Source organism: uncultured Aliivibrio sp. (genome assembly GCF_946479765.1).
Taxonomy (GTDB): Bacteria; Pseudomonadota; Gammaproteobacteria; order Enterobacterales; family Vibrionaceae; genus Aliivibrio.
In genome coordinates this window covers 1-46,355 of record NZ_CAMLHO010000032.1, presented here as the reverse complement: position 1 = coordinate 46,355, position 46,355 = coordinate 1, and the positions used below count along the sequence as shown (strand labels likewise).

General features: G+C 38.5%; 47 protein-coding genes and 1 pseudogene. 15 read left to right on the top strand and 33 right to left on the bottom strand.

Annotated features, from left to right (window positions below; translation table 11 throughout):
* Window positions 1-106: 106 nt before the first annotated feature.
* A pseudogene (locus tag Q1K78_RS12525) lies at window positions 107-255 on the bottom strand (IS3 family transposase); the annotation flags it as partial.
* A gap of 135 nt (window positions 256-390) precedes the next feature.
* On the bottom strand, window positions 391-873 hold the full coding sequence (locus tag Q1K78_RS12520; RefSeq protein ID WP_300179179.1) for a GNAT family N-acetyltransferase: 483 nt from the start codon (window positions 871-873) through the stop codon (window positions 391-393).
* Between the two features lie 315 nt (window positions 874-1,188).
* Between Q1K78_RS12520 and Q1K78_RS12515 the strand changes: the two genes are divergently transcribed.
* Window positions 1,189-3,543: an AAA family ATPase gene (locus Q1K78_RS12515; protein WP_300179176.1), complete on the top strand. Its 2,355-nt coding sequence runs from the start codon at window positions 1,189-1,191 to the stop codon at window positions 3,541-3,543.
* 1 nt (window position 3,544) lies between these two features.
* The gene (locus tag Q1K78_RS12510) at window positions 3,545-4,420 is read left to right on the top strand and encodes a mechanosensitive ion channel domain-containing protein (protein ID WP_300179173.1); all 876 of its coding nucleotides are present in this window, start codon (window positions 3,545-3,547) and stop codon (window positions 4,418-4,420) included.
* A 253-nt stretch (window positions 4,421-4,673) separates the two neighbouring features.
* Here Q1K78_RS12510 and Q1K78_RS12505 read toward each other — a convergent pair whose 3' ends face one another.
* Window positions 4,674-4,973 (bottom strand): hypothetical protein, encoded by a 300-nt coding sequence (locus tag Q1K78_RS12505; RefSeq protein WP_300179170.1) that lies wholly within the window; start codon window positions 4,971-4,973, stop codon window positions 4,674-4,676.
* A 567-nt stretch (window positions 4,974-5,540) separates the two neighbouring features.
* Between Q1K78_RS12505 and Q1K78_RS12500 the strand changes: the two genes are divergently transcribed.
* Window positions 5,541-6,035 (top strand): hypothetical protein, encoded by a 495-nt coding sequence (locus tag Q1K78_RS12500; protein WP_300179167.1) that lies wholly within the window; start codon window positions 5,541-5,543, stop codon window positions 6,033-6,035.
* 20 nt (window positions 6,036-6,055) lie between these two features.
* On the opposite strand, the gene Q1K78_RS12495 is transcribed toward Q1K78_RS12500, so the two are convergent.
* The 3 genes from Q1K78_RS12495 to Q1K78_RS12485 all read right to left on the bottom strand — a co-directional run bounded on the left by Q1K78_RS12495 (window position 6,056) and on the right by Q1K78_RS12485 (window position 6,746).
* The gene (locus Q1K78_RS12495; protein WP_300179164.1) at window positions 6,056-6,232 is read right to left on the bottom strand and encodes a hypothetical protein; all 177 of its coding nucleotides are present in this window, start codon (window positions 6,230-6,232) and stop codon (window positions 6,056-6,058) included.
* A 30-nt stretch (window positions 6,233-6,262) separates the two neighbouring features.
* Window positions 6,263-6,520 (bottom strand): phage regulatory CII family protein, encoded by a 258-nt coding sequence (locus Q1K78_RS12490; protein ID WP_300179161.1) that lies wholly within the window; start codon window positions 6,518-6,520, stop codon window positions 6,263-6,265.
* A 61-nt stretch (window positions 6,521-6,581) separates the two neighbouring features.
* A complete protein-coding gene (locus Q1K78_RS12485; protein ID WP_300179158.1) occupies window positions 6,582-6,746 on the bottom strand; it encodes a hypothetical protein in 165 nt (54 codons plus the stop codon).
* Window positions 6,747-6,756: 10 nt separating this feature from the next.
* Between Q1K78_RS12485 and Q1K78_RS12480 the strand changes: the two genes are divergently transcribed.
* From Q1K78_RS12480 to Q1K78_RS12465, 4 genes are all read left to right on the top strand, one after another.
* Entirely contained in the window at window positions 6,757-7,164 is a 408-nt protein-coding gene (locus tag Q1K78_RS12480) for a transcriptional regulator (protein WP_300179155.1), read from the top strand.
* Window positions 7,165-7,190: 26 nt separating this feature from the next.
* Window positions 7,191-7,493 (top strand): CU044_2847 family protein, encoded by a 303-nt coding sequence (locus Q1K78_RS12475; protein WP_300179152.1) that lies wholly within the window; start codon window positions 7,191-7,193, stop codon window positions 7,491-7,493.
* Window positions 7,490-10,165 carry a serine protease gene (locus Q1K78_RS12470; protein ID WP_300179150.1) on the top strand — a complete coding sequence of 892 codons (2,676 nt, stop codon included), beginning with the start codon at window positions 7,490-7,492 and terminating at the stop codon, window positions 10,163-10,165. Before Q1K78_RS12475 ends, Q1K78_RS12470 begins: the two co-directional genes overlap by 4 nt.
* 83 nt (window positions 10,166-10,248) lie before the next feature.
* Window positions 10,249-11,145, top strand: a complete 897-nt coding sequence (locus Q1K78_RS12465; RefSeq protein WP_300179148.1) for a site-specific integrase — start codon at window positions 10,249-10,251, stop codon at window positions 11,143-11,145.
* 15 nt (window positions 11,146-11,160) lie between these two features.
* On the opposite strand, the gene Q1K78_RS12460 is transcribed toward Q1K78_RS12465, so the two are convergent.
* Complete coding sequence (locus Q1K78_RS12460; protein WP_300179145.1) at window positions 11,161-11,601, bottom strand: YcgN family cysteine cluster protein; 441 nt, start codon at window positions 11,599-11,601, stop codon at window positions 11,161-11,163.
* A gap of 151 nt (window positions 11,602-11,752) precedes the next feature.
* Here Q1K78_RS12460 and Q1K78_RS12455 point away from each other — a divergent pair, with 151 nt between their 5' ends.
* Window positions 11,753-12,004, top strand: coding sequence for a YkgJ family cysteine cluster protein (locus tag Q1K78_RS12455; RefSeq protein WP_300179142.1), 252 nt, complete (start codon window positions 11,753-11,755; stop codon window positions 12,002-12,004).
* 16 nt (window positions 12,005-12,020) lie between these two features.
* Here Q1K78_RS12455 and Q1K78_RS12450 read toward each other — a convergent pair whose 3' ends face one another.
* Both Q1K78_RS12450 and Q1K78_RS12445 read right to left on the bottom strand, forming a co-directional pair.
* A complete protein-coding gene (locus Q1K78_RS12450; protein ID WP_300179139.1) occupies window positions 12,021-12,251 on the bottom strand; it encodes a TIGR02647 family protein in 231 nt (76 codons plus the stop codon).
* 148 nt (window positions 12,252-12,399) lie between these two features.
* Complete coding sequence (locus Q1K78_RS12445; RefSeq protein ID WP_300179136.1) at window positions 12,400-13,287, bottom strand: Tim44 domain-containing protein; 888 nt, start codon at window positions 13,285-13,287, stop codon at window positions 12,400-12,402.
* Between the two features lie 225 nt (window positions 13,288-13,512).
* Here Q1K78_RS12445 and Q1K78_RS12440 point away from each other — a divergent pair, with 225 nt between their 5' ends.
* Together Q1K78_RS12440 and Q1K78_RS12435 are read left to right on the top strand one after the other, a co-directional pair.
* Window positions 13,513-14,112 (top strand): TetR-like C-terminal domain-containing protein, encoded by a 600-nt coding sequence (locus Q1K78_RS12440; RefSeq protein WP_300179133.1) that lies wholly within the window; start codon window positions 13,513-13,515, stop codon window positions 14,110-14,112.
* A 23-nt stretch (window positions 14,113-14,135) separates the two neighbouring features.
* Window positions 14,136-16,004, top strand: coding sequence for an MFS transporter (locus Q1K78_RS12435; RefSeq protein WP_300179130.1), 1,869 nt, complete (start codon window positions 14,136-14,138; stop codon window positions 16,002-16,004).
* On the opposite strand, the gene menE is transcribed toward Q1K78_RS12435, so the two are convergent.
* The 6 genes from menE to Q1K78_RS12405 all read right to left on the bottom strand — a co-directional run bounded on the left by menE (window position 15,984) and on the right by Q1K78_RS12405 (window position 23,126).
* The gene (menE, locus tag Q1K78_RS12430; RefSeq protein WP_300179127.1) at window positions 15,984-17,384 is read right to left on the bottom strand and encodes an o-succinylbenzoate--CoA ligase; all 1,401 of its coding nucleotides are present in this window, start codon (window positions 17,382-17,384) and stop codon (window positions 15,984-15,986) included. The genes Q1K78_RS12435 and menE overlap by 21 nt on opposite strands.
* Window positions 17,372-18,346, bottom strand: coding sequence for an o-succinylbenzoate synthase (gene menC / locus Q1K78_RS12425; RefSeq protein ID WP_300179124.1), 975 nt, complete (start codon window positions 18,344-18,346; stop codon window positions 17,372-17,374). The genes menE and menC overlap by 13 nt, the downstream gene beginning before the upstream one ends.
* 77 nt (window positions 18,347-18,423) lie before the next feature.
* Complete coding sequence (gene menB, locus Q1K78_RS12420; RefSeq protein ID WP_300179121.1) at window positions 18,424-19,290, bottom strand: 1,4-dihydroxy-2-naphthoyl-CoA synthase; 867 nt, start codon at window positions 19,288-19,290, stop codon at window positions 18,424-18,426.
* Window positions 19,291-19,295: 5 nt separating this feature from the next.
* Window positions 19,296-20,090, bottom strand: a complete 795-nt coding sequence (menH, locus tag Q1K78_RS12415; protein ID WP_300179118.1) for a 2-succinyl-6-hydroxy-2,4-cyclohexadiene-1-carboxylate synthase — start codon at window positions 20,088-20,090, stop codon at window positions 19,296-19,298.
* Window positions 20,074-21,807 (bottom strand): 2-succinyl-5-enolpyruvyl-6-hydroxy-3-cyclohexene-1-carboxylic-acid synthase, encoded by a 1,734-nt coding sequence (menD, locus tag Q1K78_RS12410; protein ID WP_300179115.1) that lies wholly within the window; start codon window positions 21,805-21,807, stop codon window positions 20,074-20,076. Before menD ends, menH begins: the two co-directional genes overlap by 17 nt.
* The gene (locus tag Q1K78_RS12405) at window positions 21,804-23,126 is read right to left on the bottom strand and encodes an isochorismate synthase (protein ID WP_300179112.1); all 1,323 of its coding nucleotides are present in this window, start codon (window positions 23,124-23,126) and stop codon (window positions 21,804-21,806) included. Before Q1K78_RS12405 ends, menD begins: the two co-directional genes overlap by 4 nt.
* A 387-nt stretch (window positions 23,127-23,513) precedes the next feature.
* Between Q1K78_RS12405 and Q1K78_RS12400 the strand changes: the two genes are divergently transcribed.
* Window positions 23,514-24,728 carry a pyridoxal phosphate-dependent aminotransferase gene (locus Q1K78_RS12400; protein WP_300179110.1) on the top strand — a complete coding sequence of 405 codons (1,215 nt, stop codon included), beginning with the start codon at window positions 23,514-23,516 and terminating at the stop codon, window positions 24,726-24,728.
* Between the two features lie 83 nt (window positions 24,729-24,811).
* On the opposite strand, the gene Q1K78_RS12395 is transcribed toward Q1K78_RS12400, so the two are convergent.
* Together Q1K78_RS12395 and Q1K78_RS12390 are read right to left on the bottom strand one after the other, a co-directional pair.
* Entirely contained in the window at window positions 24,812-25,345 is a 534-nt protein-coding gene (locus Q1K78_RS12395) for a dihydrofolate reductase family protein (protein ID WP_300179107.1), read from the bottom strand.
* Between the two features lie 41 nt (window positions 25,346-25,386).
* Window positions 25,387-26,271 (bottom strand): AraC family transcriptional regulator, encoded by an 885-nt coding sequence (locus Q1K78_RS12390; RefSeq protein WP_300179104.1) that lies wholly within the window; start codon window positions 26,269-26,271, stop codon window positions 25,387-25,389.
* A gap of 193 nt (window positions 26,272-26,464) precedes the next feature.
* Here Q1K78_RS12390 and Q1K78_RS12385 point away from each other — a divergent pair, with 193 nt between their 5' ends.
* On the top strand, window positions 26,465-27,613 hold the full coding sequence (locus Q1K78_RS12385) for an iron-containing alcohol dehydrogenase (protein WP_300179102.1): 1,149 nt from the start codon (window positions 26,465-26,467) through the stop codon (window positions 27,611-27,613).
* A gap of 105 nt (window positions 27,614-27,718) precedes the next feature.
* Here the strand turns inward: Q1K78_RS12385 and Q1K78_RS12380 are convergent, their stop codons facing one another.
* Both Q1K78_RS12380 and Q1K78_RS12375 read right to left on the bottom strand, forming a co-directional pair.
* Window positions 27,719-28,603, bottom strand: coding sequence for a DMT family transporter (locus tag Q1K78_RS12380; protein ID WP_300179100.1), 885 nt, complete (start codon window positions 28,601-28,603; stop codon window positions 27,719-27,721).
* Window positions 28,604-28,705: 102 nt separating this feature from the next.
* Window positions 28,706-30,103, bottom strand: a complete 1,398-nt coding sequence (locus Q1K78_RS12375) for a coniferyl aldehyde dehydrogenase (protein ID WP_300179097.1) — start codon at window positions 30,101-30,103, stop codon at window positions 28,706-28,708.
* Window positions 30,104-30,273: 170 nt separating this feature from the next.
* Between Q1K78_RS12375 and Q1K78_RS12370 the strand changes: the two genes are divergently transcribed.
* Entirely contained in the window at window positions 30,274-31,620 is a 1,347-nt protein-coding gene (locus Q1K78_RS12370) for an anti-phage deoxyguanosine triphosphatase (protein WP_300179094.1), read from the top strand.
* A 38-nt stretch (window positions 31,621-31,658) separates the two neighbouring features.
* Here the strand turns inward: Q1K78_RS12370 and Q1K78_RS12365 are convergent, their stop codons facing one another.
* A complete protein-coding gene (locus tag Q1K78_RS12365) occupies window positions 31,659-32,285 on the bottom strand; it encodes a DTW domain-containing protein (protein WP_300179090.1) in 627 nt (208 codons plus the stop codon).
* A 14-nt stretch (window positions 32,286-32,299) separates the two neighbouring features.
* On the opposite strand from Q1K78_RS12365, the gene rrtA reads away from it, so the two are divergent.
* Window positions 32,300-32,863: a rhombosortase gene (gene rrtA / locus Q1K78_RS12360; RefSeq protein ID WP_300179087.1), complete on the top strand. Its 564-nt coding sequence runs from the start codon at window positions 32,300-32,302 to the stop codon at window positions 32,861-32,863.
* On the opposite strand, the gene recR is transcribed toward rrtA, so the two are convergent.
* From recR to Q1K78_RS12330, 6 genes are all read right to left on the bottom strand, one after another.
* Window positions 32,829-33,437, bottom strand: a complete 609-nt coding sequence (gene recR / locus Q1K78_RS12355) for a recombination mediator RecR (protein ID WP_300179182.1) — start codon at window positions 33,435-33,437, stop codon at window positions 32,829-32,831. The two genes, rrtA and recR, sit on opposite strands and share 35 nt — an antisense overlap.
* A gap of 100 nt (window positions 33,438-33,537) precedes the next feature.
* Window positions 33,538-33,873, bottom strand: a complete 336-nt coding sequence (locus tag Q1K78_RS12350) for a YbaB/EbfC family nucleoid-associated protein (RefSeq protein ID WP_300179085.1) — start codon at window positions 33,871-33,873, stop codon at window positions 33,538-33,540.
* Window positions 33,874-33,981: 108 nt separating this feature from the next.
* Entirely contained in the window at window positions 33,982-36,117 is a 2,136-nt protein-coding gene (dnaX, locus tag Q1K78_RS12345; protein ID WP_300179082.1) for a DNA polymerase III subunit gamma/tau, read from the bottom strand.
* 103 nt (window positions 36,118-36,220) lie between these two features.
* Complete coding sequence (gene apt, locus Q1K78_RS12340) at window positions 36,221-36,766, bottom strand: adenine phosphoribosyltransferase (RefSeq protein ID WP_300179079.1); 546 nt, start codon at window positions 36,764-36,766, stop codon at window positions 36,221-36,223.
* 132 nt (window positions 36,767-36,898) lie between these two features.
* Window positions 36,899-37,264, bottom strand: coding sequence for a YbaN family protein (locus Q1K78_RS12335; protein ID WP_300179076.1), 366 nt, complete (start codon window positions 37,262-37,264; stop codon window positions 36,899-36,901).
* Between the two features lie 64 nt (window positions 37,265-37,328).
* The gene (locus Q1K78_RS12330) at window positions 37,329-38,459 is read right to left on the bottom strand and encodes a response regulator (protein ID WP_300179073.1); all 1,131 of its coding nucleotides are present in this window, start codon (window positions 38,457-38,459) and stop codon (window positions 37,329-37,331) included.
* A gap of 224 nt (window positions 38,460-38,683) precedes the next feature.
* Here Q1K78_RS12330 and Q1K78_RS12325 point away from each other — a divergent pair, with 224 nt between their 5' ends.
* Window positions 38,684-39,559 (top strand): LysR family transcriptional regulator, encoded by an 876-nt coding sequence (locus Q1K78_RS12325; protein ID WP_300179070.1) that lies wholly within the window; start codon window positions 38,684-38,686, stop codon window positions 39,557-39,559.
* A 61-nt stretch (window positions 39,560-39,620) separates the two neighbouring features.
* On the opposite strand, the gene purF is transcribed toward Q1K78_RS12325, so the two are convergent.
* The 7 genes from purF to Q1K78_RS12290 all read right to left on the bottom strand — a co-directional run.
* Complete coding sequence (gene purF, locus Q1K78_RS12320) at window positions 39,621-41,135, bottom strand: amidophosphoribosyltransferase (RefSeq protein WP_300179067.1); 1,515 nt, start codon at window positions 41,133-41,135, stop codon at window positions 39,621-39,623.
* A gap of 34 nt (window positions 41,136-41,169) precedes the next feature.
* Window positions 41,170-41,661 carry a CvpA family protein gene (locus Q1K78_RS12315; protein ID WP_300179064.1) on the bottom strand — a complete coding sequence of 164 codons (492 nt, stop codon included), beginning with the start codon at window positions 41,659-41,661 and terminating at the stop codon, window positions 41,170-41,172.
* Between the two features lie 61 nt (window positions 41,662-41,722).
* Entirely contained in the window at window positions 41,723-42,283 is a 561-nt protein-coding gene (locus Q1K78_RS12310) for an SPOR domain-containing protein (protein ID WP_300179061.1), read from the bottom strand.
* A gap of 9 nt (window positions 42,284-42,292) precedes the next feature.
* A complete protein-coding gene (folC, locus tag Q1K78_RS12305) occupies window positions 42,293-43,573 on the bottom strand; it encodes a bifunctional tetrahydrofolate synthase/dihydrofolate synthase (protein WP_300179059.1) in 1,281 nt (426 codons plus the stop codon).
* Between the two features lie 101 nt (window positions 43,574-43,674).
* Window positions 43,675-44,559, bottom strand: a complete 885-nt coding sequence (gene accD / locus Q1K78_RS12300) for an acetyl-CoA carboxylase, carboxyltransferase subunit beta (protein ID WP_300179057.1) — start codon at window positions 44,557-44,559, stop codon at window positions 43,675-43,677.
* 177 nt (window positions 44,560-44,736) lie between these two features.
* A complete protein-coding gene (gene truA, locus Q1K78_RS12295) occupies window positions 44,737-45,525 on the bottom strand; it encodes a tRNA pseudouridine(38-40) synthase TruA (RefSeq protein WP_300179054.1) in 789 nt (262 codons plus the stop codon).
* A gap of 105 nt (window positions 45,526-45,630) precedes the next feature.
* Window positions 45,631-46,355 (bottom strand): FimV/HubP family polar landmark protein (locus tag Q1K78_RS12290; protein ID WP_300179051.1); only part of this gene is annotated, 725 nt, incomplete at its 5' end.

Sequence of the window (46,355 nt, the reverse complement as noted above, 5' to 3'; positions counted from 1 at the left end):
CTTCCAGTATCTATTTACGGAATTACCTAAACGTGATCCAACCGATGATATGTCGTATCTTATGCTGTGGATCAATGACAGGAGTATTACCATTCCTCTCAGAGAGATATTGTCGCTTCCAGCGAAAAATAGCCGATAAAGAAGCCCCCCTGATATATCTTGGATCTGTTGATTTGAATAGCTATTTTCAACCATCATGCGAGTATATTCTAGTTTTTGTTCGTTGGAATAGTTCATTCGTTCTTTACGTTTCATAACATACCTCATAATAATATTATAAGGCTTAAATAATCTCCAGTGTCATCGTACCATTGCACTATTAATAGGGTTCCTCCACCACATTCTAAGCCCTAGCAGAAATACAGGGGCTTTTTTATATCTGCTAAATACTTACAATGCCTTAAGCATCCACACATCACAACCATTATGTACTGTGCCATCAATCGGTTTCAATAATCGCTCAAAACCAAGATCGTCATATAAATGAATGGCTGACTTCATAGTTGATAACGTATCTAAGTAACACTTCGTGTAGCCAAAATTAACAGCGTGTTTTAGTACTTTCTGTGCAATAGTCTTACCAAAACCTCTGCCTCGTGCTTCAGGCAATAAAAACAGTTTACGCAATTCACAAACAGAGTTACTGCCATTAAACGGTGCCAAACCACAACCACCAACCACTCTGCCATCAAGTAATAATATAAGATATTTGCTCTTAAATGCCGGATTGTAGTATTTACTCATTTCCAACACCTCATCGTCCGACGGACCAAAGCCTTCGCCCACAGCTCCAAATTCAACACCTACATTTTTAATGATGTAGCAGATATCATTATCGTGATCACTAGTAATATCCACAATTCGATATTCCATATCCCTAGCCTCCATTTATTCCCTTACTCCATTATAGAAAAACAAATTGAACTAAATGTCGTAGATATTACAGAGTGAGCACTTCATACAAATATTGATCACAGAGACAAATATTTACTTTATGCCAATAAATTGACCACGCAATGTAATTTATTACCGGAAAAAACCACAAAACTACGAGATTTACTTCCAAATTAATGTGTTTTCTAAAAAAGACTATAAATTGCTACCCAGACTACATTTCTAACCACTCGACACATTTCCACTTATAAACACCCACTTTTAATTTTACCTATTGAGACCTTTCTGTCGCCTATGAATAACGTCGTTAATCGTTTTCTTTTAGTATTAGTTCTATTCTGCTCATCCTCAGTATTTGCTGAATGGGGAGTAAATACCTATAACTTAGTATCTATATCTGAATCTGCTCAAGGTATTGCCACTGATATAACGCAGCTCCCAGAACAACATTTCTTTTCAAATCAAGAATACGGACAAGTCAAAAGACTTTTGTCCCGTACTTTGTTGGAGCAAAAGAAACAAGTTCAAGTATTAGAAGATTCTTTAGCACATTATCAAGATATTGCCACAGATAAAGCATGGGCGAACGTTGAAAAAAACCATCGCTCATTGACTTCTTTAAATACAAGTAAAGAGTTGCTTCTGCACCTAACAGAAACAAGAAATCGAGATCAATTAACGGGGTTTGGTCCTCGAGGTGTCACTCAATTTTACGCCGAATTAACGATCACTAAACTTAATATTAGATATTATATCTATTATCAAATTCGTAGTTTTAAGAAATTACTCAATGATCTTGCTATATCACCAGTGCCAGTGATCAGTGTAATACTCAAAGTATTAGGTATCTTCTTTGTGTTTAATTGGTGGATGCGAAACAGTGACCGTCTCATTCATGATTTTAAAACATCAAAACTAAAGAGTACTTCGAACCCTAGTTTATTAATCCGTACTATTTGGTATTGCAGCCGCGCACATAAAGCCATCGCATATTTACTATTAATCACTGCAACATTACGTATTATTTCCACGCTACCAAGCTTGCAGCATTTAATCTTTCTAGAAATATTTACCTGGTGGATACTTGGTGGCTCTATTGCGGTCAGTTTCATTTTGGAATTTGCTTATAGAAACAGCAAACATAATAAAAAAGAAACCATCGCTCTACGACTTTCAACCATTCGTCGATACATTTGGGGGATAATTGTTGCGGGCGTAATTTTACAGATTTCATCAAGAACTTTAGGCCAAGGGACGATTTATGCTTGGATTAACTCTGTTGTTTATCTATTTTTTGTCTTATTGACCGTCATTACGCTCAAACGATGGAATCACACCATTTTTATTCGTATAGAACAGTTAGAAACTCATCCATTATCCGTTCAATGGGCAATTAGAAATAAAAACACCTTCTTAATGTCTATTGCTGCTACCGCGTGCGGTTCTGTATGGCTGCTTGGTAGAACAATTCAACACCAAGTAATTTCGATGCTTTCTCAATACGCGGCCTTTAGTCATGTACTCGCTTACCTCTTTAGAATAGAAGTAGCGAAACAAACAGAGGTCTCACGTGAACAATCAAACCTAGTCCGCATAAAGGGAGATAATGCATTTGATTATATTGCTCCTGGCTCAGAAGACTCTGAATTACTTGAAGAATATGCGGAAGAAGAAATTACGTCATTATCTCGCTACTTACTCACAGACAGTCCAGCGGTATGTGTACTCTCTGGCGAACGAGGTATTGGTACAACAACCGTGTTAAACCGTATTTTAAGCAAAGCAAAAAACGTAATCCCACTCTATATCAACTGCCCTTATGGTGGCTACAGTGCGCTATTGCCTGAGTTTTCAACATTATTAGGATTAGAGGAAGATGCAACAGAGAGAGATATCCTACAACATCTAAGAAACAGTAATGAATGCTACCTGATTGCTTTTGATAATACGCAACGCTTAGTCAAACCAAAAGTGAATGGATTAGTCGATTTAATGAAACTAACAAATTTACTTAGACGTGCGAGAAAAAGCCATCGTGTCGTATTGTCTATTGATAAATCAAGTTGGCGTTTTATAGATCGTGCCCGTGGGGAGCGACTATTATTCGATCTTGTTACTTTTATGCCTAAGTGGAATGAAAAACAAATTGGTCACCTCTTGGATTCTCGTATCATTGAAAATAATGGTAATAGCTCAATTTCATTTGATGGATTGATCCTGCCAAGACAGTGGGATGAAGATACCTTAACTGATGAAGAGCGCGCTAAAAATGGATTCTATCGTATTTTGTGGGACTATTCTGATGGCAACCCTACTGTTGCCTTACGCTTCTTTAGACTTTCTTTATACAAAGATAAAGAAACCGATACGGTATTAGTTCGTTTATTTAAGGCTCCTCAATCTGATGATCTAGAAACAATGCCAAAGCCTATGCTTGCTGTATTACGCTCGATCGTACAGCTTGAAGTGGCTTCACCTGTCGATCTTTGTGATTGTAGTCGACTCAGCATTGCTGAAGTTATCAGTACATTACGCTACTTCCAAAGTCGTGGTTATATTGAGTGGAATGATGAAAAAGCACGCATATCAGATCATTGGTATCGTCATATTACTAACGCTCTTCACCGTCAACATTTATTGGTAAAATAATATGATCCGTTTATTAATACTTTGTTTATCTCTATTTTCAGGTAGTTCTGCACTTGCAGAAGATCCTCAATCTATCGATAACTTACAACAATTTACTAGCCTAATCCGTTGGAGTGGTGTTGTTTTCTCCTTTTTTATTATTTTAGGCGCATGGCTTTTCTTACGATTTATTCAATCTATTGTCGATGGCGTAAGTAGTCAGTTTGCACAACGCCGAATGTTGATGCAAAAGCTACAATCCTTCTTTCAATTTTTCATTTACATGTCAACGGCTGTTGCCATATTCATGCTCAGCTTTCGAGTTGATGAACGTGTGCTTGCATTGATTGGCGGTACGATTGCAGTTTCCGTCGGTTTTGCATTAAAAGATCTTACCGCCTCTTTTATCGCAGGGTTAACCGTCATGATCGACCGACCATTCCAAGTCGGAGACCGAGTCACATTTGAAGGGCATTATGGCGATATCATCACCATTGGTTTACGATCTGTCCGAATGCAAACTCTTAATGATGATATTATTACTATACCGAACAATAAATTTCTAAATGAAGTCGTTGTGAGTGGTAACTATGGTGGGCTTGATATGCAGGTCGTGATCCCTTTCTATATCGGCATGGATCAAGACATCAATAAAGCGCGAGATATCATTCAAGAAGCCGCATCTTCAAGTCGCTATATCCATTTACCTAAACCGGTAGTGGTATTAGTAAAACAAACGATTACAGATAATTATTTATCGATTCAATTAACCTGTAAAGCGTATGTTGTTGATATTAAACTTGAGAAGTTATTTGAAACAGATATTACCTTACGAGTAATGCAAGAATTTAGAAAAGAAGCGATAAATCCACCAACGATTTCAATTCAAAGTAAATAATACGCCTTTGTCTTACTTAAAAAAATAGGTAGAGAACCTGTCTCTACCTATTTGATTCCAATAAGCGAATGACTAAATCACCCCTAACTCACGCAAACGCTCCATTAAGTAGCTGTTTGCTGTGTGACACTCAGACAACACAACTATTCCGTGCGACAACAGTGAAGTTTTAATAAATAGAATTGATGAAGGGATATTACCTCGCTATCGATGGACAATAGCGGGCAATTTTTAAAATTTTGAAGGGATAGAGTTACCTTGGTAGCGGCTCTAATATTCCATTTCGAACTAAACCACGGCGAACATTTTTGCATAGTTTGGCAAAGCTTTCGATCTCAGAGAAATTGGGCGTTTCTCCACGTTGAACGTAAGATTCCCAATACAGTAATTCACCTTCCACTAATTCAATCAATTTACGTGGGCAACCAACACAGGTATCACCACATATTTGAGCTTCAGGCGCATCAAATGGGAAATCAGCTTTCACCAATTCAATGATGTTAAGCATCGCAGTTTTACAATCAGGTTTTTGTGTTTTTGGTTTATTAGTCATACACATTATCTATTGGGGTGATTTGTAATGTGATCACATTGAACACATAAATAAAATTCAATATTTAACAACAAGTTAAGAGCCCCCTATATATAAAGTGGCGACACTCATAAATTACATTCTTTTTTTGCCAAAGCCAACTCAAGGAAAGCTACTGATAGTTAGAAAGTTATTTCCGACATAAAAAAAGGCCGCTAAATTTAGCGACCTTTAATATACTTTGTCTAGTGTGAACCCCGTATGACTTATTAGAGCGTTACTCATTTAAAAATAAAATTGTAATACAATAATTAAGCAGAATGTTAATTTCACTTAACTTTCACCAAGTTCTCGTTGTGAATCTTTTCAGATGTTGGTAACACAACCGCGCACGTGAGGAGCATTGACTCAACTTGCTCTTATCTCACCTCATCTTCTTCACCAGACACCTTTAATATAAATGCTTTAAGGTCGATTTGTCAACCAATATCCATCAATATAGAAAGGTTTACTTAGACAGAACGATCTAATCTAGCGTACTATTCTACAATCAAATCAACCCTAATAGCCAACTAAGAACAATAATAAATGTCAGCACTTATTTTCGCAGAACTTGGCACCAATAAAGATGATTTTATTACTGTTGATGGCGAGATCAATTGGGCAACTCTCCCTGCCTATACTTTACCTAAACAAAATGCTGATATGCCTATTCGTCTACGTGTCGGTGACCAAAGCTTTGGGGAAAATCATATTTACCAAGGACATAAAGCTTGGTTGGATAAACTCAGACGCTCAGCACGAGAATTGATTTGGGAAAAGCTCAGCCTACAAGGCGGAAAGTTCTATAAAGGAAAGAAAGGTAAAAGAGGCCAAAAAAGAACTAACTTTTACGTTAACCTTAGCCCTAACTGTGTACTTGTTCTAGAACTTCAGCAAGATCGTACAACTATCCCTCCTACCCCTTTTTATAGTGTAGTGACCATGTATCAAGATCGTCCAAAGAAAGATGATAGCCCTATTGGTACTTACAGCTCAGAATTTAAAAATCCAAATGCCAAACGTGCTCTTCGAAAAGGCTAATACTTAAGATTCATAGGTATTCACGTTATTTTATAACTCCCTGCTGAATCACCTTTGGTCACAAATCCTTTTTCTTTTAGTTCTTTTAGTAATTCTACTTTTGTTGCTTCTGTACTTAATGCCATATTACTTACCTGAAAATACGGTGATTGAGCCATCCATATGGGGTTTACCTGTAAACGGATAGATACTTTCACAAGTGATAACCCCTGCTCCACCGTTTAGTTTTATAGTTTGTCATTTAAGCCAATCACAATATCTCGCAGTTGGCCGATAATTTGAGTTTGGTTACCACCATTAACCAAGTGCAAGTTTAATAATGAGCCTAACGTTAATTTGTGCGGTTGAGATGGGTTTAACTTATTGCAAAGCATTGTTGGGTTAATTCCGCAATCTTTAGCAATCTGTTGTACGTTCTCTGAATTAGAGAATGCACAACAAGACTCGTTAAATGCGTTTTGTTTAGACTCACGTAAAGTGCACATTTAGTTGTTTACGTTCATATCTAATACTCAGTTAAAGAAAAAGACGAAAATGAAACACCACTTACACTTGTTGCAGTGCAGCGCGTTCGAAAACCTTAACTAAATAGATAAGAATGGAATTTTTCTCACCACGTTTTGGAAGGACTGGAATGTCTCCCGCCGCAATTGCACGGTCTAGACCATCCAGTACGTCGTAAAAATTCTTTTTTTGTGCAAAAAGGCGCATCAACCGCTATTTGAAGACTCGCCATAAATGGTATCCTATTAAATTCATAACTCTAGGTGAAGGTGAAGCATTTGAAAATAACGTGGCTACTGTTCCAAGCCTGAAAGTATCCAAGTTAGTTGATGGCGCATTATTAGATAATGGGAAAATTAATCTTGATGAAGAGGCGCTTGAACGCTTTGGATTAACACCATTAAATACTCAAATCATTGAAGATGATTCAGGTATGTATTACATCAATAAAGAATCAATAGACACTGTATCTGGTGATTACCTACTAGATGTTGATGGGCGTTTATCAATAAACAACCTTCAGCGTTTACCTGGTAAAAAATTGGCTATTGCCTTTGGCAGCTCAACGATTGAAGTCTCAGAAGAAGATGTAGGCCGAGTGGCGATGGAAATGAAAAAGAAATAATATTTTTAATTGGCTAGGAATAAAAAATGAATCAAGTTATAAAATTAAACGATGGCATTGAAGTAGAAATAGAGTTAAACGATAACGATGTAATGGAAATATCGCATAACTCTACTATTGACTCATCAATAGATAAGATTGAACACCTTTTAAATCGAGTTATAGAACCAATAAATAATGCATACTTAAATCTAAAAGATAATATTACAATAGAATCAGCTAAGGTTAATGTTGGTATTAAATTTGGTGCTAGCGGAAATGTTTTTGTTGCCAAAAGTAGTGCTGAAGCAAACATTTCAGTAGAATTAACAATAAAGGCTAAAAAATGAATCATTCAATTTTAAAGATACATAACACTATTAATGATAAATTTGGTACTGGCTTTGTTATAGGAAAAGATAGTAATGGTGTTTTTATTCTTACTTGTGGTCATGTCATTAATGGTGTTGAAGAACAATTACTTGTTGATGGAAAAGCAGCAAAAACAATACAAAATAATTATAGTAGTGGCTTAGATTTAGCAGTTGTATATGTTGAAAATTTAGACTTAAAAGTATTTACTTTCTCTAACCCTATTGAAAATACTGGTTACTCTGTTATTGGGTTTACAAAACTTGGAAAAGATATAAAAAAAGAAGAAATAAATCATATTAGAATTAAAAAAGATATTGAAATAGAAAAATTCGATCATAATATAAAAATAAATCATATCAAAATACACACTAATGATGAAATTTCATCTGGATATAGTGGCTCGCCACTTATTTGTATGAATACAAATACTGTTATCGGTATTGTAAACATTAAAAATGGCCCATCGGTGAATTATGCCATATCAAACATACATATTAATGAAGTATTTAGCATCGATATCAATGAAATAGAAACACCATTGAAGCATTCAGTACAATCTCAATTATCTTCTGAAGAATCTTATTATATATCAAAGGAGTTAGAAAATAGTTTTAATTCATCGCTAAGTTGTTATTCAAAACAAAATAAAACATGGATAGAACCAAAATTATTCAGCAATGAAGAATTACCTACTATTTCCCCTTGTAGAGGAACTATGACCGAAGTAAAAGATATTATATCTTCCCCTTCTTCAATGGTAATTCAATCAAGGCAACAATTTGGATTAACCTCTTTAGCTAAATATTTAGTTAAAAAAGCATGGGAATATAAAGATAGATCTTTTTGGTTATATCTAGACGTCAATGATATAAACCGACACAAAAAAAGCACAGAGAAATACATTAATAGACAACTAGCCTCATTAAAACTAACTAAAAGTGATGTTGAATGTGTAATTATTGATGAGGTATCTTTAAATATCCTTGATATTGATAAAATCATAAAAGTTATAAATGATATTTTTATTGATAAATCAATTATACTAATGCTTTCTAAAGCTGATAACCCCATCGAGCATGGTTCAATAGATTTCAATAAAATTCGCCACTTTAAAGAAAATCACTTATGGTCTTTAACTCAAAATGATATTAGACAGATAGTACAAGCTTATAATTCAAATAATAAATTTATTGCTAGCGATGACATCGTTATCAATAGATTAACCAAGGATCTAGAGGTATTAAATATTCCAAGAACACCATTAAACTGTTTAACTTTTTTGAAAATATATGAATTTGAATTTGATGAAAGTCCTGTAAATAGAACAGAAATGATCAAAAGAGTTTTATTTTTATTATTTAATGTTGACAATATACCAAAATATAAAACAAGACCTGATTTAAAAGATGTTGAATATATTCTTGGTTATTTTTGTGAAAACATCATACGAACTCATGAATATAATTTTTCTAGAGACACATTTTTAAATGACATGTCTTTATTCTGTAAAGATAGTGAAATCGATTTAGATATAAATGTTATTTTCGATATTTTATATTCAAACAATATAATTATACAACGAAATAATATGTTCTGTTTCAAATTTACATACTGGGTATTTTATTTTTCTGCACATAGAATGCTTCATAATGAAGATTTTTGTAAATTTATATTAAATAATTTAAATTACATCACCTACCCTGAAATAATAGAATACTACACTGGAATAGATAGAAATAGAGAAAATGCTCTAAGAGTTTTGATTTCTGATTTAAAAAAAACTAAAAGTATTGTAAATGACAAATGTAATTTACCTGATAATTTTAATATTTATAATTTAATGCATTGGACTCCATCAGAAAAATCTCTTGAACACGTACAACAAGTTTTAACTTCAGGAGCTATGGGGTCAAAGCTACCTGATGAAATTAAAGATAGCTATGCAGACCAAAGTTATAATCACGCAAGACCATTATCTCAAAATGTAAATAAAATTCTGGAAGAGTACTCATTATTACGATTGATGAAATGTATGCAATCCTCCTCGAAGGCATTAAGAAATAGTGACTACGCTACACCAAAATTACGCCATGAATTACTAACTGAGATACTAAATAGTTGGGTATTATTAATAAATGTATTAATAATATTTGCTCCTTCTATGTCGCAGTCCAAAAGAATTATGGTAGATGGTGCTTGTTTTGCTTTAGGTGATGATTTTACTGGTACAGTAAAAGAAATTTTCGGACGACTTTTACCAGAGATACCATCAAATGTTGTAAGTTGGTTTCAAGACGACATATTCTCACAAAAAATGGGAAGCTTACTTTATAAAAATGCATTAAAACACGATGATGATTTAATAATTCATACATTAGCTTTATTAATTATTAGAAAACGTCCAAATAACTGGGAAGAGCACATATCTCAATATATTGATAAATTAAATAAAAACTCTTATTATTTATTATCTATTTTTGAAGAATTAAATGAACAGTATCAATATAGTTTTACTTCTACAGAAAACCTAGAAAACATGGCGATACTGATAAAAAAATCAATGGCAAAGCATAAAGGCATAAAATCCGTTGGTAAAAAGATATTAGCAAAAATATCTGATTCAATTTTGCCTGATCGTATAGAGTAAATATCAATTTATATTTAAGAAAATATTGATTTTACTTAGCCACTTGATACTGTATATAAAAACAGTATCAAGTGAGCTTTTTTATGGCTGTAAGAAACTTAAAAGATGGTAATAAATTACCTTGGCTTTGTGAGTTCTACCCACAAGGCCGTAAGGGAAAACGCATTCGTAAGCGCTTCGCCACCAAAGGTGAAGCGCTTGCTTTTGAAAAATACACAATGCAAGAAGTTGAAGATAAACCATGGCTTGGTGAAAAAGTAGAGCAACGCAGTTTATTGGATATGGTTACTCTATGGCACAACCGCCACGGCATTTCACTTACTCACGCAAAATACACCTATCGAAAACTGCAGGTAATTGTTCTTGGTATGAGTGATCCACTTTATACAAAATTCACAGGAAAGATGTTCACTGAGTATAGAACGGCTCGTTTAGCTGGTGATATTGCCGATTTGAATAATCGTAAAGTGGCTGTTTCTTTTCGTACCTGCAACATTGAGCAAGATTTACTAAATGCGGTAATTGCCGAGCTTATTCGCATGGAAGAATGGAAAGCCCCAAATCCATTAAGCTCTGTTCGTCAATTTAAGCTACATGAAGAAGAAATGCAGTTTCTTACTCTTGATGAGATCAAAACACTGCTTAGCGCAGCAGCTCAACATCAACACCAAGATATTTTAAAGGTAGTAAAAGTGAGCCTTGCCACTGGTGGCCGATTTTTAGAAATAGCTAACCTAAAAGGCTCTCAACTGAGTAAATATAAAATTACGTATACAAAGACGAAAGGAAAGAAAAACCGCACAGTACCGATTAGTGAAGCGCTTTATGATGAGATTTACAAGGAAGATGCTGTAACTAGAATCCCCTATTCCACCTATAAAAATGTCGCCATTTTTAGTGACTACAAAGTGGCGACAGACATTCATAATATAGAGTTATATAGAGGGTTATTGATTAAGCAGGAAAACATAACCCTCTGAAAACCCTTGATTTACTTAATTTCTATTTGGATGATTCGTAATATGATCTTCCCAATTCTTCACATCAATCGCATAAACAACCTTGTTTCTTACGCTTTCGCCAGCAGCGTGCATCGCTGATTTAGACCCAGTGATCAATGGGTGCCATTCTGGGATCGGATTGCCTTCTGCCAATAAGCGATACGCACAAGTAACTGGTAGCCAGTTAAATTCAGCTATGTTTTCACGACTCAGTTTTAGACAGTTTTCACCCGAAGTAAAACGCTTAGCGTAATCTTTACATGAACACGTTTTGCTGTTCAGCCAGCTACATGCCACGTTGGTGTAGTAAACTTCATCAGTATCTTCATCCATTAATTTGTGTAAACAGCACTTACCACAGCCATCACAAAGAGATTCCCACTCTTGCTCTGTCATTTCTTCTAATTTTTTTTGTTGCCAAAATTGCTCTGTCATTGCTTTACACTCGTTATGGGAAGAGGCGGTTTTATACCCATCTTGAGCTAAAAGTGCAAGTGGTTTACTGTTTAGTACCTGAGTTCTTTTGACCTGAAAGGGGAAGAGTGCTATTTTGCGCATCCTTTAATTGATGCAATGAGATAGATGTATGGAATGTAGATTATATTGCGGTGCTTGCTGCATAGCCCCAAGTATTACTTCATTTATTCCGGGAATGCCTGATGGAAAACCTGCAGGTGTACGTTGTGTTCAATTGAACGATGAGAATCTGTGTAAGCTATTCGGTAAGGCAGAACGCCCAAAGGTATGTCATCAATTTAAAGCCTGCCCTGATGTATGCGGAGCAACACCAGAACAAGCAATTCAAACCATCACTGAGCTTGAGTCAATGACGCTATAATATTTACAGAAGAATATTACGATAATACGCGAACTACGTTTTGCACTTGCTCTGAAATCTCAGTACCGTGGCTTGTTAAATAACCACCGTCTTTTTGTGAAACCAATCCTTTACTGAAAAGACGCTTCATTGCTTCGATTGCTTCGGGTGCTGCGTCTGAATGAATTTTTAAACCCGCTTGAGTGCTTTCTAGTGGAAATTGCTTGAGAAGGTTCATTTCTTCGATAATATCTTTATTAAATGGCATAATTTTATCTCTCTTATTTTGTTAACTGGATTCAGCATAGACTGTCTTTAATAGATTAAAACAGAGCTAGATCACACCTATAAAAAATCCCCATAGGATTACTCTCTATGAGGATGTTTTTTAATCAACTTGTTCGCATTTAAGACAATTAAGCTTGAATACCAATAATCAACCATGGCGCATCAGGTTGTGTAAGGTCACGCTCTAAGTGCCAGATGTCGGTAATTGCTTCTTCAACACCTTCAACTGAATCGCGGTAACGACCAGAGAACTGTAAGCTTAGCTGTGCGCTGCTTGCTGTATGATCAGCACGAACCACTTCGGCATCAACAAACATTACGTCTGTATGTTGCTCACCTTCAATATTTGCACGCTCTTGAACCAAATCATTGTATAGACTGATTGATACGTACTCTTGAATTGTTTCAAGTTGGTTATGGTTCCAAGCACCTTGTAAAATACGGTAATGCTCGCGAGAACCATTGATGAAACCTTGTAGATCAAAACCCGGTGGGTAGTTATGCGGGATCTCATCAGCGCTAGGTGAACCAAAGCCGCCTATCGCTTGTGGTTGCGCTTGATCGCCTTGGAAGTACTGTTGGTTATCACGGAAGCTTGGTTGCTCGTCTTGAGACGCTTGTGGACCAGCATATGCGGTCCCTTGCCTCTGATTGAGACTGCCTGCTTTCGATGCCATAAACATACGGAAAAGCTTGAACAGAACAAACGCAACACCAGCCATGATGATGATATCCATAAACTGGATACCTTCAAAGCCGCCGCCGCCAAGGACTGATGCTAAAAGACCACCAACAAGAAGACCACCAAGTAATCCACCTATTAAGCCTTTTTTGCTTGATGCACCTTTGGCTGTATCTTGTTTACCAATCGTATTTGTATTTTGTTGTTTTGGCGCAGGCGCTGTTTTAAAGCTCTTGCCAAATGATTTACCACCACCGAATTTTTTTGCTTCTGCGTGAGGTGCAGAAAAAACAAAAACAAACATTAGGGCAGCAATAGATAAAAGACGTTTCATTGTCAGTTCCTTTACTTATATTAAAATAATTTGATGTGATAATAGCCTGCATCGCTACATATTGGGAGCATTAAAATACATCAGAATGTTTCAGAGTGTTAAAAAGCCGATATTTTATTCTCAACATTGTGCTTTGTGCCCTAAATTGATAAAACTCTTACTTGAAGAATCGACAGATACATTTAAAATTAAGAACATTGTTCATAATTATCTAATAAGGTTTATATGGCTCGCAGAAACGACCATACTCATCACGAAATACGTCACATGGCATTAGAGAATGTAAAAGTATTTCTTGGCGAGCATAGTCATCACGAACTTAGCTTAAGAAAGCTAGCAAAAAGCATTGGCTACGTACCGAGTACCTTAGTCAATATTTTTGGTAGCTATAACTTATTGCTACTGCGTGCTATTGCTCAAACTTTAGATGAGATTATGTTGCAAGTAAATCAAGGGCTAGAGAACAGTGCTACGCCTGAAGAGGCACTAAAAGCCATTGCCTATTGTTATTATAATTTTGCCCAGCAGCACCCCAATCGCTGGCGTTTAGTGTTTCAACATAATATGAATGGCGAAGCCTTACCTGACTGGCAAGAAAATCGTATTAACCAAATGATGAGCGTGCTTGAAGAGATCATTAAAACCATTAATCCCACTAAAGCACAAAGTGAGATAGAGCAAAGTAGTCGTGTTATTTGGGCTAGTGTTCACGGTATTACATTATTAAGTCTAGACGACTTACTGTTTTCATCAACACCTATTGATGGTCATCTGCTCATCGATAATCTACTATTAAACTATATTAATCAGTGGAAGCAACAGTAGCTTTGTAATTAAAGGAATTGTTCATGGCAAAGCAAGCTAAGCTCTTAACTCAACGTCGTTTTTTACCTTATTTCTTAACCCAATCTTTGGGCGCATTTAACGACAACATCTATAAAAATACGTTGTTATTGTTTGTCGCTTTTGCCAGTGTCGATAGTTTGCCTATCTCTTCTAATCTATTTATCAACCTTGCTGCTGGTTTGTTTATTCTTCCTTTCTTTCTTTTTTCAGCGCCTGCTGGTGTATTAGCTGATAAATATGAAAAATCAGCGTTCATTAGAAAAGTAAAGATAGCTGAAATCATTATCATGCTGTTTGGCGCACTGGCTTTTATTCTTAAAGATTACACTTTGCTGCTGATCCTTTTATTTTTAATGGGAACACAATCTGCTTTTTTTGGTCCTGTTAAATACGCTCTTCTACCTCAACAGCTAAAAGATGAAGAACTCGTTTCTGGTAATGCTTTAGTCGAAACAGGCACTTTTCTCGCTATTTTATTTGGTACTATTGCCGCAGGATTTATCGCCTCACAAGAACATTCAGAATACATCGCAGCAGGCACGGTCGTTCTATTTGCCGTATTAGGCTATCTCACCAGTCGCTCTATTCCTTATGCTGAAGCGATTGCCCCAGATTTACCTTTCAAATGGCAACCTATTAAACAAACAAAACAGACTTTCCGTATCGCAAAAAAGGACCCTACCGTTTTTCTTTCTATTATGGGGATCAGTTGGTTTTGGTTTCTTGGTGCAAGCTATCTAACTCAATTTCCAAACTTTACGCATTTACATCTCAATGATAATGCCATCACGGTAACGGTCTTATTAGCTCTGTTTTCTATTGGCATCGCCATAGGCTCACTTGGATGTGATGTGTTATCAAAACACAGAGTTGAACTTGGGATCATTCCTCTAGGCTGCTTAGGTATTACGATATTTGGCTTAAATCTCGCTTTATATACGCCAATGTCACCGACTGAGGTTACTGGCTTCACTACGATTCTATTGCATCCTGATTTATTGCTTGTGTTTATTAATTTGTTCTTTTTAGGGATCTCTGGGGGGTTATTTATTGTTCCCTTGTACACACTAATTCAAAAACGTCCTGAACCGAAACATCGCTCACAAATCATTGCGGCTAATAATATTTATAATGCATTATTTATGGTGGCCAGCGCGATTTTAGGCATTATGTGCTTATCTATTTTAAACCTTTCTATTCCACAATTTTTTATTCTATTAGCTGCATTAAATGGCGTTGTTACTCTCTTTTTATTTTGTAAAGTGCCTGTTTTTGTCATTCGCTTTTTATTATGGGGGATCACTCATACCTTATATCGAGTTAAACACCAAGAATTGCAGAACTTACCTGAAGAAGGTGGCGCTTTATTAGTCTGTAATCACATCACTTATATGGATGCCTTTATTCTAAGTGGTGCCTGCCCTCGTCCCATTCGATTTGTAATGGAAGAAGAATATGCTGAATTACCCTTAATAAAATACTTTTTCCGTATCACTAACGTCATTCCGATTAACGCGACCAAAAGCAGTTCAATCCGACGTGCTTTTTTTGATATTGAAGACGCCTTGGCTAATGGTGAAATTGTATTAATTTTCCCTGAAGGCGTATTAACCTCTGATGGTGAAATGGGGGGATTTTTACGTGGAATGGATATTATTTTAAAACGCTCGCCCGTGCCGGTTATTCCAATGGCATTGCGAGGACTATGGGGTAGTTTGTTTAGTCGACATGGTGGAAAGGCAATCTTAAAACGTCCACGTCGCTGCTGGTCAAAAATAGAAGTGGTAGCCGGTGAACCCGTACTACCACATCTAGCAACCTCAGCAATAATGCGCGAAAAAGTCGCTCAATTACGCGGAAATTGGTTGTGAGTTAACCCACTCTTTAACCTTTTGGCGCGAAATCTTAATACCAGTACCTAGCAAGTGTTCTGGCATGTTTTCATAACGAACAGGTCGCTCAAATGACGTTAACTTATCTTGTAGAAAGTCGGATAATACTGAATATTCAATCGCTTTTGTATTCTTAATCACGGCGACTGGACGTTGTCCGAACTCTTTATCGGCAATATCGACCACAATAACGTATTCAATATCAGCATGAGTTAACAATGCTTTTTCTATTTTCTCTGGGTGGATATTTTCACCACCTGAGATGAACATGTTATCTAGGCGGCCTTCAATATGAAGCTCTGCCCCTTCGGCATAACCAAGATCATTACTCGGATACCAACCATCTTCATTGGTCATGCTCATGATGCCCGATGAGCGATAATAGCCTAATGCTAACGCTTCACCTCGAACCAGAACCTCTCCTTTTTCGATACGCAACTCACGATAAGGAAGTACATGACCAACACCAGAGAGACCATCTGCCAATTTTGCGGTCACGGTAGAAGACATCTCTGTCATGCCATAACCTAACCAGCATTCAATACCATTTTCTTTCGCTTCGTCTGTTAGTTCGGTTGGTATAACAGAGCCACCAAGTAAAACGCGTTTTAGAGCAAGATGGGATGCATCACCGCTAGCAAGAATACGCTGCAATTGAGTTGGGATTAATGACGCATGAGTTACCCCATATAAATCATTAAGTAATCCGTCTTCAGTTGGCATTACTAATGTCGCACCAGAAAGTAACCAACGCCACACAATAGCCAAGCCAGATATATGAAACAACGGCAGTGATAACAACCAAGAATCAGAGGTATCAAACGGCATCCAACTTAATAACCCAGACGCTGAATGCAAGTGATTACTTGCACTATGAGCAACCGCTTTTGGCAAACCTGTTGAACCTGATGTAAAGGTCAATGTTGCTAAACGAGTTGGTTGCCATGTCGTTGCAATCACACCGTAGTCCGCATTAATTAATTGCAGATGATGCCATGTTCCCGAAATAGTTTCTTGCCCTTTACCAAACCAAATATGTTTCGCTGAAATATTCGTTACAAGTTGATGCAATTGATTCACTGGCGTTTTCGGGTTGATAGCCGAAAAATGAGCACCAATACGAATCGACGCAAGTTGAAGCCAAATCAGCTCAATGCTGTTTTTATCAATGCCGACAACCACATCATCACGCTTAACGCCTTGTTGTAATAAACCATTAGCGTAGCGGTTAATCTGTGTTAATACTTCAGACCATGTCCATACGTTAGTACCATCACGAAGCGCTATTTCCAGTTCACGCTCTTCACCCCATTTAATCCAAGGCCATGTTGTGAAGAGTGGAGAGATCAATTTTCCCATACGATATTAAGCTCTGATAAAGTAGTCATTGGCAATGTACAATTAGGCCATGCGGTATCTAATTGTGCTTTAAACAAATCAATCGTATCTAACCCTGGGATTGTTTCTGGTGTTTTCCAAGCGGCAAGTCGTGCAAGCTGTGTTAATGCTAGGCTTGATTCAATGCTTGAGCTGATCACCGCTTGCATTCCCAATTGGTGGGCTTGTTCGATAAGTTCGATACATTTAGCGACAGAGCCTACCATTGTTGGCTTGATAACAATGGCAGCGACGCCTTCTTGTGCTGTCACTTCAAAACCCTCATCACGCACGGTTTCATCCCAAGCGATGGCAATGCCTGTGGCTTTAGCAAACTCAAGACTTTCTTCTGGTGTGTGACAAGGCTCTTCTAAGAACTCAATACGAGAGCGGAATTGTGGGTTTACATAGTTAGCAAATTGCTCTGCTTTTTTCGGTGTCCATCCACGGTTTGCATCCAAACGCAAAGAAAGATCAGGGATCAACTCTAGGAACATATTAGCAACCATACCATCACGGATAGCTTCATATAATCCGACTTTAATTTTTGCTATTTTTCGGCCATTCATTTCATTCAGTTTAACAACCAAATCATCAGGATCACCAGAACACAAAGGAGCAACTTGGTAGCTGCCCTCTTGTGGTAAACCACCTTCAAGTTCTAACAACGCCATGCTGAAACCAAACGCAACCGATGGGCAGTTTGCATCTAGATCTAATTCTTCATCATTTAACCAAGCTTGAGTTACTGACAGTAAGTCTTCACGTGCTTGCTCTAGGGTTTCTTGATTAAACTCAGGCAAAGGTGCGATTTCCCCTTTGCCAAAACGTGTTCCATCACTTAATTCAATAACCAATCCATCTCGTTGTTGAAGACGTTGTTCACGAAGGATAACTCCACTGTCCATAGGGAGTTGGTACTGATATATTTTGGCTGTTTTCATCTGGCACTCCAACCAATAAAAGAAAAAAGAGACTCAACCGAGCCTCTTAAACTTATGAAGATAAGTGATCGTATCGCTTATGGATTACGAGGGAATTTATCGAAATCAGGACGACGCTTTTCATTAAATGCGTTGCGACCTTCTTGACCTTCTTCAGTCATGTAGAACATCATGGTTGCGTTACCCGCTAACTCTTGAAGACCTGCTTGACCATCACAATCTGCATTTAACGCAGCTTTTAGACAACGTAATGCCATCGGACTATGTTGTAGCGTTTCACGACACCAACGAACTGTTTCTTTCTCTAAATCAGCAACAGGAACGACGGTGTTTACTAAGCCCATGTCTAGTGCTTCTTGAGCATCATAGAAACGACATAAGAACCAAATCTCACGTGCTTTTTTCTGGCCTACGATACGAGCCATGTAAGATGCGCCCCAACCTCCATCAAAAGAACCTACTTTGGGACCTGTTTGACCAAATTGAGCATTCTCTGCAGCGATAGTTAAATCACACATCATATGAAGAACATGACCACCACCAACAGCATAACCTGCAACAGCAGCGATCACTGGTTTTGGACACGTACGAATTTGACGTTGGAAATCCAATACGTTTAAGTGATGTGTGCCGCTGTCGTCACGGTAGCCGCCGTAATCGCCACGGATCTTCTGATCACCACCTGAACAGAATGCGTCTTCGCCTAAACCCGTTAGGATAATAACGCCAATTTTCTCGTCATATCGAGCATCTGCTAACGCGTCCATCATCTCTTTAACCGTACCTGGACGGAAAGCGTTACGTACTTGTGGGCGTGCGATAGTGATTTTCGCAATGCCATCAGCAGATTTATGATATTGAATATCTTCGTATTGAGCGGTGCAATCTGTCCAATTTACTGGAGCGTAAAGTTCTTGTTCTGAAATGCCAACAGTTCTTGCCATGGGTTTTATTTCCATTGTTGTAAGAATGTATTAAGTACATGTGTAAAGCGTTCGGGCTGTTCCACATGAGCGTTATGACCCGCCTGAGCAATGATTTGATACGTTAATTGACTTTGCTCAGCCAAGTGTTGAAATTTGTTATCTGCTTCGCCGCAAATATAAAGCATAGGAATGGTGCTACGATGTAAAGCTTCAAGCAAATACGGTTGCTTAGCCAGTGACATAGATCTCAACATCATTCCAATTGAGTAACCAAGATTATCACTTCTTTTAGTCACTAATACTTGTCTTTGCTCAGGGTTTAGTGAAGAAAATACGTTTTGTTGATACCAAATGTCTAAAACATCAGCAATGGGTTGTTGCTCAAATCGTTCTGCCCACTGAACATCATTGTTAAGTCGAGTTTGCTTATCTTGTTCTGAACGCAAGCCAAAGTTACCACCTTCAATACATAAACCACAAATAGATATTGATGGTGGTAATGCAAAATACGAACTCAAATACATTGCCACTCGCCCACCTAAAGAGTAACCCACAAAAACAAACGATTGATAGGGTGTTTTCTTTAATGATTCAACAATAAGTTGACACATTTGTTCAAACCCTAACGATTCATCCAGTACTGTCGATTGACTTCTTCCATGCCCAGGTAAATCAATTAATAACACAGGGTATGATTGCGCAATAACAGGCACAATTTGATCCCAGTCTTGAGTTGACCCTAGTAATCCATGCAAAAACACGACACAAGGTTGCGCCGTATTTTCTTTAGGTACACTTAATTTAGAATAAAGTGGCATGTTGAATCGTTTGAAATAAACGAGTTAGCTCTTCGCCTGCTTGACCTGATGGGGTATTGATTTCAACTAAATGAAGCCCTTCTTTAAGACCATCGTTTATCATAGACATCGCGCAAGTCAAGGTTTCTGGCTTATGGTAATTCAACCCAAACATCGCTGCGGCATGACTAAACTCTAATTGATGCGGCATACGATAGAAGTCATCTTTTTTCTTCTCATCGACAGGCAATAAATCAAAAATACCACCTCCATCATTGTTCATAACAATAAGTACAACAGGTGCGGTTGCTTGCTTTAGCAGTGCCAATGAATTTAGATCGTAAAGCAACGAGGTATCACCAACCAATGCTAACAAAGGCTGTTGATTTGCTAACTGAATGCCCATTGCGGTAGCAACAAGTCCATCAATGCCTGACGCTCCACGATTAGTATAGGTGTGCTGTTGGTTTAACTCTCCAACCATATCTAGCAGTCGTACAATTAAACTGTTGCCAATAAACCAATCACAGTATCCTGTTTTTTGGCCTATGGTAAGCGCAAAGCTTAATTCTGATAATGTTTCACTGTGACAAGCCATTGAACGCGCTAACGTTAATGCATTTTGCGAAGCTACTTTAAGTGACTCACTCCACGCTAATGATGGCGTATGATCGAAGAAACAATCACGTTCCTCTAAACTTTGAGTATGTACCTGGCACCATGTCGCTATCTCTGCACGATAACGTACATGAGAATGGTACGTTTCATCGAGTAACTCAGCATGTGGGTCAACCAAGTAATAATCTTGTTGGTATTTCTCTAGCCATGCAGCCAAACGTTTAGAGACTAAACGAGCCCCAAATTGTAAGACACACTCAACATCAGAAAGGATCTCAGCACACGCCGAGTTTTGTAGCCATAAGTCGTAATGCGCCCACGGTGAGTAATAACCAGATTGCGGATCTGCCAATACTGGCCATCCTAACTCTTTGGCTAATGCTGCTGCCGCTTGTGCTTCTTCTAAGGTCACTTTACCAATAATGACGACCCCTTTCTTTTGTGCCACTTTCAACCATTGAGGTGATACGGTCACAGTTAAAGAATAGGTTGGTTGTTCAATATAGGAAGAGAATGCCGCTTTCCAAGCTTGAATAGGGGCAAGATAATCGAGCAGAAGTGCTTCATCTTTTTTGCCATAAAACGGTTCAGGGAAAGGACAATTAATATGAATAGCCCCACCCTGTTGCTGCTGTGTAAAACACGCTTGATCAAGTCGACTTAATAGCCATTGCGCAGGAACATTAAGGCAGGGTGAAGGTAATTGCAAAGAATGGCAAACATGAGAGGAAAATATATTTTGCTGATTAATCGCTTGGTTCGCACCACAATTGATTAACTCAACAGGTCTATCGGCAGTAAGCAGCACTAATTTTTCTTTCGTTAAACCAGACTCAGCGACTGAAGGCAATAAATTCGCGACAGCCGTACCAGAGGTAACAATCACAGCCACCGCTTCATTTGAGGCTTTAGCAATACCCAATGCTAAGAAACCCAATCCTCGTTCATCAAAATGAGTATGAATAGATAAATGAGCGTGCTCTGAGGCAGCAAGTGTTAATGGGGTTGAGCGAGATCCCGGAGCGATACAAATATGCTTCACTCCATTTCGAACTAACTCTTCAATAATCAACTCAGCCCAAACTTGGTTTAGCATTATTTGCTGCTCTGGTTGCATCATGCGACTTGCGACTCCGTGATATCTGAATTTACAGTAATGTCAGATTCTAATAAGGTACATAACGTGGATGTTTTTCTGTCTAGCTCTTCCCATTCACAGCTTGGCTCAGATCCGGGAACAATCCCTGCACCAGCAAACAAATGTAATTTATTTCCCATCACTAATGCGCTTCTAATCGCAACACAAAACTCACTGCGTTGTTGACTTAAAAAACCGATGGCACCGCTGTACCAACCGCGGGCAAAGGGTTCATTATCAATAATAAAATCCAAGGCTGACATTCGAGGTAATCCTGCGATAGCGGCTGTGGGTTGCAAATTATCAAGCAATTGCGAATCACTGCAATCACGGTTGATCTCAGCAGAGATTGGGCGTTTTAAATGTTGTACTTTACGCAGCTTCACTAGCACCGACGTTTCAGCCACATTCATAGACAAGCTGAACTTAGATAATCGATTAACAATGTCGTCCACCACGAGGCGGTTTTCATATTGATTTTTCTTATCTGAAATTAACCATGATGCTAATTGATTATCTTCTTCTTCGTCATGCCCACGACCTATCGTTCCAGCTAATGCTTCTGTTTTTAATGCATAGCCATTACGTACGTACAGACGTTCAGGGGTCGAGCCAATGAAACAATGATCATTGTCCAATGCCATCATAAAGTGGAAACTATGGCTGTTTGCTTTACGACTTGCTTTAAGAAACTGTGCAGAAGATAAATTTTGATCCAATGTTAATGTCGTTTTGCGCGCTAACACCACTTTCTCAAACTGTTTATTTGAAATAGCCGTCAGTGCTTTATTGACCATATTGGTCCAATCCGCTTTTTCTGGCGTATTAATGCGTTGCGTTACTCGGCAATGTAATTCTGGCAATGAAGCAAAATTTTCAACCAATTTATTCAATGTTGATAATAAACGAGAATTGTCTTCTGAAAGATTCACCAAGATCTGCCACGATGACACTAAACGAGTAATTTCAACTTGCGGTAAAAAGAAGAATGATGACATACAACGACGATTACGCTCAGTACGTCCATCAAACGAACGTCCGCCCCAAATGCGCTGTTGTGGAGCTAATATTTTTTGTGCGGCACTTGGGTCAGTAAATGTTTTTACTTGACCTAATACCGCGACTTCTTCTTGACCATCACGAGACTGCCAATAGAATTTAGGATACACAGGTTGAGCTTCAAGCCAATCAATCAGCAGATCACCAACAGACCAATCTAACTCAAGACAAATCGAATTAGATGACGTTGTCTGCGCTATTTGATGACGAATCGATTCAATGGCATTTTGAAAAGTGGACAAATTAACCTCTCTTGATCGTTTTCAGCCATCATGGCAACCGTATTGCACAAGCGGAATTGCTTGCTATTTCCTTGTATGAACTAGTGATTCTAACAAAAGGTGACAGAATAAAAAATAATTCACATCAATTGTATGTATAAAAAATAAAACTCTTATCAAATTTTTCGTTTTTGTGAAAATCTAAAACAAAGTGAATTTTTCTTTATCGTGTCTTTATCACTAACAATTACTTACTTTGTCATAAATAAAAGGCAAACCCGTCATTATCTTAGTAGGAAATATTATAAGGTTGTTTTTTACATGATTATTTTCTAAAAATTATTTCTCAGTCTTCTAAAAATAGTGTAATTTGGGGTATAACGTTTTTCATTTTATCAGGGTTTCACCATGCAAAATATTGGAATGTCATCAAAACTTAGCAATGTATGCTACGACATCCGTGGTCCAGTTCTTAAACATGCTAAAAGAATGGAAGAAGAAGGACATAAAATTCTTAAACTAAACATTGGCAACCCCGCCCCGTTTGGTTTTGATGCCCCTGATGAAATTCTTGTTGATGTGATTAAAAATCTACCAACATCGCAAGGTTACTGTGATTCAAAAGGTATTTACTCTGCTCGTAAAGCAGTAGTTCAACACTATCAACGTCGTGGTTTGTTGGATTTAGACGTTGAAGATGTGTATATCGGTAACGGTGCATCAGAATTAATCGTAATGGCAATGCAAGCGCTATTAAATAATGGCGATGAAATGCTGGTTCCCGCACCGGATTACCCACTATGGACGGCATCTGTTGCGCTTTCTGGTGGTAAGCCTGTCCATTACATGTGTGATGAAAGCTCTGATTGGTATCCTGATCTTGACGATATTAAAAAGAAAATCACGCCAAACACCAAGGGTATCGTGTTAATTAATCCGAATAACCCAACGGGTGCGGTATACAGCCGTGACTTTTTATTGCAAGTGGTTGAGATTGCGCGTCAAAATAATCTGATTATCTTTGCTGATGAAATTTACGATAAAGTACTTTATGACGGTGCGATTCACACTACTTTGGCAACATTGGCCCCTGACCTATTAACCGTTACGTTTAATGGGTTATCTAAAGCGTATCGTGTATGTGGCTTCCGTGGTGGTTGGATGTTCTTGAATGGTCCTAAAGATCATGCTCAAGGTTACATTGCAGGCTTAGACATGCTGGCTTCTATGCGTTTGTGTGCCAACGTACCAATGCAGCATGCCATTCAAACCGCGTTAGGTGGTTACCAAAGTATCAATGAACTTCTACTTCCGGGTGGGCGTTTACTAGAGCAACGTGACAAAGCGTACGAGCTAATCACTCAAATTCCAGGGGTGAGTTGTGTGAAGCCAAAAGGCGCAATGTACTTATTCCCGAAACTTGATCCTAAGATGTACAAAATTAAAGATGACCAAAAGTTTGTCTTAGATTTCTTGATTAAAGAGAAGGTATTGTTAGTTCAAGGTACTGGCTTCAACTGGCCAAAACCGGATCACTTCCGTATCGTAACACTGCCTCGTGTTGATGACTTGGAAACGGCAATCGGTCGTTTAGAGCGCTTCTTGCATACGTATAAGCAATAATAGCCTCTAAAAATAGAGATCGCATAAATAACAAAGCCTGCTGAATTTGCAGGCTTTTTTATGTCAAAAAACAGTAAATACCGTTAACGCTGACGCACGAAATGATTCTGAACAATCGCGTCTAGGAAGGTTTCAGTCTTCACACACTTAAAATCTAATGGTGACTCAATATTACCAAACAACGGCGATCCTCCTCCTAAAAGTACAGGAATAGTGGTAATAATCATCTCATCAATCAAATCTTCTTTTAAGAAATTCTGAATCGTTACTCCACCATCAATGTATAAATTCATAAACCCTTTCGCATGAATTTGTTCTAACACCTTTTTTAATCGGCCTTTGACTAAGAATACTTTATCTTCGTATCCTTCTGGTACTAAAGTCATGGTGTTACTTAACACAAAAACAGGCTTTGAATAGGGCCAATCAATGCCAAAGCTCAGCACCATATCCAGTGTATTACGCCCCATCACCATGGCATCAATACGATCAAAATGTTCAACATAGCCCATCGAATTTTGATCTGGATTAGGGATTGCATGTAACCAATCAATCCCGCCATTTTTATCCGCGATATATCCATCTAAGCTCGTTGCTATAAATACACTGTTTGACATTGTTGACTCCAAGATAAATTACTATTTTTTGTATAAAAGGCTTATGCCACACTGCCCTTTGGCGTCATATTAAAGTGACGTTTAAATTCTCGGCTAAATTGAGACGTACTGGTGTAACCAACAGAATGAGCGGCGTCATTCACTCGTCGTCCCTCTAACTGAATTAACTCTTTTGCTTTATTTAAACGTACTTTCTTTAAATATTGCAAAGGCGATTCTAAAGTCACTTTTCGAAAAGCAGAATGAAATGCTGAGACACTCATATTCGCTTCTTCTGCCAAGTTCTGCACCGTTAAACCATCAGCATAAGATTGATGCATTTTATTCATAGCCTTGGCTACTCTCGCATATTGACCATCATGATGCGCTAAGTTAAATAACACGTGTCCTTCTGTTCCAGTAAGTACTCGATAGACAATCTCATTTAATAAAGACTCACCTAATAGTTTCGTATCGAGATCACTATGTAATACCAACATCAAACGCTTACAGCTCTCAAGCATGTCATCAGCCATTTTGACTGATGTGAGACCAAAGCCATCTTGATTTGATTTTGCGGGCGCTTGAAAATTAGCAGCCTCAAGCTCATTAACTAAACGATGAAGTAACGTTGAATCAACATTAATCGTTAAACCGAGTAATGGACTATTATCTTCAGGAAAGGCTTCACATTCTAGTGGCATTGGTACGCCGACAACTAGATAATCGTCAGGCCCATAATGTACTGGCTGATTACCAATATGAATGTGTTTATGCCCTTTACCCATGACAATAATACCTGATTGGTAAACAAATGGCTGACGCTGATTTCCTTTGCTACTGCGATAAAACCACACGCCAGGGATCGCTGTTTCTCTAATACCTTCAAGATCATTAAAACCGTATCGATCGGCATAGCTTTGCATTAATTCACCAAGAGATTTCATCGCTGCTCCTTTATCGCATCAAGATCACATCTATCATTTTCTTTTTTTAAAAATACCGACAATTGTAGAAATAGGCAATAAAAATACAGTAATCCGCCTTTCTAAAGCCACAATTGAATACTAATATGCACTTATTGAAATAATAAGCTCTAAAAAATAGAGCGTCACCTTTTGGAACCAATGAGGTACAACAATGAAATTTTCTTATGTTAACCCTACACAAATCCATTTTGGCCAAGGTCAAATCGCCGCTATTGCAACATCTATCCCACAAGATCAAAAAGTCTTAGTGATTTATGGTGGTGGTTCTATCAAGAGCAATGGTGTTTACGACCAAGTTGTTGCCGCTTTAGCTGACCACTCTTGGATTGAGTTTTCAGGCGTTGAGCCTAACCCAACGGTTGAGACATTAGATAAAGCCGTTGCTATCGCAAAAGCAGAGAAGATTGATTACATTCTGGCGGTTGGTGGTGGTTCAGTTATCGATGGTTCTAAATACGTTGCCGCAGCAGCAAAATACGATGGTAATGGTTGGGATATTTTGATCGGTAAGCATACCGTGACAGAAGCAATTCCACTGGGTGCTATTTTAACGCTACCGGCAACGGGTTCTGAGTCTAACTCTGGTTCAGTAATCACACAAAAATCAACTCAAACAAAACTGCCTTTCATGGCTGCGGCGGTACAGCCTAAGTTTGCAATACTTGATCCTGATTCAATGAAAACTCTGCCTGAACGTCAATTAATCAATGGACTAGTAGATGCATGGGTTCATACTTGTGAGCAATACCTAACAATGCCAACAGGTGCAATGGTTCAAGACGGTTATGCAGAAACATTACTTCGTAACCTACTGACTCTTGGCGCTCAATACGATAACCGTGATAATAATGAATGGCGTTCAAACCTAATGTGGACAGCTAACCAAGCATTAAACGGCTTAATTGGTTCTGGTGTTCCTCATGATTGGGCTACACACATGATCGGTCATGAACTGACAGCGTTATATCACGTTGATCACGCTCGTTCTCTTTCTATCATTCAACCGTCTTTACTTCGTAACCAAATTGAAGCGAAACGAGCGAAATTAGAGCAAATGGGTAAAAATGTATTTGGCCTAGAAGCATCTGATGATTTAGCAGAACGTACAATTATTGCAATTGAAACCTTCTACCATAGCCTAAATTCACCAACTGAGTTAACAGAGCACGGTGATGATAAAGCATCAGCAATTGATACCATCATTAAACAACTTGAAGCTCATGGTATGGTTGCTTTAGGTGAGAACCAAGCAATTACTCTTGATGTATCTCGTGCAATACTTGAAGATGCGGTTAAGTAGTTTTTACAACTGACTTAGCATCAAAGTGAAAAAGCCGATTCAACTTAACGATACGGTTAGTTGAATCGGCTTTTCTCGTTGTTAACATGAACAAACGTATTTATATTATTTGATTACTCTCTTTTTCTTACGTTCCCATTGTGTAATAAAAGCAATAGAGACAATAATTATTGCAGCCCCTAGCCATAATCGTCCTGGAGGAGCCCAACCGAAAACAACCCAACCCGCCAATACATTCAAAGGCAACTTCGCGTGATCAAACGGTTGTACAAATGACGCATCAGCAACTGCATAGGCTTTTACAATCGCCCATTGCGCTAACGCTGTCATAACCCCTGCACCAAAAAGCAATAGCCATACATTTATGCCACTCGGTGTATGCCAATCAGGTAAGGCGAGTAAAATATTAAAGGGTGTAATAAGAACCAAAAGATAAACCACCATAGTTGATGGCGAATCATTTGCTGACATTTTTTTAACCATTAGCGAATAACAAGCCCAGAAAAATGCAGCACCAACAGGCAATAATGTTGCCCATGTAAAAGTGTCTGCCCATGGCTCAAGAATGATCATTGCACCGGCAAAACCCGCTAAGGTTGCACACCATCGAGCAGCGCCTACTTTTTCTTTTAAAAATAAGCCTGAACCTATGGTTGCAAATAAAGGAGACGTCATTAGCAATGCTATCCCCTGCCAGATAGGCACTGGATAGGCGAGAGCCCATAACCAAAGTTGGATACCTATTACCGATAAAAACACACGCAGCGCATGCATGCCAAAATGCTGAGTTCGAAGTGAATTACGAAGCCCTAGTGTTCGTAGATAAGGTAAGATGACGATCAACGCTATCCCATATTGAACTAAAGCAACCATCGTTGATGGAAGACCAAAATTCATACTGACGTATTGAGCAATACTGTTAACTATCGCAAAGGCAAGGCCTGCGGTTAACATCCAAGATGCTCCTTGGGCGGGTTGATGCTGAGACATAAAAAGGGTCATCATTCACATTAAAAAGGGAAACAGATCATACGACTGTTCCCCTCATTTGCCAACTGTTAAGCCATATCAATAGCACCTAAATCAAAACTATTACTTCATAAATTGTCGACTTAGCAATTTCAGCATCCATTTCTTATGTTTTAATAACAATCTAGCCCTTGGCAACCACATAGGTGTTGAAAGAACTGTTTTTGCATGAGAAAAGGTTTTAAAGCCTTCAATGCCGTGATAACTGCCCATTCCTGAATCACCAATACCACCAAAAGGCGCATCATCTGCGGCAACATGCATCGTCGTATCATTAATCGCCATGCCACCACTGTGCGTGTTTTGACTGATATGTTTAATCATCTCTTTATCCAATGACATTATATAAAGTGCCAATGGACGAGGACGTTTTTGGATATAACGAATTGCCTCTTCAACATTCTCATAGCCAATAATGGGTAAAATAGGACCGAATATCTCTTCTTGCATAATCAACATCTCATCACTCACATTGGTCACAATATGTGGTAAGAATGATCGTCCTTGAGTTTTTTCTGGATCACCAATTGATGTGATTTTTGCTCCCTTCTCTTGAGCATCTTCAAGATAACGAGTCAATCGGTCATATTGAGCTTGGTTAATTATATGACTGTATTCACGATGTCCCTTTTTCTCGGGAAAGGCTTGTAAAAAGCGACGGGTATACAGTGAAATAAATGCATCTACTTTCTCTTTTGGAACAAATACGTAATCAGGCGCAACACATATTTGCCCTGCATTCATTGATTTGCCTAACATAATGGCATCAACCGCCGACGTTAAATCCGCATCTTCTGCAACTATCACAGGGGATTTCCCACCCAATTCAAGAGTTACTGGCGTAAGATTTTTTGCTGCTGCACTGGCGACTAATTTTCCCACCTGAGTAGAGCCGGTAAATAATAGATGATTAAAAGGAAGTTGAGAAAATTCCGCCGCCACCTCTCCTTCACCTTCAACAACACAAATGTATTCAGAAATTGAGGCAAACACACGGCGAAGTACTTGATTGGTCTCTGGTGTGTATTCACTGAGTTTTACCATCACACGATTACCCGCAGCAATCGCAGTGACTATCGGAGCAACACTCAAATAAATAGGAAAGTTCCAAGGTACAATCACACCAACAACCCCAAGAGGCTGATACCTAATGTGCAACTTAGAGGGTGAAAGTAATAAACCTGCATGACGTTTTTGAGGTTTAAGCCATTTTGATAAGCGCTTAATGGTGTAGTTGATGTGCTGTATTGACGGCATAAGATCACAAATCGTTGAATCAAATTGACTACGATATCCATAATCTTTTTCTAACGCGTCAATCGTGTTTGTCTTTTCTGATAATAGCGAAGATTTCAGATCATGCAGTAAAGAGAGTCGATCTTCTTTTGCAAGATAAGGCGACGCTTGATATGCCTGTTGAAGTTGTTCAAATTCATACGATAAATTAACGACGTTACTCATGATCTGATCCCATCAAATAAAATGAACCTCATTATAGCAACCCGCTTTCATGAACTAAATAATGATAATTTCACAGTGTGTTCTGGCTCTATTTTTCAAATAACTCATTGATCTTTTTGTGACAAGTCTGTAATGATAGAGAGATAGCAATAACGGCGAGAATAATAATAATGAATAAAACAATCGATATTACTCTATCCCCATATTGGGAAGACCGCATCAGTAACGAACAAAAGTTACGTCGTAATGATCAGCGCAGTGTTTTTCAACGAGATCGTGCTCGTATTCTCCACTCTGCCGCTTTTCGTCGCCTTCAAGCTAAGACCCAAGTACACGGTCCAGGCAGCGCTAACGATTTTTATCGTACTCGTTTAACACACTCTTTAGAAGTCTCACAAATTGGTACTGGTGTGGTTGCCCAACTTAAATTAAGACAGCCCGAATTTCGTAATCTATTAACCTCAACAAGCTTAATGGAAAGCATTTGTTTAGCTCACGATATCGGCCACCCTCCTTTTGGTCATGGTGGTGAAATTGCACTTAATTATATGATGCGTGATCATGGTGGTTTTGAAGGCAATGGACAAACATTACGCATATTAAGTAAGTTAGAACCCTATACTGAGTATTTTGGGATGAATCTAGCGAGAAGAACCTTGTTAGGCGTATTAAAATATCCTGCATTTCTTGACCAAGTGCATTCTAAACACCGTCCCAAAGATGTAACTAATCTACGTCACTTAAAATCAATTGAATGGCATCCACCAAAAGGAATTTATCGTGATGATGAACAGATCCTAAATTGGATCTTAGCGCCATTATCTGAGCATGATAGATCACTCTTCTCTACATTCCGTTTTCAAAAAGAAGATAATAACGAACATCGAAAAACACGTTTTAAATCTATTGACTGCTCCATCATGGAACTGGCTGACGATATTGCCTACGGTGTTCACGATTTAGAAGATGCGATTGTGATGGGTATTGTGACTCGAAATCAATGGCAAGAATCAGTAGCAAGTAAGTTAGCAGAATGCGGAGATGAATGGTTCGAAGCTCATATTGAAACCATTAGTGATAAATTATTCTCAGGGCTTCAATATAAGCGTAAAGATGGTATTGGTAGCATGGTTAATGCACTACTGACCTCTATAACCATTCAGAAAAGTACTTTCCCTGAAGAGCCTGCATTTGAATCAGAATTGCTTCGCTGGAATGCCTATTTAAGCCCATCAATGAGCTATGCTTTAGAGGTTCTTAAAAAGTTTGTGAGTCAATACGTTATCCATCATTCTGAAATGCAGCGCATTGAATACAAAGGCCAGCAGATTGTGATGGAAATATTTGATGCACTGAATTCAGATCCTGAACGTTTATTACCTGTAAATGATAAACGAGAATGGCAAGAGGCAATGGCTTCTGGAAGCAATGCTCATCGAGTCATTGCTGACTATATTGCTGGCATGACCGATGGTTATGCTCAGCGCTTATATAATCAACTATTTGTTCCTATTTAATAGCTATAAATAATACCTTGATATTAAAAACAAGAGAACTACTCTGAACGGTAGTTCTTTTGGTATACCCCTTCAGGCATTTGACTAATATGAAATTCAATCATGTTATCAAAGGCCGTCAATATCGAACCAAACTTATCCGTATCAATAGCGTTAATTACTTCTGCATCTAATTGGCTTAATACATGATAACCCGCTTCAGCCGTTGATAACGCATTGTCTTTTGGCGCTTTTCGCACACGATAGTTACCAGACAATTCACTATCAAGATGCACTTTGGGTAATGAATGCAAATTCGTCGAAAGCTGCCACATCTTATAGGCTTTCTTCCAGGTACCATCTAATATAATTACACGCTGCTTTTTCTCAACATGATTTAACGATGATGAAATCGCTTGGCTGCTGCCATCTAAAAAAAGCACTTGATGTTGATAGTTATCATCGGCTAATAATTGATTTAACTCTGTATGTTCAGTAAAGTTTTCACCCATAAAAGTACGGCAATTCACTAAACTTAACGCTAATATTTTAGCCGTTCCTAATGGTCGCTTAGCTTCTGTTGGATGCTGTAGTATGATGAGTTCAACCTCTGTTGAGATCGGGGTTATCCACTCACAGATGCAGGCTTTTTTTGTTTTTAGGCATTGAAGACAAAATCGAATCACAAGGAACCTTTGTTTTGTTGAAATTACTCTTTCCCATTTTAGTTGTGCTTGGTCTTGCACAGCTAACTCCGGTATCAGATTTTTTTGTTTGGGACAGAAGCTTAATTTTACACGGCGAAATTTGGCGATTAATCACAGGTAATTTTACCCACACTAATCTTCCTCATCTAGTAATGAATGCTGCTGCCTTAACGGTATTTTGCTTTATCTTTAAGGATATATTAACCCCTAAAAAACTATGGGGACTGCTGCTTTCTATTAGCTTAATGACTGGGGGGCTTTTATTGCTATCCTCTATCCAATCCTATGTCGGCTTATCCGGTGTATTGCATGGCCTATTTATCTGGGCGGCAATTGAAGACATAAAACAAAAACATAACACTGGATGGTTATTGTTAATTGGTGTTATCGCTAAGATTTGTTGGGAGCAATATTTTGGTGCAAGTGCCTCAACGGTCTCTCTTATCAATGCTAAAGTAGCCACAGAAGCTCATCTTATTGGAGCATTCAGTGGTGGCATACTCCAATTAACTACGCGATTAATCACGCTGAATAAAGCTTCTGGCGACCTAAAATAGAATGGGATAATGTTGTACCATCGACTAGCTCTAGCTCTCCACCCATAGGTACACCATGTGCAATTCGACTTGCACTGACTTGATGCTCTTGACATATATCAGCAATGTAATGGGCTGTAGCTTCACCTTCAACGGTAGGATTGGTGGCAAGAATGACTTCTTTAATATCTCCACGACCTAAACGATGGTCAAGTAGATCCAAACCTATGTCACTTGGACCAATCCCATCAAGTGGTGATAAATGCCCCATTAACACAAAATAACGACCAGAGAACTGCCCAGTAGCCTCTACTGCTACAATATCCGCAGGACTTTCAACAATACACAACTCACCATTGCTTTGACGTTTTTGATTCAAACAAATAGAACAAGTGTCTTCTTCTGTAAATGTTCTACATTCTGAACAGTGGCCAATCTCAGACATCGCTCGAGATAAAGAATCAGCTAATTGCATGCCTCCTTGACGATTTCGTTGTAAAAGATGAAACGCCATTCGTTGAGCCGATTTTGGTCCAACGCCAGGAAGGCATCGTAACGATTCCATTAATTGTTCTAATAAACCACTGGTACGCATAGTTTTTAATATTCCAGAAAAGAAAAAGGCAGCCACTTAGCCGCCTAATTTACCAAGACAAATATAATAATCCCTCTTGATTTTTATCATTTAAGATAAATTAGAATGGCATTTTAAAGCCTGGTGGCATTTGCATTCCACCAGTAACACCAGCCATTTTATCTTTTTGTGTTTCTTCAATACGACGAGAGGCGTCATTGAACGCAGCAGCGATCAAATCTTCTAGCATCTCTTTTTCATCTTCTTCCATTAAACTTGGATCAATCTCAACACGGCGAACACTGTGAGAACCCGTGATCGTAATTTTAACTAGGCCAGCACCTGACTCACCCGTTACTTCTGTGTTTGCGATTTCTTCTTGTACTTTCTGCATGCGATCTTGCATTTGTTGGGCTTGCTTCATTAAGTTGCCCATGCCGCCTTTTCCACCGAACATAATTATTCTCTCTTAAGTTTACTTCTTTAATACTAAGAAAATGGGGGTGAAAAATATCAATTTCAACCCACATCGAATATTTTACTTTAGATAATGCCTACCGCTATTTTATAGTGGTCTAACACTTTCTTGATCTATTTCTGCACCAAATCTCTGCATAAAGAAATTCACGTGCGGATCTTGTTGCAAACTCTGATAAGCCGCTTGCAACTTAGTTTGATACATTTGTTCACGTAGTTCTAAAGGACTGACTCCTTCTGAACTAATATCAATCGATACGGTAACGTCTTTATTTAAAACTCGGCTTAATTCTTGAGAGATCAACTCATTGGCTTTATCTCTATCCAAGTGAGCTTGTTCTGCCCTCAAGTGTAATAACACCTGATTGTCTTGCTCAACAAAAGCCGAATTTAATACCAGCTGCTGAACTAGTTTTGGCAAGGTTAAAGATATAGCTAACGCTGACCACGTATCTTGTTGAGACGATTCATCAACCAACTGCAGCACCATCTCTGGTGACTTTTCATGTTCTAGCGCTTGTTTAAGCTTAGTTGGTGTAATATCACTGACAACTCTTTTCGCTTCTGGTTTCGTCGATTTCCAACGATACGGCTCTTCTGGTTTTTTCTCTTGTGTTGCTGAGTTTCCAATTTGCGACACCTGAGTACGAGGCGCTAAATGTTGCTTTTCAGCAATACGTTCTAGCACTGAACTCGTTTTTTTCTTATCGGATGCCGCACTAGCCTTTTTTGAGCTAGTACCATTGGTTGTATTCGTTAAATTATTTTTAGCACTACGCAATTGGTTACGTACGCCCAACAAACTGCTTCTTGGTGCAACAACTACAGGTTCTGGCTGCACTGGGGGTACAGAAGATGACGGCTGTTGCATCGTTTGATGCGGTTCACCCATCGGTGGAGCATCATACCTTGGTGGCTGCTCTGATTGCATTGCTGGCACATATTGATTCGATGCATGCTCTTGTGGTATTGACTGAGGAGCTTGAACAACTTGTTGCTGTACTGGCGTTTGAGGCCTCATTGGCGCTTGATTCTGATTTACAGGTGCTGTTGGTTGCGGTCTCGTCACTGATGCTGTTTGTGTCATTTGAGGTTCTGTTGCCGGAACCGCAATGGGTTGAGCATCTAATTGCTGTGCATGTACAGGACGAAACGCTACCATTCTTAACAGCATCATTTCTACGCCTGTTTTTCCACTTGGCGCTAATGGTAAATCTTTACGGCTCTGCAAGGCAATTTGATAAAAAAGCTGCACTTCTTGCGGTGATAATTGACCACTTAATAATTCAATACGTTCAGCATCTGGCTGAGATTTATCTAACGTTGCTGGCAACGCTTGATACATAGCTAGCTTATGAAGTTGATTTGCAATTTCTTTTGCTAAACCATCCCACTCAATCCCCATATCAGCCAAATCATTTACACAGCTCATTAATGTCTGCATATTTTTGGTACTAATAGCTTCTAAAATGCGAACCGCTTGATCGGTATCTAATGTGCCCAACATTGCAGAAACGATGTCAGTAGTCACTGAACCATTACCAAGAGCTATTGCTTGGTCGGTCAGACTTAATGCATCACGCATACTGCCGTCTGCCGCGTGAGCAATCAGCCCTAGCGCTCTCGCATCTTTAGTGACTTCTTCTTGGTCTAAAACAAAATCAAGCTGTTCGTGGATTTGATCAACACTGATGTGCTTTAGATGAAACTGTAAACAACGAGATAAAATCGTCACAGGTAATTTCTGTGGATCGGTCGTTGCTAATAAAAATTTGACGTATTCTGGCGGCTCTTCCAATGTTTTTAATAATGCATTGAAACTGTGGCGCGACAGCATATGAACTTCATCGATCAGATAAACCTTAAAGCGACCACGCGCAGGTTTATATTGAACGTTATCTAGCAGTTCACGAGTATCTTCTACCTTGGTTCTAGAAGCAGCATCGATTTCCAGTAAATCAACAAAACGTCCTTCGTCAATTTCCTTACAAGTAGAACACACGCCACAAGGTGTTGATGTGATCCCTTCTTCACAGTTCAAGCCCTTAGCAAACAAACGTGCGATAGTAGTTTTACCTACACCACGAGTTCCGCTAAATAAATAAGCGTGATGAAGTCGATTATGGTCAAGTGCGTTTTCCAACGCCGTAAGCACATGAGGTTGACCAACAACATCTTTAAAATGATGCGGACGCCACTTACGTGCCAGAACTTGATAGCTCATAGAATACAGCCCAAAATAAAATAGATCTAAATCGTAGCACAGCAAAAAAATGAGGTCTCCCTTGATAGAGAGATCTCATTCAATTTATTGTGTATATGAATAATTAGTGACCAGCAAACTCACAGATGCTGTATACGTTTAGCCCTAGGCCCTCTAAACGTGTTTGACCACCAATTTCGGGTAGGTTGATAACAAAGGCTGCTTGCTCTACTTCACCACCTAATTGACGGATAAGTTTAACGGTTGCTTCGATCGTACCACCGGTTGCTAATAGGTCATCAACAACAAGAACTTTATCACCTTCAACAATTGCATCTGTATGAATTTCTAACGTATCTGTACCGTATTCCAAGTCGTACGTTTGAGCAATCGTTGGACGAGGTAATTTACCAGGCTTACGAACTGGAATGAAACCAACACCTAACTCTAGCGCCAATGGCGCACCAAATAAAAAACCACGAGCTTCTGTACCAACGATTTTAGTGAATCCACCTTGCTTGTATTTTTCTACAAGCAATTGAATTGTCGCTTGGTATGCTTTGGGGTCTTCCATTAAGCTAGTTACATCACGGAACACGATGCCTGCTTTTGGATAATCAGGGATTGATTTAATGCTGTTTTTAATCAGTTCTACTGTTTCTGTCGACATGGTTATATGACCTACTTTGCCTAAATTTGGCATTAAAATAAATTAACCGACTTATGTTATTCACTTTCTTTGCTATGAGCAAGTCATACCAGCCTAGATAAGTTATTGATCAAGCCACGAGACTAATAAAAATCACGATGTAGGGATAGTAGAAAACCAATAAATAAGTGCGACGGCAAAAATTAAAAGCATCGCTTTAACCCATAAAATAGGCGTAATAGTTATCGATATTAAAAAGCTCAAAACTATCATGATAATGGCTTTCTTTTTTATCGATGCTTTAATTGTCTTGTGTTTTTGCCATTCAACAATGGGAGGGCCTAATTTAGGATGAGAAATCAGCCAAGTATGCACACGCGGAGAGACTCGCATAAAGCACACACTCGCTAGAAGTAAAAAAGGCGTTGTTGGTAATAAGGGTATAAATATTCCAATAAGGCCAAGAATGAGAGCCGTGGAACCAAGGACAAACCAAAGCACTCTTCGTGTAAAATGCAAATCAACGTCTCTATCTAAATTAAGGGCGGCTTTATTATGGGCCTTTCTTGATTAAAGAAGCAATCTAGAATGAACTCAACTCTAATTTAAAACTGCTACAACCCAAATTGTTTAATAATAAACCGTTACGTTCAGACATTGGGAAACGGTGAATTTTATTTTGGGCAGCATTTAAGGTTAATTGTGGATCAGCTTGTAGGACATGACGTTCTGTTTTGTTTTCCCATACTGCATTTAAGCCTGCTGACAACACAAACATCGCTTGTTCTGCAAGATCAACATAACCAAACATGGCAGACATTGGTTGAGACTCTTCCATTGTTTCCATTCCTTTTTCTATCGACATCACCATTTGAGAGATTGCATTGAGTGAGATATTTTGATCTCGGATGAAATCATTAAAAAAAGCACGAACTAATAAACAAGATATTACACCATTGTCGCCACCAGAATCTGAATCAACAAGATAGAAAAATAAACGACCATCAAGCAACCATTCATAATCAAAAACTAAAGGCATGCCATCTGTTGATTGTAAAAGTCGATAAGCTAACTTCCACTTTCCATGATGAGCATCACTTTCTGGTAGCAACTCAAACAACAGCTCACGCCCTACGTTTGGTTCATTTTGTAAGTGGTCTAAATGCCAATGTAATTCATCATTACAACTTTTATCCATCTCTGATGTTCTAAACCATTGGCTAGAAAAATCTTGCATACGATATGAACTTTCTTCACTTAACTTTAATGCTGATGCCAATGATTTAATTAAAATCGACACATCACTAATCGGTTTCACTAAGAAATCTTTTGCACCTAAACGCAGAAGTCGAGCGACATCTTGCATATCTCCGCTACCAGAAATTACGATAATGGGTAACATTGGATACTCTGCAACGACTTCCTCAACAAATTCTATACCATTTAAAATCGGCATCGCTAAATCACACAACAATACATCTGGCAGTGAATGCTTCAGCATTTTTAAGCCTTCTAATCCATTTCCTGCTTCTTTTACATTACAAGAGTAGCTTTCTAATACCGCTTTGACCATAGAGCGAAAAATTGGATCATCATCTACAACTAAAATATCTTTATTTAATAAAAGATCTTCTACAGGGGCTTTATTCTCACCCACATTCTTTTGACATTGCTCTAACGACATACGACTACCCTCTGCACGTTCCCTTAGCAAATAATGAAAATTCCTTTCATATTTTGATTACCATTCAAATAAATTTAGTTCGATATCTAGCTGAGCACAAATATTTTTAGATAAGATTGTAAATAACTGTTACGTTAAAGGCATATTTAGTCTTTTATTTATAAAATTTCACTTTAGTTGACTTATAACAACGCTGATTTTAGGGTTATTAGTTACCATTCGTCGCTTGGAAAAACAGAGAGTATCTTAATATAATGAAATTAGATGATTTAAATTTGTTTCGACAGGTAGTAGATAATGGCAGCTACACTGCTGCCTCAAGAAAGACCCTAATCCCTGTCGCGACAATTACTCGTCGGATTCAAGCCTTAGAAGATTCTTTAGATATTCGCTTACTCAATCGTCACGCTAGAAAGCTATCGCTAACCGAAGCTGGACAAAAATTTTATGATGAGTGCGCTCCCCTTTTAGCAACTCTAGTTAATACCAGTGAATGCATAAGTGAAGAATGTCGTGGTGCAGCTGGTAAGTTAAAAATCGCAGCCCCTTCTAACTTAACTAAACGTATGATCCAACCCATTTTAAATAAGTTCATGTTGCTCTACCCCAATATAAGTATCAATTTAACCATGAGCAACCAACCTGAACAGCTTGATCCTACGGATTGGGATATTATTTTCAGAGTTGGAAAACAACGTGATTCTTCTCTTATTGCTCGCAAAATTGGCGCTTTAGAAGATATTCTTGTTGCCAGTCCAAGTTACCTAGAACGCAATTCAGAGCCGACACATGCACAAGAACTGCATGAACACAGTTTATTAAAAGGTAATCCTTTAATGCGTTGGCGTTTAACCAATAATGAAGGAGAGTCTGTTACCATTACTGATGCGGGACGTTTTGAAGCTAGTGAACTAAATGTGATTAGAATGGCATGTTCTGATGGTTTAGGAATAACGCTGATGCCTGATATTATGATTAGTAGCTACCTTGCTGATGGTTCACTCGTTCGGGTTCTTAAAAACTGGTCAGCCAACCCAAGAGACATCTATATGATCTATAACTATAAAGATCATCAGCCTGAAAAAGTGCGTCTATTTATTGATTTTGTAAGTAAGCACGTACTTGATTAAACTCTTAAAATGAAAAAGCCTGTAATTTTATTTACAGGCTTTTTTCTTACGAAAGAGTGCATTAAATCTCTTCGTTGTAAATATCTAAACTTGCTACGTTTTGAGCTTCATTGTCTTTCTTAGCATCATCACCACGTAAACCTTCAATCTGTTCAAGGTAGGCTTGATCAATGTCCCCAGTTACATAGTGTGCATTAAAAACAGACGTTTCAAAACGCTCTATCTCACGATTACCACAACCAACAGCATCAACAAGATCTGATAAGTCTTGGAAGATTAGTGCATCAGCACCGATTTGCTTACAAATTTCATCCACTTCACGACCATGAGCAATTAATTCGTTCGCGCTTGGCATATCAATGCCATACACATTCGGGAAACGAATTTCTGGTGCTGCCGATACCATGTAAACGTTTTTAGCACCTGAATCACGTGCCATTTCAATGATTTGCTCTGATGTTGTACCTCGAACAATTGAGTCATCAACCAACAATACATTTTTATCTTTAAATTCAGAACGAATTGCATTCAGTTTACGACGCACTGATTTCTTACGTTCTTGTTGACCAGGCATAATAAAGGTACGACCAACATAACGGTTTTTCACAAAACCTTGGCGATACGGTTTATTAATGATTTGAGCGATTTCAAGAGCAATATCACACGAGGTTTCTGGGATCGGTATAACAACATCGATCTCTAAATCTTCCCACTCACGTTTGATTTTTTCGCCTAGACGTTTACCCATTTCAACACGGGCACTGTACACTGAAATTTTATCAATAAATGAATCTGGACGAGCAAAGTAAACAAACTCAAAAATACATGGGTTTAGTTTTGGATCATGAGCACATTGTTGTGTGTATAAGCCACCTTCAAATGGAGCATAAACGGCTTCGCCAGGTGCAACATCACGAACAAAATCAAAACCAACCGCATCAAGAGCAACCGACTCAGACGCAACCATATATTCAGTACGACCTTCGACTTCACGCTTACCTAAACATAAAGGTCGAATGCCATTAGGATCACGAAAGGCAACCATACCATGACCAATGATCATCGCAGCAACCGCGTATGCTCCACGAATTTGCTCATGGACGTTAGCTACTGTTTTAAAAATATCTTCAGCAGTAAGAGGGTAATGGGTTGTAGCATCAAGATGATGAGCAAAGATATTTAACAACACTTCAGAATCTGAAGTGGTATTAACATGACGTCGCTGTTGTTCAAATAAGGTCTCTCGGATTTCATTCGCATTGGTTAGGTTACCATTGTGCGCTAATGTGATCCCAAAAGGTGAGTTTACATAGAAAGGTTGAGCTTCTGAAGCACTAGAGCTACCCGCTGTTGGGTAACGAACATGTCCAATGCCTACGTTACCTTGTAAGCGTTGCATGTGTTTTACTTCAAATACATCCTTAACCAAGCCGTTCGCCTTTCTTAGACGGAAACGATTGCTTTCTATGGTAATAATACCAGCAGCGTCTTGGCCACGATGTTGTAACACTGTCAAAGCGTCATAGATTGACTGGTTTACAGGTGTTTCGCCTACGATTCCAACAATACCGCACATGTCCTAGAGTCCTTAATTTGATAAAAAGCTGGCGCTATGTAGCGCCAGGAAGAAAACTTGATGTATCTTTTAAGTATTCGAAAAACCACTCAATTACTACCTTAAATTGCGGTATTAATTGTGATTGCTTCCACCACTCTGAATCTGAGAATGAGGTAAATGCATCAATAAAGAAAAGAACTGCCGCTATAATAAGCACGCCTCTCAACCCCCCAAAGACAATACCCAATACCCGATCTGTCCCTGATAACCCCGTCTTTTGTACCAATTGCCCAACCACATAGTTCACAACGGCACCAACGACCAAGGTTGCCACAAACAAGGCAGCAATCGCACTGCCATTTCTTATCATTTCATCATGTATATTTGTGAAATAAACGGCCAGTTTGGGATAGAAGTTACTGGCGACAAAAAAGGCACCAAACCAAATCACTAACGACAACGCTTCTTTAACAAAACCTCTAACCAAACTGATTAAAGCTGACAGGCTAATAACACCTAAAATGACAAAATCGATCCAAATCATAATTTATCTTTTCTCTGTTGCTGCGCATTTTAACAGAAAAACCCGCTACGCAAACGTTTTCTTATGGGTTTAGTGGCGCAAATTTAAGCAATTGACCATTTAGACCCGTTATTTCTTTTAATTTCGGTAATTGTTTTTCAAGATCCAATTTCGAAATATCTGGGCCTACAGCGACTCGTACTAAATCGCCTTTTTTAGGTTCTTTAGGAAAAGTATGTGCTTGGAAGCCTTGTCTACGTAATTTAAGTGCTAAATTTTTTGCATTCTCTGCATTTCTAAACACGCCAAGCTGAATAATCCAAGCGCTTTTTGCGTAATCAATTTTTGCCGCTTCTACTGGTGGTTTTTTTTCTACAATAGTAAGCACTTCTTTTTCTGGTTCCGCTTTTGAGGCTTCAATAGTAACCTCTACAGGTTCCGGCGGAAGTTCTGCATCAAAATCGACCGGTTCTTCGATTTCAAATTGCTCTACCTCTTTAGAAAGCTCAGGCTTAATAGGAATACTAGCAAACTCTTCTTGATAATGTTTTTTCTTACCATCAAACAGATCAGGTAAAACAATCACCCCAATGGCAACCAATATAATGGTTCCAACTAAACGTCGTTGAAATGGACTAGACACTCATGTACCTCATGCTTCTTCTTTCCAGTAATCCCATACTTCACCAACAGTATGAAAAGAACCGAAGACTAAAATTAAATCGTCATTCTTTGCCTGTGTCAATGCGACTTTAAACGCCTCTACAGGTGATGAATATTCTATTGTTTCTGTTTCTATTACTGCCGTTAATTCACTCGCCTTAGCCGCTCTTGGACCAGATAACGATGCAGGATACCAAACATCAACACTTCCCGCGAACTCAGCCAAGGTAGATTTAATGTCTTTGTCATGCAACATACCAACTACTGCATGAATTTTCTTATTTGGGAAACGTTGTCTTACTTGTTGTACGAGATAATTGGCGGAATGTGGATTATGTGCCACATCAAGAATAATCGTTGCTTCATTCTCGGCATCATCACGAGTTAAACGTTGCATTCGCCCTGGTAAACTTGCAGTTTTTAAACCCTCAACAATATTAACATCCGTTAACTCTAATCCTGACGTCCCTAAAGCCATTATCGCCGTTGCTGCATTCGCTAATGGCAAGTTAGGCAATGGTAAATTATCTAAATCAAATGCACCACTTTTCCAAGACCACGTTTGATTTTCTGCATTTACTTGATAATCAAATTGATAACCAACTTGGTACAAATCAGCATTAATATCATCAGCATGGGCTGCAACACTCGATGGTGGATTAGGTTGACCACATATTGCGGGTTTGTCTGAACGGAATATCCCCGCTTTTTCAAAACCAATCACGTCTATATCGTCACCTAACCAATCGACATGGTCAACCGCGAGACTTGTAATGATTGAAACATCGTGCTCAACAACATTGGTTGCATCTAAGCGTCCACCAAGACCGACTTCTAAAAGCACAACATCGACTTGATGAGTTTTAAACGCCCATAACGCAGATAGTGTTCCAAATTCGAAAAGGCTTAAAGACGTTTCTTTGCGCCACGCTTCAATTGCAGCAAAAGATTGAGTGATAAGAGAATCAGATAAATCGTTACCATTGATACGAATACGTTCGTTATAACGAATAAGGTGAGGAGAACTATAAACACCAACACGATAGCCAGCATTAATTAAAATAGATTCCATTAACGCACAAGTTGATCCCTTGCCGTTAGTTCCTGCAACCGTAATAACTGTTGAGGCTGGTTTAGTTAATTTGGCTCGTTGTGCAACACGCTGAACGCGATCAAGGCCTAAATCTATTGCACTTGTATGAATGCTTTCTAAATAACGAAGCCACACCGATAAATCAGATGTGGCTTTTGGTGAATCAAATGGGGTCATAATTCAACTACTTCACTGACGGAATATAGTGACAGTATATATGACTTAGGTTACTGTTTTAAAGTAAGAACTCGTAACCTTGTCCGCATTTAATTTAATTTTTACTTCGAACCATCAACTGGAACAACTAATGGCGATGCTTGGTTAGTCATTTTCGCCATTAAACCACCAATACGTTGACGCATTTCACGGCGGTCAACGATCATGTCGATAGCACCATGTTCAAGCAAGAATTCACTGCGTTGGAAACCTTCAGGAAGATCTTCACGAACGGTTTGTTCGATAACACGGCGACCAGCAAAACCGATTAAGGCTTTTGGCTCACCAATATTAATATCACCTAGCATTGCCAAACTTGCAGATACACCACCCATCGTTGGATCAGTTAATACTGAGAAAAATGGTAAACCTTTACGAGATAAACGCGCTAGTGCTGCACTTGTTTTTGCCATTTGCATTAGAGACATAAGCGCCTCTTGCATACGAGCACCACCACTTGCAGAGAAACACACAAGAGGACAGTTGTTTTCAATTGCCGTATCAACCGCTTTAACAAAACGAGCACCAACAACAGAACCCATTGAGCCACCCATAAATGAGAATTCAAACGCACAAGCAACAACAGGTAATTCTAATAATGTGCCTTTCATTACGACAAGAGCATCCGTTTCATTACTTGATTTTTGTGCTGCTGAGATACGATCTTTATAACGCTTTGAATCTTTAAATTTTAAAAGATCTTTTGGTTCAAATTCTTGACCCAATTCTACACGGCCTTCAGCATCTAAAAATGTATCTAGACGCTTACGCGCTTTCATTCGCATATGGTGGTCACATTTTGGACACACTTCTAGGTTACGCTCTAGCTCTGCTGAATAAAGCACTTGTTCACATGACGTACATTTCGTCCAAACCCCTTCAGGGATCGATGCTTTACGTGAACTAACAATATTGCTTGTATTAAAAATCTTTTCAAGCCAACTCATGGACGACCTTTCTATTAGTGATCTCTCGCACCATCGCAAGAGAAATAAAATCAATTAAATAGATTAAACCATAAATAATAGCCAGTGTAGATAAAAAACTGGTTGTACCTATTTTCAAGATTGAACCTATATCAACTTTTTACCGATTAAATACGCATATTGAATTTATATGAAAAATCAATTATCCGGTAAAAATAAAGGACCTAGCGGTACTCGTGGTAAATCCCATTCTTTTGGATAATCCACATCAATAAGATATAAACCTTCTGCTTTGGCTGTTGGACCCGCTAATTTACGATCTTTTGCCTCTAATAACCATTGTATCCATTCTGGTTTTTGCTTACCTCTGCCAACTTCAATTAAGCTACCCGTTATGTTACGCACCATATGATGAACAAATGCATTGGCTTTAATATCAATCACAATAAAGTCTCCATGACGAGTTACTTTCAAGTGGATTAGATTACGCCAAGGGGTACGTGATTGACAGCGAACAGCTCGAAACGAAGTAAAGTCGTTTTCACCCAATAAATACTGCCCTGCTTGATGCATTAAATCAGCATCTAATGCTTCATGATAATGGCTAACACCGTGGCTAAAGATCGCAGGACGTTGGCGGTTATTAAAGATGATATAACGGTAACGTCGTGCAGTAGCGGTAAAACGAGCATGAAAATCCTCGTTGACTTCTTTTACCCAACGAACCGCTATATTTTTTGGTAAATTTGCGTTTACCCCTACCATCCATACGGGTAATTTGCGGGTGCTATTTGTATCAAAATGTACGACTTGACCAGTTCCATGTACTCCAGCATCAGTTCGACCTGCACACATAACCTCTATCGGTTCATTCGCAACAATCATTAAGGCTTTTTCTAATTCTTCTTGAACACTTGTTACGTCTTTTTGGGATTGCCAACCGTGGTAACTGGCTCCATCATATTCGATACATAAAGCTATTCGCATGATATTTGATTCTTTTTATTCAATAATACGCCATTATAAAAAAAGGCGAAGCTCACCGCTACCGCCTTTTTTAAAATTGTCACAATAACTGCTTATTGATAAGAACTAGTCAATTTGTCTCATCAATTTTTCCGCTTCTACTTTCAACGATGGGTCATCACATTTCAGCACTTCTTCTAACAATTCTAAAGCACCTTTATCGTCTGACATTTCAATATAAGCTTTTGCTAAATCAAGCTTACTTTGAGCATCGCTATTTACATCAACATCGTGAGTATTCGCGTTACCTAACATATCTGAAAACTCATCCAAACCAACATCTAAATTTAGAGCTTCCTCTTCAAAGTTAGCTTTATCACCATTTTCAGACTCTGCAATTAAAGTTTCGATACTTAAGAATCGATCTGCACCATGAGGATCATTTTCGATACTCGGTTGCTCTGACCAATCTTCATCTTCTAACTCTGAATCAGTGTTTGATGCGGTATCTAAATTAAATCCACTCCAATCACTAGCACCATCATCTAACATACTATCAAGATCTAAACCTGAACTGTCAATATGAGTTAATGCTACTTTTTCTTCATCAGAAACTCGTGATTGAAAATCAAAAACCGTTGATTCCGATTCATCTTCTGTATCGTCCTCTAAAGAAGCTAAAGCATCTTCAATCGATAACCCTTCCAAGCTACTTTCGTCGCTTTCTTTTGAGAAATCAACAGCATTATTTTCTAAGAAATCATCTAAAGAAAAATCATTTTCTTCATCGTCTTCAGTTAGAAGCTCATCAGTATCAACGTCTAGCTCTTCAGTTTCAGCAAACAAGTCAT

Coding starts and splice junctions, on each gene's coding strand:
- Q1K78_RS12500 (WP_300179167.1), top strand. CDS start 5,541: ATGTCAGCACTTATTTTCGCAGAACTTGGCACCAATAAAGATGATTTT.
- purF (WP_300179067.1), bottom strand. CDS start 41,135: ATGTGCGGTATTGTTGGAATCGTAGGCGAAACACCTGTAAACCAGTCA.
- Q1K78_RS12490 (WP_300179161.1), bottom strand. CDS start 6,520: ATGTGCACTTTACGTGAGTCTAAACAAAACGCATTTAACGAGTCTTGT.
- Q1K78_RS12460 (WP_300179145.1), bottom strand. CDS start 11,601: ATGACAGAGCAATTTTGGCAACAAAAAAAATTAGAAGAAATGACAGAG.
- menD (WP_300179115.1), bottom strand. CDS start 21,807: ATGATGCAACCAGAGCAGCAAATAATGCTAAACCAAGTTTGGGCTGAG.
- Q1K78_RS12390 (WP_300179104.1), bottom strand. CDS start 26,271: ATGAAATCTCTTGGTGAATTAATGCAAAGCTATGCCGATCGATACGGT.
- Q1K78_RS12470 (WP_300179150.1), top strand. CDS start 7,490: ATGAATCATTCAATTTTAAAGATACATAACACTATTAATGATAAATTT.
- Q1K78_RS12350 (WP_300179085.1), bottom strand. CDS start 33,873: ATGTTCGGTGGAAAAGGCGGCATGGGCAACTTAATGAAGCAAGCCCAA.
- Q1K78_RS12385 (WP_300179102.1), top strand. CDS start 26,465: ATGAAATTTTCTTATGTTAACCCTACACAAATCCATTTTGGCCAAGGT.
- menB (WP_300179121.1), bottom strand. CDS start 19,290: ATGGCAAGAACTGTTGGCATTTCAGAACAAGAACTTTACGCTCCAGTA.
- Q1K78_RS12445 (WP_300179136.1), bottom strand. CDS start 13,287: ATGAAACGTCTTTTATCTATTGCTGCCCTAATGTTTGTTTTTGTTTTT.
- Q1K78_RS12400 (WP_300179110.1), top strand. CDS start 23,514: ATGCAAAATATTGGAATGTCATCAAAACTTAGCAATGTATGCTACGAC.
- recR (WP_300179182.1), bottom strand. CDS start 33,437: ATGCGTACCAGTGGTTTATTAGAACAATTAATGGAATCGTTACGATGC.
- Q1K78_RS12515 (WP_300179176.1), top strand. CDS start 1,189: ATGAATAACGTCGTTAATCGTTTTCTTTTAGTATTAGTTCTATTCTGC.
- Q1K78_RS12520 (WP_300179179.1), bottom strand. CDS start 873: ATGGAATATCGAATTGTGGATATTACTAGTGATCACGATAATGATATC.
- dnaX (WP_300179082.1), bottom strand. CDS start 36,117: ATGAGCTATCAAGTTCTGGCACGTAAGTGGCGTCCGCATCATTTTAAA.
- accD (WP_300179057.1), bottom strand. CDS start 44,559: ATGAGTTGGCTTGAAAAGATTTTTAATACAAGCAATATTGTTAGTTCA.
- Q1K78_RS12475 (WP_300179152.1), top strand. CDS start 7,191: ATGAATCAAGTTATAAAATTAAACGATGGCATTGAAGTAGAAATAGAG.
- Q1K78_RS12380 (WP_300179100.1), bottom strand. CDS start 28,603: ATGTCTCAGCATCAACCCGCCCAAGGAGCATCTTGGATGTTAACCGCA.
- menC (WP_300179124.1), bottom strand. CDS start 18,346: ATGAAAACAGCCAAAATATATCAGTACCAACTCCCTATGGACAGTGGA.
- truA (WP_300179054.1), bottom strand. CDS start 45,525: ATGCGAATAGCTTTATGTATCGAATATGATGGAGCCAGTTACCACGGT.
- folC (WP_300179059.1), bottom strand. CDS start 43,573: ATGACCCCATTTGATTCACCAAAAGCCACATCTGATTTATCGGTGTGG.
- Q1K78_RS12505 (WP_300179170.1), bottom strand. CDS start 4,973: ATGACTAATAAACCAAAAACACAAAAACCTGATTGTAAAACTGCGATG.
- Q1K78_RS12510 (WP_300179173.1), top strand. CDS start 3,545: ATGATCCGTTTATTAATACTTTGTTTATCTCTATTTTCAGGTAGTTCT.
- Q1K78_RS12455 (WP_300179142.1), top strand. CDS start 11,753: ATGGAATGTAGATTATATTGCGGTGCTTGCTGCATAGCCCCAAGTATT.
- apt (WP_300179079.1), bottom strand. CDS start 36,766: ATGTCGACAGAAACAGTAGAACTGATTAAAAACAGCATTAAATCAATC.
- menE (WP_300179127.1), bottom strand. CDS start 17,384: ATGGGAAAATTGATCTCTCCACTCTTCACAACATGGCCTTGGATTAAA.
- Q1K78_RS12370 (WP_300179094.1), top strand. CDS start 30,274: ATGAATAAAACAATCGATATTACTCTATCCCCATATTGGGAAGACCGC.
- menH (WP_300179118.1), bottom strand. CDS start 20,090: ATGCCACTTTATTCTAAATTAAGTGTACCTAAAGAAAATACGGCGCAA.
- Q1K78_RS12435 (WP_300179130.1), top strand. CDS start 14,136: ATGGCAAAGCAAGCTAAGCTCTTAACTCAACGTCGTTTTTTACCTTAT.
- Q1K78_RS12485 (WP_300179158.1), bottom strand. CDS start 6,746: ATGCGCCTTTTTGCACAAAAAAAGAATTTTTACGACGTACTGGATGGT.
- Q1K78_RS12465 (WP_300179148.1), top strand. CDS start 10,249: ATGGCTGTAAGAAACTTAAAAGATGGTAATAAATTACCTTGGCTTTGT.
- Q1K78_RS12395 (WP_300179107.1), bottom strand. CDS start 25,345: ATGTCAAACAGTGTATTTATAGCAACGAGCTTAGATGGATATATCGCG.
- Q1K78_RS12375 (WP_300179097.1), bottom strand. CDS start 30,103: ATGAGTAACGTCGTTAATTTATCGTATGAATTTGAACAACTTCAACAG.
- Q1K78_RS12440 (WP_300179133.1), top strand. CDS start 13,513: ATGGCTCGCAGAAACGACCATACTCATCACGAAATACGTCACATGGCA.
- Q1K78_RS12450 (WP_300179139.1), bottom strand. CDS start 12,251: ATGCCATTTAATAAAGATATTATCGAAGAAATGAACCTTCTCAAGCAA.
- Q1K78_RS12315 (WP_300179064.1), bottom strand. CDS start 41,661: ATGATTTGGATCGATTTTGTCATTTTAGGTGTTATTAGCCTGTCAGCT.
- Q1K78_RS12325 (WP_300179070.1), top strand. CDS start 38,684: ATGAAATTAGATGATTTAAATTTGTTTCGACAGGTAGTAGATAATGGC.